The sequence below is a fragment of the Streptomyces sp. NPDC048288 genome, from assembly GCF_043201555.1.
Taxonomy (GTDB): domain Bacteria; phylum Actinomycetota; class Actinomycetes; order Streptomycetales; family Streptomycetaceae; genus Streptomyces.
Map to the genome: position 1 here is coordinate 392,817 of NZ_JBICZD010000008.1, position 57,671 is coordinate 450,487.

General features: G+C 71.2%; 50 protein-coding genes (1 of these 50 only partly in view). 42 read left to right on the top strand and 8 right to left on the bottom strand.

The window, feature by feature from the left end; all coding sequences use genetic code 11:
• The first annotated feature begins 213 nt into the window (after positions 1 to 213).
• The 7 genes from secD (at position 214) to ACGFZS_RS29465 (ending at position 9,343) form a co-directional block, all read left to right on the top strand.
• The gene (secD, locus tag ACGFZS_RS29435; protein ID WP_393797642.1) at positions 214 to 2,001 is read left to right on the top strand and encodes a protein translocase subunit SecD; all 1,788 of its coding nucleotides are present in this window, start codon (positions 214 to 216) and stop codon (positions 1,999 to 2,001) included.
• A 3-nt stretch (positions 2,002 to 2,004) separates the two neighbouring features.
• A complete protein-coding gene (secF, locus tag ACGFZS_RS29440; protein WP_393797643.1) occupies positions 2,005 to 3,111 on the top strand; it encodes a protein translocase subunit SecF in 1,107 nt (368 codons plus the stop codon).
• Positions 3,108 to 3,647 carry an adenine phosphoribosyltransferase gene (locus ACGFZS_RS29445; RefSeq protein ID WP_355729280.1) on the top strand — a complete coding sequence of 180 codons (540 nt, stop codon included), beginning with the start codon at positions 3,108 to 3,110 and terminating at the stop codon, positions 3,645 to 3,647. The genes secF and ACGFZS_RS29445 overlap by 4 nt, the downstream gene beginning before the upstream one ends.
• Before the next feature lie 227 nt (positions 3,648 to 3,874).
• Positions 3,875 to 6,400 (top strand): RelA/SpoT family protein, encoded by a 2,526-nt coding sequence (locus tag ACGFZS_RS29450; RefSeq protein ID WP_393797644.1) that lies wholly within the window; start codon positions 3,875 to 3,877, stop codon positions 6,398 to 6,400.
• A 90-nt stretch (positions 6,401 to 6,490) separates the two neighbouring features.
• Positions 6,491 to 7,813 carry a serine/threonine-protein kinase gene (locus ACGFZS_RS29455; protein WP_393797645.1) on the top strand — a complete coding sequence of 441 codons (1,323 nt, stop codon included), beginning with the start codon at positions 6,491 to 6,493 and terminating at the stop codon, positions 7,811 to 7,813.
• A 32-nt stretch (positions 7,814 to 7,845) separates the two neighbouring features.
• Positions 7,846 to 8,223 carry a hypothetical protein gene (locus ACGFZS_RS29460; RefSeq protein WP_393661780.1) on the top strand — a complete coding sequence of 126 codons (378 nt, stop codon included), beginning with the start codon at positions 7,846 to 7,848 and terminating at the stop codon, positions 8,221 to 8,223.
• Entirely contained in the window at positions 8,204 to 9,343 is a 1,140-nt protein-coding gene (locus tag ACGFZS_RS29465) for a caspase family protein (protein WP_393797646.1), read from the top strand. Before ACGFZS_RS29460 ends, ACGFZS_RS29465 begins: the two co-directional genes overlap by 20 nt.
• A 71-nt stretch (positions 9,344 to 9,414) precedes the next feature.
• Here the strand turns inward: ACGFZS_RS29465 and ACGFZS_RS29470 are convergent, their stop codons facing one another.
• The gene (locus ACGFZS_RS29470; protein ID WP_393797647.1) at positions 9,415 to 10,644 is read right to left on the bottom strand and encodes a DUF349 domain-containing protein; all 1,230 of its coding nucleotides are present in this window, start codon (positions 10,642 to 10,644) and stop codon (positions 9,415 to 9,417) included.
• Positions 10,645 to 10,779: 135 nt separating this feature from the next.
• Positions 10,780 to 11,601: a peptidylprolyl isomerase gene (locus ACGFZS_RS29475; RefSeq protein WP_393797648.1), complete on the bottom strand. Its 822-nt coding sequence runs from the start codon at positions 11,599 to 11,601 to the stop codon at positions 10,780 to 10,782.
• A 177-nt stretch (positions 11,602 to 11,778) separates the two neighbouring features.
• Here ACGFZS_RS29475 and ACGFZS_RS29480 point away from each other — a divergent pair, with 177 nt between their 5' ends.
• The gene (locus ACGFZS_RS29480; RefSeq protein WP_393797649.1) at positions 11,779 to 12,492 is read left to right on the top strand and encodes an MBL fold metallo-hydrolase; all 714 of its coding nucleotides are present in this window, start codon (positions 11,779 to 11,781) and stop codon (positions 12,490 to 12,492) included.
• Between the two features lie 13 nt (positions 12,493 to 12,505).
• A complete protein-coding gene (gene hisS / locus ACGFZS_RS29485) occupies positions 12,506 to 13,768 on the top strand; it encodes a histidine--tRNA ligase (RefSeq protein ID WP_365685167.1) in 1,263 nt (420 codons plus the stop codon).
• A 49-nt stretch (positions 13,769 to 13,817) separates the two neighbouring features.
• Here hisS and ACGFZS_RS29490 read toward each other — a convergent pair whose 3' ends face one another.
• The gene (locus tag ACGFZS_RS29490) at positions 13,818 to 14,666 is read right to left on the bottom strand and encodes an ABC transporter permease (protein WP_393797650.1); all 849 of its coding nucleotides are present in this window, start codon (positions 14,664 to 14,666) and stop codon (positions 13,818 to 13,820) included.
• Complete coding sequence (locus ACGFZS_RS29495) at positions 14,663 to 15,529, bottom strand: ABC transporter ATP-binding protein (protein WP_393797651.1); 867 nt, start codon at positions 15,527 to 15,529, stop codon at positions 14,663 to 14,665. The genes ACGFZS_RS29490 and ACGFZS_RS29495 overlap by 4 nt, the downstream gene beginning before the upstream one ends.
• A gap of 145 nt (positions 15,530 to 15,674) precedes the next feature.
• Here ACGFZS_RS29495 and ACGFZS_RS29500 point away from each other — a divergent pair, with 145 nt between their 5' ends.
• The 3 genes from ACGFZS_RS29500 (at position 15,675) to rpsD (ending at position 18,649) form a co-directional block, all read left to right on the top strand.
• On the top strand, positions 15,675 to 16,331 hold the full coding sequence (locus ACGFZS_RS29500) for a vitamin K epoxide reductase family protein (protein ID WP_365685162.1): 657 nt from the start codon (positions 15,675 to 15,677) through the stop codon (positions 16,329 to 16,331).
• A 43-nt stretch (positions 16,332 to 16,374) separates the two neighbouring features.
• On the top strand, positions 16,375 to 17,730 hold the full coding sequence (locus ACGFZS_RS29505; protein WP_393537913.1) for a replication-associated recombination protein A: 1,356 nt from the start codon (positions 16,375 to 16,377) through the stop codon (positions 17,728 to 17,730).
• A 304-nt stretch (positions 17,731 to 18,034) separates the two neighbouring features.
• Entirely contained in the window at positions 18,035 to 18,649 is a 615-nt protein-coding gene (gene rpsD / locus ACGFZS_RS29510; RefSeq protein WP_046726586.1) for a 30S ribosomal protein S4, read from the top strand.
• A gap of 27 nt (positions 18,650 to 18,676) precedes the next feature.
• Here the strand turns inward: rpsD and ACGFZS_RS29515 are convergent, their stop codons facing one another.
• A complete protein-coding gene (locus tag ACGFZS_RS29515) occupies positions 18,677 to 20,842 on the bottom strand; it encodes an ATP-binding protein (RefSeq protein WP_393661791.1) in 2,166 nt (721 codons plus the stop codon).
• A 151-nt stretch (positions 20,843 to 20,993) separates the two neighbouring features.
• Between ACGFZS_RS29515 and ACGFZS_RS29520 the strand changes: the two genes are divergently transcribed.
• The 13 genes from ACGFZS_RS29520 (at position 20,994) to nusB (ending at position 34,038) form a co-directional block, all read left to right on the top strand.
• On the top strand, positions 20,994 to 21,434 hold the full coding sequence (locus tag ACGFZS_RS29520; RefSeq protein WP_355725835.1) for a DUF948 domain-containing protein: 441 nt from the start codon (positions 20,994 to 20,996) through the stop codon (positions 21,432 to 21,434).
• Between the two features lie 12 nt (positions 21,435 to 21,446).
• Complete coding sequence (locus tag ACGFZS_RS29525) at positions 21,447 to 21,791, top strand: hypothetical protein (protein ID WP_355725837.1); 345 nt, start codon at positions 21,447 to 21,449, stop codon at positions 21,789 to 21,791.
• Complete coding sequence (alaS, locus tag ACGFZS_RS29530; protein WP_393797652.1) at positions 21,791 to 24,463, top strand: alanine--tRNA ligase; 2,673 nt, start codon at positions 21,791 to 21,793, stop codon at positions 24,461 to 24,463. The genes ACGFZS_RS29525 and alaS overlap by 1 nt, the downstream gene beginning before the upstream one ends.
• Positions 24,464 to 24,477: 14 nt before the next feature.
• Complete coding sequence (ruvX, locus tag ACGFZS_RS29535; protein ID WP_123978522.1) at positions 24,478 to 24,942, top strand: Holliday junction resolvase RuvX; 465 nt, start codon at positions 24,478 to 24,480, stop codon at positions 24,940 to 24,942.
• 122 nt (positions 24,943 to 25,064) lie between these two features.
• The gene (mltG, locus tag ACGFZS_RS29540) at positions 25,065 to 26,807 is read left to right on the top strand and encodes an endolytic transglycosylase MltG (RefSeq protein ID WP_393661794.1); all 1,743 of its coding nucleotides are present in this window, start codon (positions 25,065 to 25,067) and stop codon (positions 26,805 to 26,807) included.
• A 49-nt stretch (positions 26,808 to 26,856) separates the two neighbouring features.
• Positions 26,857 to 27,696 (top strand): shikimate dehydrogenase, encoded by an 840-nt coding sequence (locus ACGFZS_RS29545; RefSeq protein WP_393797653.1) that lies wholly within the window; start codon positions 26,857 to 26,859, stop codon positions 27,694 to 27,696.
• 169 nt (positions 27,697 to 27,865) lie between these two features.
• Complete coding sequence (gene aroC, locus ACGFZS_RS29550; protein ID WP_390972708.1) at positions 27,866 to 29,050, top strand: chorismate synthase; 1,185 nt, start codon at positions 27,866 to 27,868, stop codon at positions 29,048 to 29,050.
• Positions 29,051 to 29,064: 14 nt separating this feature from the next.
• Entirely contained in the window at positions 29,065 to 29,568 is a 504-nt protein-coding gene (locus ACGFZS_RS29555) for a shikimate kinase (RefSeq protein ID WP_355725896.1), read from the top strand.
• The gene (gene aroB, locus ACGFZS_RS29560; protein ID WP_359220392.1) at positions 29,565 to 30,656 is read left to right on the top strand and encodes a 3-dehydroquinate synthase; all 1,092 of its coding nucleotides are present in this window, start codon (positions 29,565 to 29,567) and stop codon (positions 30,654 to 30,656) included. Before ACGFZS_RS29555 ends, aroB begins: the two co-directional genes overlap by 4 nt.
• A 118-nt stretch (positions 30,657 to 30,774) precedes the next feature.
• Positions 30,775 to 31,599 carry a Pro-rich N-terminal domain-containing protein gene (locus ACGFZS_RS29565; RefSeq protein WP_393797654.1) on the top strand — a complete coding sequence of 275 codons (825 nt, stop codon included), beginning with the start codon at positions 30,775 to 30,777 and terminating at the stop codon, positions 31,597 to 31,599.
• A 279-nt stretch (positions 31,600 to 31,878) separates the two neighbouring features.
• Positions 31,879 to 32,985, top strand: a complete 1,107-nt coding sequence (locus tag ACGFZS_RS29570; RefSeq protein ID WP_393797655.1) for an aminopeptidase P family protein — start codon at positions 31,879 to 31,881, stop codon at positions 32,983 to 32,985.
• Positions 32,986 to 33,037: 52 nt separating this feature from the next.
• Positions 33,038 to 33,604 (top strand): elongation factor P, encoded by a 567-nt coding sequence (efp, locus tag ACGFZS_RS29575; RefSeq protein WP_365685142.1) that lies wholly within the window; start codon positions 33,038 to 33,040, stop codon positions 33,602 to 33,604.
• A gap of 2 nt (positions 33,605 to 33,606) precedes the next feature.
• On the top strand, positions 33,607 to 34,038 hold the full coding sequence (gene nusB, locus ACGFZS_RS29580) for a transcription antitermination factor NusB (RefSeq protein WP_355725862.1): 432 nt from the start codon (positions 33,607 to 33,609) through the stop codon (positions 34,036 to 34,038).
• Positions 34,039 to 34,297: 259 nt separating this feature from the next.
• On the opposite strand, the gene bldD is transcribed toward nusB, so the two are convergent.
• The gene (gene bldD, locus ACGFZS_RS29585) at positions 34,298 to 34,801 is read right to left on the bottom strand and encodes a transcriptional regulator BldD (protein ID WP_020938842.1); all 504 of its coding nucleotides are present in this window, start codon (positions 34,799 to 34,801) and stop codon (positions 34,298 to 34,300) included.
• A gap of 253 nt (positions 34,802 to 35,054) precedes the next feature.
• On the opposite strand from bldD, the gene pyrR reads away from it, so the two are divergent.
• The 13 genes from pyrR (at position 35,055) to metK (ending at position 49,434) form a co-directional block, all read left to right on the top strand.
• Positions 35,055 to 35,630, top strand: a complete 576-nt coding sequence (gene pyrR / locus ACGFZS_RS29590; RefSeq protein ID WP_355725865.1) for a bifunctional pyr operon transcriptional regulator/uracil phosphoribosyltransferase PyrR — start codon at positions 35,055 to 35,057, stop codon at positions 35,628 to 35,630.
• Between the two features lie 84 nt (positions 35,631 to 35,714).
• Positions 35,715 to 36,695 carry an aspartate carbamoyltransferase catalytic subunit gene (locus ACGFZS_RS29595; protein ID WP_365685139.1) on the top strand — a complete coding sequence of 327 codons (981 nt, stop codon included), beginning with the start codon at positions 35,715 to 35,717 and terminating at the stop codon, positions 36,693 to 36,695.
• Between the two features lie 5 nt (positions 36,696 to 36,700).
• Positions 36,701 to 37,987 (top strand): dihydroorotase, encoded by a 1,287-nt coding sequence (locus tag ACGFZS_RS29600; protein ID WP_393797656.1) that lies wholly within the window; start codon positions 36,701 to 36,703, stop codon positions 37,985 to 37,987.
• On the top strand, positions 37,984 to 38,553 hold the full coding sequence (locus ACGFZS_RS29605) for a hypothetical protein (RefSeq protein WP_393661807.1): 570 nt from the start codon (positions 37,984 to 37,986) through the stop codon (positions 38,551 to 38,553). Before ACGFZS_RS29600 ends, ACGFZS_RS29605 begins: the two co-directional genes overlap by 4 nt.
• On the top strand, positions 38,550 to 39,707 hold the full coding sequence (gene carA / locus ACGFZS_RS29610; protein WP_393797657.1) for a glutamine-hydrolyzing carbamoyl-phosphate synthase small subunit: 1,158 nt from the start codon (positions 38,550 to 38,552) through the stop codon (positions 39,705 to 39,707). Before ACGFZS_RS29605 ends, carA begins: the two co-directional genes overlap by 4 nt.
• Entirely contained in the window at positions 39,700 to 43,011 is a 3,312-nt protein-coding gene (gene carB, locus ACGFZS_RS29615; protein ID WP_393797658.1) for a carbamoyl-phosphate synthase large subunit, read from the top strand. The genes carA and carB overlap by 8 nt, the downstream gene beginning before the upstream one ends.
• Before the next feature lie 135 nt (positions 43,012 to 43,146).
• Complete coding sequence (locus tag ACGFZS_RS29620; RefSeq protein WP_393797659.1) at positions 43,147 to 44,253, top strand: quinone-dependent dihydroorotate dehydrogenase; 1,107 nt, start codon at positions 43,147 to 43,149, stop codon at positions 44,251 to 44,253.
• Positions 44,250 to 45,095 (top strand): orotidine-5'-phosphate decarboxylase, encoded by an 846-nt coding sequence (pyrF, locus tag ACGFZS_RS29625; RefSeq protein ID WP_393797660.1) that lies wholly within the window; start codon positions 44,250 to 44,252, stop codon positions 45,093 to 45,095. Before ACGFZS_RS29620 ends, pyrF begins: the two co-directional genes overlap by 4 nt.
• Positions 45,096 to 45,373: 278 nt before the next feature.
• Positions 45,374 to 45,697 carry an integration host factor gene (locus ACGFZS_RS29630; protein ID WP_003977346.1) on the top strand — a complete coding sequence of 108 codons (324 nt, stop codon included), beginning with the start codon at positions 45,374 to 45,376 and terminating at the stop codon, positions 45,695 to 45,697.
• Between the two features lie 60 nt (positions 45,698 to 45,757).
• Complete coding sequence (gene gmk, locus ACGFZS_RS29635) at positions 45,758 to 46,351, top strand: guanylate kinase (protein WP_355725887.1); 594 nt, start codon at positions 45,758 to 45,760, stop codon at positions 46,349 to 46,351.
• A 51-nt stretch (positions 46,352 to 46,402) separates the two neighbouring features.
• Positions 46,403 to 46,675 (top strand): DNA-directed RNA polymerase subunit omega, encoded by a 273-nt coding sequence (rpoZ, locus tag ACGFZS_RS29640; RefSeq protein ID WP_005319902.1) that lies wholly within the window; start codon positions 46,403 to 46,405, stop codon positions 46,673 to 46,675.
• Between the two features lie 105 nt (positions 46,676 to 46,780).
• Positions 46,781 to 47,986, top strand: coding sequence for a bifunctional phosphopantothenoylcysteine decarboxylase/phosphopantothenate--cysteine ligase CoaBC (coaBC, locus tag ACGFZS_RS29645; protein WP_393797661.1), 1,206 nt, complete (start codon positions 46,781 to 46,783; stop codon positions 47,984 to 47,986).
• 239 nt (positions 47,987 to 48,225) lie between these two features.
• Positions 48,226 to 49,434, top strand: coding sequence for a methionine adenosyltransferase (gene metK, locus ACGFZS_RS29650; protein WP_359220362.1), 1,209 nt, complete (start codon positions 48,226 to 48,228; stop codon positions 49,432 to 49,434).
• 83 nt (positions 49,435 to 49,517) lie between these two features.
• Here metK and ACGFZS_RS29655 read toward each other — a convergent pair whose 3' ends face one another.
• Positions 49,518 to 50,903: an MFS transporter gene (locus tag ACGFZS_RS29655; protein ID WP_393797662.1), complete on the bottom strand. Its 1,386-nt coding sequence runs from the start codon at positions 50,901 to 50,903 to the stop codon at positions 49,518 to 49,520.
• A 185-nt stretch (positions 50,904 to 51,088) separates the two neighbouring features.
• Here ACGFZS_RS29655 and ACGFZS_RS29660 point away from each other — a divergent pair, with 185 nt between their 5' ends.
• Complete coding sequence (locus ACGFZS_RS29660) at positions 51,089 to 53,266, top strand: primosomal protein N' (protein WP_393797663.1); 2,178 nt, start codon at positions 51,089 to 51,091, stop codon at positions 53,264 to 53,266.
• Positions 53,267 to 53,622: 356 nt separating this feature from the next.
• On the opposite strand, the gene ACGFZS_RS29665 is transcribed toward ACGFZS_RS29660, so the two are convergent.
• The gene (locus ACGFZS_RS29665; RefSeq protein WP_393797664.1) at positions 53,623 to 54,171 is read right to left on the bottom strand and encodes a hypothetical protein; all 549 of its coding nucleotides are present in this window, start codon (positions 54,169 to 54,171) and stop codon (positions 53,623 to 53,625) included.
• Positions 54,172 to 54,489: 318 nt separating this feature from the next.
• Between ACGFZS_RS29665 and fmt the strand changes: the two genes are divergently transcribed.
• The 3 genes from fmt to rpe all read left to right on the top strand — a co-directional run.
• Positions 54,490 to 55,422, top strand: coding sequence for a methionyl-tRNA formyltransferase (fmt, locus tag ACGFZS_RS29670; RefSeq protein WP_393537932.1), 933 nt, complete (start codon positions 54,490 to 54,492; stop codon positions 55,420 to 55,422).
• An 82-nt stretch (positions 55,423 to 55,504) separates the two neighbouring features.
• On the top strand, positions 55,505 to 56,923 hold the full coding sequence (locus tag ACGFZS_RS29675) for a transcription antitermination factor NusB (protein ID WP_365685115.1): 1,419 nt from the start codon (positions 55,505 to 55,507) through the stop codon (positions 56,921 to 56,923).
• An 80-nt stretch (positions 56,924 to 57,003) separates the two neighbouring features.
• Positions 57,004 to 57,671 carry the 5' portion of a ribulose-phosphate 3-epimerase gene (gene rpe, locus ACGFZS_RS29680; RefSeq protein ID WP_393797665.1) on the top strand. 19 nt of this gene lie beyond the right edge of the window, so 668 of the gene's 687 nt are visible here — the first part of the coding sequence; its start codon is at positions 57,004 to 57,006; the stop codon falls past the right edge of the window.

The following is a 57,671-nucleotide window of genomic DNA, read 5'->3' on the forward strand; positions in this document are numbered from 1 at the left end:
GGGGCCGGGCCGGCGGGGGGCCCCGCCGCCCCCCGCCCAACACCCCCCCCGCCGCCCCCCCCCCCCCCCCGCCCCGCGCGGGGGGGGGGGGGGGGCGCCCCCCCCCCCCACCCCGCACCCCGGGCGCGTCTGTTTCCCGCAAGGGATCCCGACACCAGTCATGGCCGACCGCGCCGACCAGGCGCGCGGCGGCCCGAGAGGGAGTACGAGAAGGTGGCAGCACCTAAGAGGGGCCGGAGCGCGAGCGCCCAGAGCAAGCCAGGGCGCTCGCTGGCCCTGATCCTGATCGCCATCGTGGCGCTCACCGGCGGAATGTTCGCCTCGGGGCACACCACTCCGCGCCTGGGCATCGACCTCGCCGGCGGCACGAGCATCACGCTGCAGGCGAAGGCCGACCAAGGGTCCGCGATCAACAAGGCCAACATGGACACCGCGGTCGACATCATGAACCGCCGTGTCAACGGTCTCGGTGTCTCCGAGGCGGAGGTGCAGACCCAGGGGACGAGCAACATCATCGTCAACATCCCCAAGGGCACCAACTCCGAGGAAGCCCGTCAGCAGGTCGGCACCACCGCGAAGCTGTACTTCCGCCCGGTCCTGGCCAGCGAGGCCAGCGCCGGCGCCGCGGCGAGCGCCTCCCCGAGCGCGTCCGCCAGCGGCAGCTCCACCGCCTCGCCCAGCGCGACCCCGTCGAGCAGTGCGTCGGCGTCCGAGAAGGCGACCGGAACGTCCTCCGCGTCCCCGTCGTCCTCCGCCACCTCGCAGGGCCGGGCCGTCACCGACGCCCTGAAGGCCGACTCCACGCCGTCCTCCTCGGCCAGCGCCTCCTCCTCGGCGAGCCCCTCCGTCGACGCCTCGGCCTCCGCGAGCGCCTCGGCCGCCGCCTCGAAGCTGGAGGCCGAGTACACCGCGCTGGACTGCTCCAAGCCCGCGCAGCGCGCCACGGCCGGCAAGAAGGCCAAGCCGACCGACACGACCGTCGCCTGCGGCAAGATCTCCGGCGTCTGGTACAAGTACGTGCTCGGCCCGGCCGCCGTCGACGGCACCGAGGTCAAGAAGGCCCAGGCCGTCTACGACACCCAGGGCGCCTCCGGCTGGCAGGTCCAGATGACCTTCACCGGCAACGGGTCCAAGAAGTTCGCCGACATCACCGGCCAGCTCGCCAAGAACTCCCAGCCGCAGAACGAGTTCGGCATCGTCCTGGACGGCGAGGTCGTCTCCAGCCCGTACGTGAGCCAGTCCATCGTCGGCGGCCAGGCGGAGATCTCCGGCAGCTTCACCCAGGAAGAGGCCCAGAGCCTCGCCAACGTGCTGTCGTACGGCGCGCTCCCGCTCTCCTTCCGCGAGGAGAGCGTCACCACTGTGACCGCGGCGCTCGGCGGTGAGCAGCTGCACGCCGGTCTGCTGGCCGGTGCCATCGGCCTCGCGCTCGTCATCATCTACCTGGTGGTCTACTACCGGGGCCTGTCGCTTGTCGCGATCGCCTCGCTGCTGGTCTCCGCGGTCCTGACCTATGTGCTCATGGCCCTGCTGGGCCCGGCCATCGGCTTCGCGCTGAACCTGCCGGCCGTCTGTGGTGCCATCGTCGCGATCGGTATCACAGCGGACTCGTTCATCGTGTTCTTCGAACGCATCCGGGACGAGATCCGCGAGGGCCGCACGCTGCGCCCCGCCGTCGAGCGGGCCTGGCCGCGCGCCCGGCGCACCATCCTGGTCTCCGACTTCGTGTCGTTCCTGGCCGCCGCCGTGCTGTTCATCGTGACCGTCGGCAAGGTCCAGGGCTTCGCGTTCACCCTCGGTCTGACCACCGTGCTCGACGTCGTCGTCGTCTTCTTCTTCACCAAGCCGCTGATGACGATCCTCGCCCGGCGTAAGTTCTTCGCGGGTGGCCACAAGTGGTCCGGACTCGACCCGAAGGGCCTGGGCGCCAAGCCGCCGCTGCGCCGCACCCGCCGTCCCGCCGGTCCCGTCGCCGGCCCTGTCGACCCGAAGGAAGCGTGAGCGATGTCGAAACTCGGCAACCTCGGCGCCCGACTCCACCGCGGCGAGATCAGCTACGACTTCGTCGGCAAGCGCAAGATCTGGTACGGCATCTCCATCCTGATCACCATCACGGCCATCGTCGGCCTGGCGGTGCGCGGCCTGAACATGGGCATCGACTTCCAGGGCGGTGCCGTCTTCACCACCCCGAAGACCAGCGTCTCGGTGTCCCAGGCGGAGACCTACGCGAAGGAGGCCGCGGGCCACGAAGCGGTCGTGCAGAAGCTCGGCTCGGGCGGTCTGCGCATCCAGATCGCGGGCATGGACACCGCCAAGTCCGACGCCACCAAGGCGAAGCTCGCCAAGGACATGAACATGTCCACCGAGTCGATCGCCGCCGACCTGGTCGGCCCCAGCTGGGGTGACCAGATCGCCAACAAGGCCTGGGAGGGCCTGGCGATCTTCATGGTCCTCGTGGTGATCTACCTGGCGATCGCCTTCGAGTGGCGGATGGCGGTCGCGGCCCTGGTCGCGCTGATCCACGACATCACCATCACGACCGGTATCTACGCCCTGGTCGGCTTCGAGGTCACGCCCGGTACGGTCATCGGTCTGCTGACGATCCTCGGTTACTCGCTCTACGACACGGTCGTCGTCTTCGACAGCCTCAAGGAGCAGACGAAGGACATCACCAAGCAGACCCGGTTCACCTACAGCGACATCGCCAACCGGTCGATCAACGGCACCCTGGTCCGTTCGATCAACACCACGGTCGTCGCGCTGCTGCCGGTCGCCGGTCTGCTGTTCATCGGCGGCGGCTTCCTCGGCGCGGGCACGCTCAACGACATCTCGCTGTCGCTGTTCGTCGGTCTCGCCGCCGGTGCCTACTCCTCGATCTTCATCGCCACGCCGCTCGTCGCCGACCTCAAGGAGGCCGAGCCGCAGATGAAGGCCCTGAAGAAGCGCGTCCTCGCCAAGCGGGCCCAGGCCGCCGCCGAGGACGAGCTGGCCGAGACCCGCGCCGGTGCCGACGAGCCCGACGACGCCGCCGCGGCCGTCGTCGGCCCGCGCAACCAGCCCGCGTCCCGCACCCGGGGCGGCCGTGGCCGGCCCTCGGGGAAGCGCCGATGACCGACGTCAGGGAACTGCTGCTCAGCCGCATCCGGGACGTCGAGGACTACCCGGAGCAGGGCGTGATGTTCAAGGACATCACGCCGCTGCTCGCGGACCCGGCCGCGTTCACCGCGCTCACCGACGAACTGGCCCGGATCGCCGCCGCCACCGGCGCCACCAAGGTCGTCGGCCTGGAGGCCCGGGGCTTCATCCTGGGCGCCCCGGTCGCCGTCCGCGCCGGCCTCGGCTTCATCCCGGTCCGCAAGGCGGGCAAGCTCCCCGGAGCCACCCTGCGCCAGTCCTACGAGCTGGAGTACGGCTCGGCCGAGATCGAGGTGCACGCCGAGGACCTCGGCCGGGACGACCGGATCCTGATCGTCGACGACGTGCTCGCCACCGGCGGCACCGCCGAGGCCGCGATCCAGCTGATCCACCGGGCCGGCGCCGAGGTCGCGGGCGTCGCGGTCCTGATGGAGCTGGGCTTCCTCGGCGGCCGGGGCCGCCTGGAGCCGGCCCTGGACGGAGCGCCGCTGGAGGCCCTCCTCCAGGTCTGAGCGCCGTACGACCGGCAGAACGCCCGCCTCTCGGAGGCGGGCGTTCGCGTGTTCCGAGGGCCCCCGGCCACCCGGCGGACGCCCCGGTGGAATCCCGCTGCAGCCTCGTGTGTTTCTCCCGTATACGGTTCCCGGTCCGGCCTGCAGGAGATGACCTGGCCCAGGATCGCTACCATGGGGTCTCCGGAACCTGACCGGGGGACCCGGATCGCGCACGAGGAGCCCTCTTGCCAGACGAGGCCCAGCCACTGACAGCCGCCAAGCCCGAGCCCGCCTCGGCGCCCGCGGCCAAGCCCGCGCCGAACGTGTCGCAGACGAAGAACGACACCCGTGGGCCGGTCGAGCATGCCCAGTCCGCGCCCGCCGAGAAGTCGGCCGAGACCTCGCGCCCCAAGCCGGCCCCTCCCGAGCGCCCCGCCGCCCGCCCCAACACCGGCCAGCCCGCGCGCTCCGGCTCCTCCAACCGCGTCCGCGCCCGCCTGGCCCGCCTCGGCGTGCAGCGCGCCAACCCGTACAACCCGGTCCTGGAACCGCTGCTGCGCATAGTCCGCAGCAACGACCCCAAGATCGAGAACGCCACCCTGCGCCAGATCGAGCGCGCCTACCAGGTCGCCGAGCGCTGGCACCGCGGCCAGAAGCGCAAGAGCGGCGACCCGTACATCACGCACCCGCTCGCGGTCACCACGATCCTCGCCGAACTCGGCATGGACCCGGCGACCCTGATGGCCGGGCTGCTGCACGACACCGTCGAGGACACCGAGTACGGCCTGGAGGACCTGCGCCGCGACTTCGGCGACGTGGTCGCGCTGCTGGTCGACGGCGTCACCAAGCTGGACAAGGTCAAGTTCGGCGAGGCCGCGCAGGCCGAGACCGTGCGCAAGATGGTCGTCGCCATGGCCAAGGACCCGCGCGTCCTGGTCATCAAGCTCGCCGACCGCCTGCACAACATGCGCACCATGCGCTACCTCAAGCGCGAGAAGCAGGAGAAGAAGGCGCGCGAGACCCTGGAGATCTACGCGCCGCTCGCCCACCGCCTGGGCATGAACACCATCAAGTGGGAGCTGGAGGACCTCGCCTTCGCGATCCTCTACCCCAAGATGTACGACGAGATCGTCCGGCTGGTGGCGGAAAGGGCGCCGAAGCGCGACGAGTACCTCGCCATAGTGACCGACGAGGTCCAGTCCGACCTGCGCGCGGCCCGGATCAAGGCGACCGTCACCGGCCGCCCGAAGCACTACTACAGCGTCTACCAGAAAATGATCGTCCGCGGCCGGGACTTCGCGGAGATCTACGACCTGGTGGGCATCCGCGTCCTGGTGGACACCGTCCGCGACTGCTACGCGGCCCTGGGCACCGTCCACGCGCGCTGGAACCCGGTTCCGGGGCGCTTCAAGGACTACATCGCGATGCCCAAGTTCAACATGTACCAGTCGCTGCACACGACGGTCATCGGCCCCAACGGCAAGCCCGTCGAACTCCAGATCCGCACGTTCGACATGCACCGCCGCGCCGAGTACGGCATCGCCGCGCACTGGAAGTACAAGCAGGAGGCCGTCGCCGGCGCCTCCAAGGTGCGCACCGACGTGCCGAAGGCCGGCAAGGGCAAGGACGACCACCTCAACGACATGGCGTGGCTGCGCCAGCTCCTCGACTGGCAGAAGGAGACCGAGGACCCCAGCGAGTTCCTGGAGTCCCTGCGCTTCGACCTGTCCCGCAACGAGGTCTTCGTCTTCACGCCCAAGGGCGACGTCATAGCGCTCCCGGCCGGCTCCACCTCGGTGGACTTCGCGTACGCGGTGCACACGGAGGTCGGCCACCGGACGATAGGGGCGAGGGTCAACGGCCGTCTCGTCCCGCTGGAGTCGACGCTCGACAACGGCGACCTTGTGGAGGTCTTCACCTCCAAGGCGCCCGGCGCCGGACCCTCCCGGGACTGGCTGGGCTTCGTCAAGTCGCCGCGCGCCCGGAACAAGATCCGCGCCTGGTTCTCCAAGGAGCGCCGGGACGAGGCGATCGAGCAGGGCAAGGACGCCATCGTCCGCGCGATGCGCAAGCAGAACCTGCCGATCCAGCGCATCCTCACCGGCGACTCCCTGGTCACCCTCGCGCACGAGATGCGCTACCCGGACATCTCCTCGCTGTACGCGGCGATCGGCGAGGGCCATGTGGCCGCGCAGAACGTCGTGCAGAAGCTGGTGCAGGCGCTCGGCGGCGAGGAGGCGGCCACCGAGGAGATCGACGAGGCGGTCCCGCCGTCCCGCACCCGCGGCCGCAAGCGGCGCAGCAACCAGGACCCCGGCGTGGTCGTGAAGGGCGTCGACGACGTCTGGGTCAAGCTGGCCCGGTGCTGCACGCCGGTTCCCGGCGACCCGATCATCGGCTTCGTGACACGCGGCAGCGGGGTGTCGGTGCACCGCAGCGACTGCGTCAACGTCGAGTCGCTGTCCCGTGAGCCCGAGCGCATCCTCGAGGTCGAGTGGGCGCCCACCCAGTCCTCGGTCTTCCTGGTCGCCATCCAGGTCGAGGCCCTGGACCGCTCCCGGCTCCTGTCGGACGTCACCCGGGTGCTGTCCGATCAGCACGTCAACATCCTCTCCGCGGCCGTCCAGACCTCCCGCGACCGGGTGGCCACCTCCCGCTTCACCTTCGAGATGGGCGACCCGAAGCACCTGGGCCACGTCCTGAAGGCGGTACGGGGCGTGGAGGGCGTCTACGACGTCTACCGGGTGACCTCGGCGCGGCAGCAGCGTTAGTCCTGCGGGGCACATCTCCGTTACCGCACGGAGATTGCCCCCGGGGCGGCGGACGCCGGACCATCGGAGGAGACGTAACCGGGGGGTGGCGTGGCCGAGTTAGGGGTCATCGGGGACCGTTACGAGATCGGTCGGCAGCTGGGCGCGGGCGGCATGGGCCGGGTCTACGAGGCGCTGGACATGCGGCTGGGGCGCCGGGTCGCGGTCAAGGTGCTCAGCACCGGCCTGGCCGACGCGGACCTGCGGGAGCGCTTCATGCGCGAGGCCCGTGCGCTCGCGCGGATCAGCCACCCCAACACCGTCGTCCTGCACGACTTCGCCCTCCACGAGGACACGCCCTACCTCGTCATGGAGCTCCTGGAGGGCGTCGACCTGGCCCGGCTGCTGGGCATCCGGCGCACCCTGCCGCACGCCCTGGTCCGGGCCATCGGCGCCGGCATGACCTCCGGCCTGTCCGCCGTGCACAACGCCGGGATGCTGCACCGGGACGTGAAACCGAGCAACGTCCACCTGACCCGCGAGGGCCGGGTGGTCCTCCAGGACTTCGGCATCTCCCACCTCCTGGACGCGGCCCACTCCCGGCTGACCGCCACGGGCGCCTTCATCGGCACCCCGCTCTACATGGCGCCCGAGATCATCAGCGGTGACCGGGCCGGACCGTACTCCGACCTCTACGGCCTCGGCACCTGTCTGTACGAGATGCTCAAGGGCGAGCGCCCCTTCGACGGCGGCTCCCCGATGACCACCCTGTACCGCGTGGTCCAGGAGGAGGCGCCCTCGCTGGCCGGCGTTCCGGGCGTCCCCGACGACCTCGCCGCCCTGGTCGCCCACCTGATGGCCAAGGACCCCGCACAACGCCCGGGCGACGCCGAGGTGCGCGACCTGCTGCGCGCCCCGCCCAACGCCGCCGAACTGATCGCCGAGGCGGCCACCGGGGAACTGCGGGAACGCGCGGTGCGCGGCTTCACGGCCCCCGCCGACGAGGACCGGACGCCCACGCTCCTCCGCGCGCGGCGGCCCCTGGAAGCCCTCCCGGACGACTGGCCGCCGGCGGACGGGACGTCGCCGCCGCACACTGCCGCGGGCCGTCACCGGCGCGGCGGGAGCGAGCTGGGCCTGAGCAGCGCCACCCTCCACCAGATCCGGCGCGGTATCTCCCCGGAGATGGCCGAGGCCCGCCAGCGCGAGGCCGTCGACCTGGTGCTGCGCGGCTCCCTGGCCGAGGCGGTCGAGCTGCTCGGCACGGTCGCCGAGGTCTGCCGTACGTCCTTCGGCAGCCGCCACCCCGTGACCCTCACCTGCCACTACTGGCAGGGCGTCTGCCTGGCCCGGCTCGGGGCCGGCGGCGAGGCGGTCACCATGTTCGCCGATGTCACGTCCGCGGTGACCGAAGCGCTCCAGGAGCAGGTGTGACAGCCGGTGGCGGACCGGCGGAAGGGGGAACCGTGACCGCGATCGAGGTCCGGGTGCACGACGTGGCGGACCCGGAGACGGAATTACGCTCGCTGCTGCGCTGGCTGACGGCCGACGAGGAGGTCGGCCGCGCCGTGCACGGCAGGCTGGCCGGCTCCGCACCCGCCCGACCGGACCACCAGGGCACCCTGATCGACCTGATCTCCCTGGCGGTGAGCGGCGGACTGTCCGCGGCCCAGCTCTCCTTCGCCGTCGACCAGTGGCGCACCCAGCGCCGGGGCTCGCCCCGGGTCACCCTGCGCCGGGGCGGCCTGGAGGTCGAGGTGGACGGAAGCGACGAGGAAACCCTGCGCAAGGTCGTCGCACTGCTGGAGAGCGAGGAGCGGACCGGTGACGGCGGGACTGCCTGACCCCTCGGCCTCCGCCGCCGTCCTGATCGGGACCTCCCGCTACGCCCACCTGGCCCAGCTGCCGGCCGTGGAGAGCAACCTCGCGGAACTCGGGACCGTCCTGCAGGACCCGACGGTGTGGGGGCTGCCCGAGGCGCACACCCTGACCGTGCGCGAACCGGAGAACGCCACCGCGCTGCTCGACCCCGTGTACAGCGCGGGGGAACGGGCCGTCGACACCCTGATCGTCTACTACTGCGGGCACGGCCTGAGGGACTCGGAGTCCGCCGACCTGTATCTCGCCCTGACCGGATCACGGGAGGGCGCCGGATACACCGCGGTCGAGTACCGGCATCTGCGCAGCGCCATCCTGTCGTCCCCGGCCCGCCGCAAGATCGTCGTCCTGGACTGCTGCTTCAGCGGGCGCGCCGCGCGCACGCTCGCCGCGCCCAGCGCGCTGGCCGCCCAGGCCGGCATCCAGGGCGCCTATGTGCTCACCGCGTCCCCGAAGGACCATGTGGCGCTCGCCCCCGAGGGGGAGCGGCACACCGCGTTCACCGGCGAGCTGCTGCACGTCCTGCGGCAGGGCGTGCCCGACGCTCCCGAGACCCTGGACCTGGAGACCGTCTACCGGGCCGTGGACCATCGGCTCGGCGCCCGCAACAGGCCCCGGCCGCAGCGCAGCCAGGAGAACGACGTGGGCCGCCTGCCGCTGGTGCGCAACCGGGCCCGCGCTTCGCGACGCGCCCCGGCCGGGCCGGTGATCGACGCCGAGGTCGAGGCGGCGATGATCTCCTCGGGGCTCCAGCTGGCCCGGCTGCTCAGATCGGTGGGCCGCACCCGCGACGCCCTTCCGGTGCTGCGGATGATCCTGCAGAGCGGCACCCCGGACGCCGACGGCGACAGCGTCATCGTCCATCTGGAACTGGCCGAACTGCTCACCGAGTCGGGCCAGGACCGGCAGGCCATCGAGGTGCTGGAGAGCGCCTTCCAGCTGACGCACAAGCGGTTCGGCCCCGAGGCGGTCACGGTGTGCCGGCGCCTCGCCGAACTGCTCCAGTCCGCCGGCAACCACAGCCAGGCCTGCGAAGTGCTCCGGCACGCCCTGGACACCCTGGAACGGGGCATGCGGTCCCGCTGACGGCAGCACGCGACCCCGCCACCCGGAGAGGGCGACGGGGTCGCGTGGGGACCACGACGGGGCGCGGGACGTCAGCCGCCGAACTCCTGCAGGCCCTTGAGAGCCTGGTCCAGGAGCGCCTGGCGGCCCTCCAGCTCGCGCTCCAGCTTCTCCGCCTTGGACGCGTTGCCCTGGGCGCGGGCCTGCTCGATCTGCGCCCGCAGCTTGTCCACGGCGGCCTGCAGCTGGCCGGTCAGACCCGCGGCACGCGCGCGTGCCTCCGGGTTGGTCCGGCGCCACTCGGCCTCCTCGGCCTCCTGGATGGCCCGGTCGACCGTGTGCATCCGGCCCTCGACCTTGGGACGCGCGTCACGCGGCACATGGCCGATGGCCTCCCAGCGCTCGTTGATCGAGCGGAAGGCGGACCGCGCGGACTTCAGGTCGGTGATCGGCAGGAGCTTCTCGGCCTCGCCGGCCAGCTCCTCCTTCAGCTTCAGGTTCTCCGTCTGCTCCGCGTCCCGCTCGGCGAACGCGGAACCGCGCGCAGCGAAGAACACGTCCTGGGCGCCGCGGAAGCGGTTCCACAGGTCGTCCTCGTGCTCGCGCTGGGCGCGGCCGGCGGCCTTCCACTCCGTCATCAGCTCGCGGTAGCGCGCGGCCGTCGGCCCCCAGTCCGCCGAGTCGGACAGCGCCTCGGCCTCGGCGACCAGCTTCTCCTTGGCCTTGCGGGCGTCCTCGCGCTGCGCGTCGAGCTGCGCGAAGTGCGCCTTGCGGCGCTTGGAGAACGCCGACCGGGCGTGCGAGAAGCGGTGCCACAGCTCGTCGTCCGACTTGCGGTCCAGCCGCGGCAGACCCTTCCAGGTGTCCACCAGGGAGCGCAGCCGCTCACCGGCGGCCCGCCACTGGTCGGACTGGGCCAGCTGCTCCGCCTCGACGACCAGGTCCTCCTTGGCCTTGCGGGCCTCGTCGGACTGCTTGGCACGCTGGACCTTGCGCTCCTCGCGGCGCGAGTCCACGGTCTTCACCAGCTCGCCGAGCCTGGTGCGCAGCGCCTCCAGATCACCGACCGCGTGGTGCGCCTCCACCTGCTCGCGCAGGTGGTCGATGGCGACCTGGGCGTCCTTCGCGGACAGGTCGGTGGTCTGTACTCGCTTCTCGAGGAGGCCGATCTCGACAACCAGGCCCTCGTACTTGCGCTCGAAGTAGGCCAACGCCTCCTCAGGGGAGCCCGCCTGCCAGGAACCGACGACCTGCTCGCCGTCGGCCGTACGCACGTACACGGTCCCCGTCTCGTCGACGCGGCCCCACGGGTCGCTGCTCACAGCGCCTCCTCCACATGATGCCTGCGAGGGGCCTCTGTGCCCCCGGGCATCGTCCACAGTTTCGTCACGGCCAACATAGGCGACCAGCGGGTTGCCTGTCCGCATCCCGCGCGACCGAAATTTCGCAGTTGGTGGTCAGGATTTGGTGACCGTGGCCTTGTTGATCACGACCGTCGCGTTGGGTGCTCCGTCACCCGCTCCGGTGTTCTCACCCGCGGCGGCGATTTTCTTCAGGACCTTCAGTCCGGCCGCGTCGACCGTGCCGAACGGGGTGTAGCTGGCCGGCAACTGGCTGTCCTGGTAGACCAGGAAGAACTGGCTGCCGCCGGTGTGCTTCTGACCCGTGTTGGCCATCGCGACCGTACCCGCCGGGTAGACACCGCCCTTCAGGCTTTTGTCCTTGAGGTTCTCGTCGGGGATCGTGTACCCCGGACCGCCGCTGCCGGTGCCCGTCGGGTCACCGCACTGCAGCACGTAGATGCCGTTGGTGGTGAGCCGGTGGCACTTCGTGTGGTCGAAGTAGCCCTTCGAGGCAAGGAAGTCGAACGAGTTGACCGTGTGCGGGGCCGCCGCCGTCTTCAGCGCGATGCCGATGTCACCGCAGGTCGTCGCCAGCGTCATCGTGTAGTCGGCCGACGTGTCGATCGACATCGCCGGCTCCTTCTTCCAGCTCAGCTTCTGCACCTTGCCGGCCGCGGCCTTCTCGCACGGGTCCGGCGCCTTGCTGGCACTGGGCGAGGCGCTGGGCGTCGTCTCCGAGCTGGCGTTCGCCTTGTCGTCGTTCTTGAACACATTGGTCGTGTACAGCGCGACACTGCCGATCACGATCACGCCGAGCACGGACGCGATCACGGAGTTGCGCATGCGTGACTTGCGCCGTGCGCTGGTGCGCCGCTGCTGCTGCCGCAAGAACTTCTCCCGGGCGAGCTGACGCCGCCGCTGCTCCTGGCTGACCACCGGGTTCTCTCCTCATGCGTGTCGTGTGTCGACCGGTACGCGTGCGTCCTGAGCGCTGTGTGAGCCGACCGCTGCGTGTGCCCCGTACCGTATATGGGTTCGCTGAGGAAACGGCAGCGCCGGTAGGCTCTGGACCACAGCTTGTAGCCACCCGAACCGACACAACGAAGGACGATCGTGCTCATTGCCGGGTTCCCCGCCGGGGCCTGGGGGACGAACTGTTATCTCGTCGCCCCCGCCGCCGGTGAGGAGTGCGTGATCATCGACCCCGGCCACGAGGCCGCCGAAGGCGTCGAGGAAGCGCTGAAGAAGCATCGGCTCAAGCCCGTCGCCGTCGTCCTCACCCATGGCCATCTCGACCACGTGGCCTCGGTCGTCCCCGTCTGCGGAGCGCACGACGTACCGGCCTGGATCCACCCCGAGGACCGGTACATGATGAGCGACCCCGAGAAGGCGCTCGGCCGGTCCATCGGCACGCAGCTGATGGGCGAGCTGACGGTGGGGGAGCCGGCCGACGTGAAGGCACTGACCGACGGCGCGCGGCTCGCGCTGGCCGGTCTTGAGTTCTCCGTCGCGCACGCGCCGGGCCATACCAGGGGGTCGGTGACGTTCCGGATGCCGGAGACTCCCGAGATCCCCTCGGTGTTCTTCTCCGGTGATCTGCTCTTCGCCGGCTCCATCGGACGCACGGACCTGCCGGGCGGCTCCATGGACGACATGCTCGCCTCGCTGGCCCGCGTGTGCCTGCCGCTCGACGACTCCACCGTGGTGCTGTCCGGCCACGGCCCCCAGACGACCATCGGCCAGGAGCGCGCCGCCAATCCGTACCTACGGGAGCTGGCCGCCGGCCCGGGAGCGAACGCCGATGCCGCTCCCCGACGAGGAATGTGACGAGAGACCTTCCGTGAGCACCTTTCAGGCCCCCAAGGGCACGTACGACCTGATCCCGCCGGACAGCGCCACGTACCTGGCCGTCCGTGAGGCGATCGCCGCTCCGCTGCGCAACTCCGGCTACGGCTACATCGAGACCCCGGGCTTCGAGAACGTCGAGCTCTTCGCGCGCGGTGTCGGCGAGTCCACCGACATCGTCACCAAGGAGATGTACGCCTTCGAGACCAAGGGCGGCGACAAGCTGGCCCTGCGTCCCGAAGGCACGGCCTCCGTGCTGCGCGCCGCCCTGGAGGCGAACCTCCACAAGACCGGGAACCTCCCCGTCAAGCTCTGGTACTCCGGCTCGTACTACCGCTACGAGCGTCCGCAGAAGGGCCGTTACCGCCACTTCTCGCAGGTCGGTGCCGAGGCGATCGGCGCCGAGGACCCGGCGCTGGACGCCGAGCTGATCATCCTCGCCGACCAGGCGTACCGCTCGCTGGGCCTCAGCAACTTCCGCATCCTGCTGAACAGCCTGGGCGACAAGGAGTGCCGCCCGGTCTACCGCGCGGCCCTGCAGGACTTCCTGCGCGGCCTGGACCTGGACGAGGACACCCTGCGCCGGGCCGAGATCAACCCGCTGCGCGTCCTGGACGACAAGCGTGAATCGGTCCAGAAGCAGCTGGGTGACGCGCCCCTGCTGCGGGACTACCTCTGCGACGCCTGCAAGGCGTACCACGAGGAGGTCCGCGAACTGATCACGGCGGCGGGCGTCTCCTTCGAGGACGACCCGAAGCTGGTCCGCGGCCTGGACTACTACACGCGTACGACCTTCGAGTTCGTCCACGACGGTCTGGGCTCCCAGTCCGCGGTGGGCGGCGGCGGCCGCTACGACGGACTGTCCGAGATGATCGGCGGCCCCGCGCTGCCGTCCGTCGGCTGGGCCCTCGGCGTCGACCGCACGGTCCTCGCCCTGGAGGCCGAGGGCATCGAACTCGCCCTCCCCTCCGCCACCAGCGTCTTCGCGGTACCGCTGGGCGAGGAGGCCCGCCGGGTCCTCTTCGCCAAGGTCACCGAACTGCGCCGGGTCGGCGTCGCGGCGGACTTCTCCTACGGCGCCAAGGGCCTCAAGGGCGCCATGAAGAACGCCAACCGCAGCGGGGCCCGCTACACCATCGTGGCCGGCGAGCGCGACCTCGCCGAGGGCGTCGTCCAGCTGAAGGACATGGAGTCCGGCGAGCAGACGGCGGTGGGCGTGAACGAGATCGTGGCGGAACTGGAGTCCAGGCTGGGCTGACGGCCCGCCGGGGCGGCGGGGGTGCTCTCGGGCACCCCGCCACCCCCGGTCAGCCGTCGCGCCGGCTCTTCCACCGGAAGGTCAGCAGACACAGCACCAGTCCGCCGACGCACCAGGCGGCCAGCACCAGCGCGATCCGCCCGAACTCCCAGTCGCCCGCCTGCTCCAGAGCCTTCGCCGAGTCGGGCAGGAACACCCCGCGCAGGCCCTGGCACAGCCACTTCAGCGGGAACAGCGCGCCGATGTCGAGCATCCAGCCGGGAATGGTGTCGACCGAGATGTAGACCCCGGAGATGAACTGCAGGACCAGGAACGGCAGTACGACCACCGAGCTGGCGCTCCTGGCCGACTTCGGCACCGAGCTGATCGCGATGCCGAGCAGCGCGCATCCGGTCAGCCCCAGCACGAAGATCCAGGCGAAGTCCAGCCAGCGCCCCGCGTCCGACGGGAGCGAGACGTCGTAGAACGTGGTGCCGACGGCGAGCAGGATCGCCGTCTCCAGGACGCCCGTGAAGAGCACCAGCCAGATCTTGCCCAGGAAGTAGGCGGACGGCGGCATCGGCGTCCCGCGCAGCCGGCGCAGGACCCTCTCGTCCCGTTCCACCGCGATGGAGATGCCCAGCGACTGGAAGCTCGTCGACATGATCCCGGAGGCCATCATGGCCGGCACGTACAGCTGGGACGCCGTGACCCCGCTGCCCTCGACGTCGTCGTGGAAGATCGACGCGAAGAGGAAGAGGAAGACGACCGGGAAGGCGAAGGTGAAGACGACCTGGTCGCGCTGGCGGAAGAACTGCCGGATCTCCAGGGCGCCCCGGCGCAGCCCGAGCGGCCAGGCGCCCGGCAGGCGGGCGTCGCCGTCGCGGGTCCGGGCGGGCGCGGTGGTCGTCGCGGTCATCGCGCGGCCTCCTGTCCGGTCAGCCTGAGGTAGACGTCCTCCAGGGTGGGGCGGCTCACCCGCAGCCCCGGGATCTCGCCGTCGAAGCGCCGCATGAGCTCACCGACCGTCCTGGTCGGGGTCTGTGTGTGCTCCGCGCGCGTGGTGCCGTCGGGGTCGGTCCACTCGACGGTGGCGCCGGTGCCGAAGCGGTCCCGGAGTTCCTGCGGCTCGCCCTCGGCGACCACCCGGCCCCGGGCGACGATCGCCAGCCGGTCGGCGAGGGCCTCCGCCTCCTCCAGGTAGTGGGTGGTGAGCAGGATCGTCGTGCCCTCGTCCGCGAGGAGGCGGATCAGCTCCCAGAACCGGCGCCTGGCCGCCGGGTCGAAACCGGTGGTCGGCTCGTCCAGGAGCAGCAGCTCGGGTCCGCCGATCACCCCCAGCGCCACGTCCAGGCGGCGGCGCTGGCCGCCCGAGAGGGCCTTGATCCGGCTGTCCGCCCTGGCCTCCAGACCGACCAGCCCGATCACCTCCTCCGGGTCGCGCGGCCTGGGGTAGTAGTGCGCGAAATGCCGTACCGTCTCGCGGACCGTCAACTCGGCGGGCGCCGATTCGTCCTGCCAGACGATGCCCACACGGGACCTCCACGCGCGCGTGCCCGCCGCCGGGTCCGCGCCCAGGACCGTGACCTCGCCCGCGTCCCGGGTCCGGTTGCCCTGGAGGATCTCCACCGTCGTGCTCTTGCCCGCTCCGTTGGGCCCGAGCAGGCCGAACACCTCGCCGCGCCGGATGCCCAGATCGATGCCGTCCACCGCGGTCACGTCGCCGTACCGCTTGCGCAGCCCCCGGACGTCCACCGCGAATTCGTTCGCGTGTGCTGTCATGCCACGAGGGTCGGCCAGAACCGAGCGTTCCGGGACCTCCTTGCGTACTTCCTTATGCGCACCGAACGGTGGACAGGGCGCCTCGTGCGGCACAATGGCCCCTGCCCGAAGAAGTTCCAACTCTCAAACAGACGGAATCGGCGTGATGAGCAAGACGACAGTCAAGGACGTCTCCACCGAGCCCGAGCCCGAGCACGCCTCCGCGGCACCGCGCACGGAGGGCGGCAGTCTCGCCTTCGCGCTGCTGCTGATCATCACGGGCGCCGCCGGCCTGCTGGCCGCCTGGGTCATCACGATCGACAAGTTCAAGCTGCTGGAAGCCAAGGTCGAGGGCAAGACGTTCACCCCCGGGTGCAGCCTCAACCCGGTCGTCTCCTGCGGCAGCGTCATGGAGTCCAAGCAGGCCGCCGCCTTCGGCTTCCCGAACCCGATGCTCGGCCTGGTCTGCTACGGCATCGTCATCTGCGTCGGCATGAGCCTGCTGGCCCGCGCCCGCTTCCCGCGCTGGTACTGGCTGACCTTCAACTTCGGCACGCTCTTCGGCGTGGGCTTCTGCACCTGGCTGCAGTTCCAGTCCCTGTACCGGATCAACGCGCTGTGCCTGTGGTGCTCGCTGGCCTGGGTCGCCACGATCACCATGTTCTGGTACGTGACCTCCTTCAACATCCGCAAGAGCTTCCTGCCTGCCCCGAACTGGCTGAAGTCCTTCTTCGGCGAGTTCACCTGGGTGCTGCCGGTCCTGCACATCGGCATCATCGGCATGCTGATCCTGACCCGCTGGTGGGACTTCTGGACCAGCTGACAGCGCGCGCCGCGTTGTCAGTGCGGTGATTTAGGGTTTCAGCGTGGAACCCGACCTGTTCACCGCAGCCGCCGAAGAACGCCAGGAGAAGGACCCGACCGGCAGTCCCCTGGCGGTGCGGATGCGTCCGCGCACCCTCGACGAGGTGGTGGGCCAGCAGCACCTGCTGAAGCCGGGATCCCCGCTGCGCAGACTGGTCGGCGAGGGCAGCGGCGGTCCCGCCGGACCCTCGTCCGTCATCCTCTGGGGACCGCCCGGCACCGGCAAGACGACCCTGGCGTACGTCGTCTCCAAGGCCACCAACAAGCGGTTCGTGGAACTCTCCGCGATCACCGCCGGGGTCAAGGAGGTCCGCGCGGTCATCGACGGCGCCCGCCGCGCCACCGGGGGATACGGCAAGGAGACCGTCCTCTTCCTCGACGAGATCCACCGCTTCAGCAAGGCCCAGCAGGACTCCCTGCTCCCGGCCGTCGAGAACCGCTGGGTCACCCTGATCGCCGCCACCACCGAGAACCCGTACTTCTCGGTGATCTCCCCGCTGCTCTCCCGCTCGCTGCTCCTCACCCTCGAACCCCTCACCGACGACGACGTGCGCGGCCTGCTGCGCCGGGCCCTCACCGACGAACGCGGTCTCAAGGACGCCGTCACCCTCCCCGAGGACACCGAGGAACACCTGCTGCGGATCGCCGGCGGCGACGCCCGCCGCGCCCTGACCGCCCTGGAGGCCGCCGCCGGGGCCGCCCTCGACAAGGGCGAGCAGGAGATCGGCCTGCAGACCCTGGAGGAGGTCGTCGACCGCGCCGCGGTGAAGTACGACCGCGACGGCGACCAGCACTACGACGTCGCCAGCGCCCTCATCAAGTCCATCAGGGGCTCCGACGTGGACGCGGCCCTGCACTACCTGGCCCGGATGATCGAGGCCGGCGAGGACCCCCGCTTCATCGCCCGCCGCCTGATGATCTCGGCGAGCGAGGACATCGGCCTCGCCGACCCGAACGCCCTGCCCATGGCCGTGGCCGCCGCCCAGGCCGTCGCGATGATCGGCTTCCCCGAGGCCGCCCTCACCCTCAGCCACGTCACCATCGCCCTCGCGCTGGCCCCCAAGTCCAACTCCGCGACCATGGCGATCGGCGCCGCCCTGGAGGACGTCCGCAAGGGCCTGGCCGGCCAGGTGCCCCCGCACCTGCGTGACGGCCACTACAAGGGCGCCGCCAAGCTCGGCCACGCACAGGGCTACGTCTACCCGCACGACCTGCCCGAGGGCATCGCCGAGCAGCAGTACGCCCCGGACCCGATCAAGGACCGCGAGTACTACACCCCGACCCGGCACGGCGCCGAGGCCCGCTACGCCGACGCCGTCGAGTGGACCCGGAACCACCTCGGTCGCAGGCGGTCCTGAGCAGCCTGTAGAATCCCTCGAAGCGCTGAGTCCCGCGCTGTCAGAGCGGGACAACCAGCCGGAACCTCCGCAAGGGGGATCCAGGAGCGTCGCGCACCGTCGAACGGTGTCGCGGGCCGCCCACCACCATCCGTCGCACGACGGGACCGGTCGGTGGGCCACTCGCGTGCTGCACGTATGTGCCCAGACCAGGGGAGCGGCTGCCCACCAGGCCCGGCAACGGGTCCCGGCGGGTTTCCCCGGCTGCGGATTGCGACCTCCCTCAACCCTGACAAGCCGAATAGTCAGAAGGAAGAAAGAGACAGTGGCGAACCAGTCCCGCCCCAAGGTCAAGAAGTCGCGTGCCCTCGGCATCGCGCTGACCCCGAAGGCCGTCAAGTACTTCGAGGCCCGTCCCTACCCGCCGGGTGAGCACGGCCGCGGCCGCAAGCAGAACTCGGACTACAAGGTCCGTCTGCTGGAGAAGCAGCGTCTGCGCGCGCAGTACGACATCTCCGAGCGTCAGCTGGTCCGCGCCTACGAGCGTGCCTCCAAGGTGCAGGGCAAGACCGGTGAGGCTCTGATCGTCGAGCTCGAGCGCCGCCTCGACGCGCTGGTCCTGCGTTCGGGCATCGCCCGCACGATCTACCAGGCCCGCCAGATGGTCGTCCACGGCCACATCCAGGTCAACGGCCAGAAGACCGACAAGCCGTCCTTCCGGGTCCGCCCGGACGACGTCGTGCAGGTCCGCGACCGTTCCAAGGACAAGACGCTCTTCCAGGTCGCCCGTGAGGGTGGCTTCGCCCCCGACGGCGAGACCCCCCGCTACCTGCAGGTGAACCTCAAGGCCCTGGCGTTCCGCCTGGACCGCGAGCCGAACCGCAAGGAAGTTCCGGTCATCTGCGACGAGCAGCTCGTCGTCGAGTACTACGCCCGCTGATCACCGGCCGGGTGTAGCACCGCAGCGTCAGCCCGCCGTCTCCCCGCCCTTCCGGGTGGGCGAGGCGGCGGGCTTCCGCATGTCGGCGGCGTCCCGCCGCTGCCGCACCGGCCCGCGCGGTGTCGGCAGCGCCTCCAGCGGCCGGACCCCGAAGTACCCCAGCGCCCGGGCCACCGCCGCCTCCCGGTCCAGCCCGGTGCCCTGCCGTACGCACTCCGCGTACCGCTCGTCGCCCAGCGCCCGCCGGGCCGTCGCCTCGCACAGCTCGTGCGGGGCGTTGTAGTACGCCGAGCCGAACAGCGGCAGCCCCACCGACGGCCACATCCGCCCGGCCGCGCCCTGCAGCACCGCCGCCTCCGCCGGATCGCCCTGCGCCACCGTCACCAGGGCGAGCAGCTCGATCGACAGCACCGAACCCAGCAGGTCACGGAAGCCGTGCGCATGGCGCAGACAGTCCGTCAGCAGTTCGCGGGCGGCCGGGTGGTCGCCGTCCTGCCAGGCCGCGTACGCCAGGACGTACAGCGCGTACGAGCGGGCCCAGTGCTCGCCGTGGTCCTCGCACACCCGGCGCACGTCCTCGCACAGCCGCACCGCGGCCGGCAGATCACCGAGGAACGCCCGGGTCATCGCGAGTTCGACCTGGCCCATCAGCACATTGCTGTTCAGCTCGCCGATCTCCTGGTAGCGGTCGAGAGCCGAACGCAGCAGGGTCTCCGCGCGGGGCATGTCATCGGTGACCAGGGCCAGGCAGCCGGTGCGGTGCTCCGCGTACGCCACCGCCGTCGGGTCGGCGACCAGCTCGGCCTCCTCACGGCACTCCTGGAGCGCGGCCAGCGCGGGCACCGCGTCCCCCTGGAGGATCGCCACATAGCCGAGCACCCACAGCGCCTTCAGCCGGGACTGCGGATACTCCGAGTCCAGCTCCAGGCTCCGCTCCAGCCAGCGCCGGCCCTCCGAGAGCCGGCCGCAGCCCGCCCAGTAGAACCACAGCGAGCCCGCCAGGTACTGGCCCAGGTGCGCCTCGTCCGGCTCGGTCAGGCAGTGGTCCAGGGCGGCCCGCAGATTCGGCAGCTCGGCCTCGACCCGCGCGGCCACCTCGCCCTGCCGGGGCGAGAACCAGTCCAGCTCGCACCAGGTCGCCAGGCCCATGAACCAGTCCCGGTGGCGGCGCCGCAGCCGGCCCGCGTCCCCCGTCGCCGCCAGCCAGTCCGCGCCGTACGCCCGCACGGTGTCGAGCATCCGGTAGCGCACGCCCGTCGGGGTCTCCTCCCGCGCCACCACCGACTGCGCGAGCAGCTCCGCCAGCACGTCCAGGACGTCCTCGGACGCCAGCCCCTCCCCGCCGCACACGTACTCGGCGGCCTCCAGCTCGAAGGTCTGCGCGAACACCGACAGCCGCGACCACAGCAACCGCTCGGCCGGGGAGCACAGTTCATGGCTCCAGCCGATCGCCGTGCGCAGCGTCCGGTGCCGGGCGAGCCCGTCCCGCCCGCCGCCCGTCAGCAGCCGGAACCGGTCGTCGAGCCGCTCCAGCAGCTGCCCGGGCGACAGCGCCCGCAGCCGCCCGGCCGCCAGCTCGATCGCCAGCGGGATCCCGTCCAGGCGCCGGCACACCTCCCGTACGTCCGCGCGGTCCCGCACGTCAAGACCCTGCCGCCCGGCACGCTCGGCGAACAGCTCCACCGCCTCGTCCTCGCCGAGCGGCGCCAGCGGGAACAGCCGCTCGCCCGCCACCCCGAGCGGCCGCCGCCCCACCGCCAGCACGGTCAGCTCGGGCAGCCGGCGCAGCAGCTCGGCCACCAGCTCCGCGCACGCGTCGGCCAGATGCTCGCACCCGTCCAGCAGCAGCAGGATCCGGCGGGCGGCCAGGTGCTCCAGCAGCGCCTCGCGCGGCAGCCGGGTGGTGTGGTCGGTCAGGCCCAGCGCCTCCACGACCGCGTACTCCACGAACTCCGGGTCGCGCACCGGCGCCAGCTCCACCCGCCACACCCCGTCCCGGGGCGCCGCGCCGGCCGCCGCCCGGGCCGCGAGCCGCGACTTGCCGACCCCGCCGACCCCGGTCACCGTCACCAGCCGGGCGGACTCCAGGGCCCGGGCCAGCTCGCCGAGTTCGGCCGACCGGCCCACGAAGGCGGTGAGTTCCAGGGGCAGATTGCCGTCCGCCGAAGAGCCGGGGCGCTGAGGACCTCGCATGGGACACGGAGCGTACTTAACCGTGTTCGGTCCGTACAATCGCTTCCCGGAAGTCCGCCTGCCACGCGCGGTAATCCGGTACGGAGCCCCACCCCCGGCGCGATAGGCTCGGTGCAGACTTTTCGATGTTGAGGCACGTTTCAGGGAGCGGGTGCGCGCAGTGTCCGGTGGAGAGGTGGCCGGGATCCTGGTGGCCGTCTTCTGGGCGATCCTGGTCTCCTTCCTCGCCGTCGCACTGGCGAGGCTGGCCCAGACGCTCAAGGCGACCACCAAGCTCGTGGCGGACGTGACCGACCAGGCCGTCCCGCTGCTCGCCGACGCCTCCGCGGCCGTACGCTCCGCGCAGACCCAGATCGACCGGGTCGACGCGATCGCCTCGGACGTCCAGGAGGTCACCTCCAACGCCTCCGCGCTGTCCTCCACCGTCGCCACCACCTTCGGCGGCCCGCTGGTCAAGGTCGCGGCCTTCGGCTACGGCGTGCGCCGGGCGCTGTCCGGCCGCAAGGCGGACGTGCCCGTGAAGGAGCCCAGGCGTACCGTGATCGTGGGCCGGACGGTCCCGGCCGCACGGCGGAAGAACCGGGGAAAGTAGGAGCCAGGCCATATGTTCCGCCGTACGTTCTGGTTCACCACCGGTGTCGCCGCCGGGGTCTGGGCCACCACCAAGGTCAACCGCAAGCTGAAGCAGCTGACCCCGGAGAGCCTCGCCGCCACCGCCGCCAACAAGGCGCTGGAGACCGGCCACCGGATCAAGGACCGGGCGGTCGGCTTCGCGCTCGACGTCCGCGACAACATGGCCCAGCGGGAGGAGGAGCTGGGGGACGCGCTGGGCATCAACGCGGACCCGGAGCTCCCCGCGCCCCGGCGGTTCGCCGCCATCGAGAACCGCAGCAACCCGAAGTACCCCGACACCACGAGGTACTCGCACAACCGGAATGAGGACCACTGATGGAGTCGGCAGAGATTCGCCGCCGCTGGCTGAGCTTCTTCGAGGAGCGCGGGCACACCGTCGTCCCTTCGGCGTCGCTCATCGCGGACGACCCGACTCTGCTGCTCGTCCCGGCCGGCATGGTGCCCTTCAAGCCCTACTTCCTGGGTGAGGTCAAGCCGCCCTTCGACCGCGCCACCAGTGTGCAGAAGTGCGTGCGCACCCCGGACATCGAAGAGGTCGGCAAGACCACCCGGCACGGCACCTTCTTCCAGATGTGCGGCAACTTCTCCTTCGGCGACTACTTCAAGGAAGGCGCCATCAAGTACGCCTGGGAGCTGCTCACCAGCTCCCAGGACAAGGGTGGTTACGGCCTGGAGCCGGAGAAGCTCTGGATCACCGTCTACAAGGACGACGACGAGGCCGAGCGCATCTGGCACGACGTCGTCGGCGTGCCCAAGGAGCGCATCCAGCGCCTCGGCATGAAGGACAACTACTGGTCCATGGGCGTCCCCGGCCCCTGCGGCCCGTGTTCCGAGATCAACTACGACCGCGGCCCCGAGTTCGGCGTCGAGGGCGGCCCCGCCGTCAACGACGAGCGGTACGTGGAGATCTGGAACCTCGTCTTCATGCAGTACGAGCGCGGCGAGGGCATCGGCAAGGACAACTTCGAGATCCTCGGCGAACTGCCCAGCAAGAACATCGACACGGGCCTCGGCATGGAGCGTCTCGCCATGATTCTGCAGGGCGTGCAGAACATGTACGAGATCGACACCTCAATGGCCGTCATCAAGAAGGCCACCGAGCTGACCGGCGTCCACTACGGCGAGGCCCACGCCTCGGACGTCTCGCTGCGGGTCGTCACCGACCACATGCGCACCTCGGTGATGCTCATCGGCGACGGCGTTACCCCCGGCAACGAGGGCCGCGGCTACGTCCTGCGCCGCATCATGCGCCGCGCCATCCGCAACATGCGCCTGCTCGGCGCCACCGGTCCGGTCGTCCTCGACCTGATCGACACCGTGATCGCCATGATGGGCCAGCAGTACCCGGAGCTGGTCACCGACCGCGAGCGCATCGAGAAGGTCGCCGTCGCCGAGGAGAACGCCTTCCTCAAGACGCTGAAGGCCGGCACCAACATCCTCGACACCGCAGTCACCGAGACCAAGGAGTCCGGCGGCACGGTCCTCGCCGGCGACAAGGCGTTCCTGCTCCACGACACCTGGGGCTTCCCGATCGACCTCACCCTCGAAATGGCCTCCGAGCAGGGCCTCTCCGTGGACGAGGAGGGCTTCCGCCGCCTGATGAAGGAGCAGCGGGAGCGCGCCAAGGCCGACGCCCAGGCCAAGAAGACCGGGCACGCCGGTGCCGGCGCCTACCGCGAGATCGCCGACAGGACCGGCGAGACCGACTTCATCGGGTACTCCGACACCGAGGGCGAGACCACGATCGTCGGCATCCTCGTCGACGGCGTCTCCTCCCCGGCCGCCACCGAGGGCGACGAGGTCGAGATCGTCCTGGACCGCACCCCGTTCTACGCCGAGGGCGGCGGCCAGATCGGCGACACCGGCCGGATCAGGGTCGACACCGGTGCCGTCATCGAGATCCGCGACACCCAGAAGCCGGTCCCGGGCGTGTACGTCCACAAGGGCGTCGTCCAGGTCGGCGAGGTGACGGTCGGTGCCAAGGCCCACGCCTCGATCGACCAGCGCCGCCGGACCGCCATCGCCCGCGCCCACTCGGCCACCCACCTCACCCACCAGGCGCTGCGCGACGCCCTCGGCCCGACGGCCGCCCAGGCCGGTTCCGAGAACCAGCCCGGCCGCTTCCGCTTCGACTTCGGCTCGCCGTCCGCCGTTCCGACGGCCGTGATGACCGACGTCGAGCAGAAGATCAACGAGGTGCTCGCCCGCGACCTCGACGTGCGCGCCGAGATCATGGGCATCGACGAGGCCAAGAAGCAGGGCGCCATCGCCGAGTTCGGCGAGAAGTACGGCGAGCGGGTCCGCGTGGTGACCATCGGCGACTTCTCCAAGGAGCTGTGCGGCGGTACGCATGTGCACAACACCTCCCAGCTGGGCCTGGTGAAGCTGCTCGGCGAGTCCTCGATCGGCTCGGGTGTCCGTCGTATCGAGGCCCTCGTCGGGGTCGACGCCTACAACTTCCTGGCCCGTGAGCACACGGTCGTCGCCCAGCTGCAGGAGCTGATCAAGGGCCGTCCGGAGGAGCTGCCGGAGAAGGTCTCCGCCATGCTCGGCAAGCTGAAGGACGCCGAGAAGGAGATCGAGAAGTTCCGCGCGGAGAAGGTGCTGCAGGCCGCCGCCGGTCTCGTCGAGTCCGCCAAGGACGTCCGCGGCATCGCCGTCGTCACCGGCCAGGTCCCGGACGGCACCACCCCGGACGACCTGCGCAAGCTCGTCCTCGACGTGCGCGGCCGCATCCAGGGCGGACGCGCCGCCGTGGTCGCCCTGTTCACGGTCAACAACGGCAAGCCGCTCACGGTCATCGCCACCAACGACGCCGCCCGCGACCGCGGTCTCAAGGCCGGTGACCTGGTCCGCACCGCCGCCAAGACGCTCGGCGGCGGCGGTGGCGGCAAGCCGGACGTCGCCCAGGGCGGCGGCCAGAACCCGGCCGCGATCGGTGAGGCCATCGACGCCGTCGAGCGTCTGGTGACCGAGACCGCGAAGTAAGGAAACGGTCGGAAATGCGCAGAGGACGTCGGCTCTCGATCGACGTCGGGGATGCCCGGATCGGGGTCGCCTCGTGCGACCCCGACGGGATCCTCGCCACCCCGGTCGAGACCGTCCCCGGCCGGGACATCCCCGCCGCCCATCGCAGGCTGCGGCAACTGGTCGAGGAGTACGAACCGATCGAGGTCGTCGTCGGACTCCCTCGCTCCCTCAAGGGGGGCGAGGGGCCGGCCGCCGTCAAGGTCCGCGCCTTCGCCCAGGAACTCGCCAAGGGCATCAAGCCGGTACCGGTCCGGCTGGTCGACGAGCGGATGACGACAGTAACGGCGAGCCAGGGACTGCGCGCTTCTGGAGTGAAGGCCAAGAAGGGCCGCTCGGTCATCGACCAGGCCGCGGCGGTCATCATCCTTCAGCAGGCACTGGAATCCGAACGGGTGTCAGGTAAACCACCCGGCGAGGGCGTCGAAGTAGTCATCTGATCGCGATACGGTAACGTTCCGCGCGATGCGATGGTTTTCGAACAGCCACCGCACAGCAAGAGGCGGAACGGGAACCGGCCCACCAGCCGCGCACCGTACCGCCTCGCGGCTCTAGGGGATCGATGACTGAGTATGGCCGGGGCCAAGGCTCCGAACCGTGGCATCCGGAGGACCCGTTGTACGGGGACGACGGATGGGGCGGACAGCAGGCCCACGTGGGCCAGCAGTCCCCCTACGGCGGCCAGCCACAGCACTACCCACAGCAGTCGCAGCAGTCGCAGCAGCAGTACGGCGACTGGGACCAGCACCCGCAGGGCGGCTACGACCAGCAGCAGTACGCCACGTACTACGACGAACAGGGCAACCTCCGGTACGCCGACGGACAGGGCCAGCAGCACTACGACCAGCAGCAGTACGACCAGCAGTACGCCGGGCATGCCCCCCAATACCACCAGGGCGGCTGGGACGCGACCGGCACCCACGGCCAGGTCCCCTACGCCGCCGACCCGGGCGACCCCTACGGCCAGCAGCCCGTGGCCTACGGCGGGGAGCAGCCCGACTTCTACGGCACCGAGGACGCCTACCCGCCGCCGGAGCCGCCCGGCCGCCGGCGCCCCGAGCCGGAACCGCAGCCGGAGCCCGCGGTCGAGGAGGAGGAAGAGGAGCAGCACCCCTTCTTCACGGGCGCCGATGACGACGGTGACGACGGCGAGGACGGCGACGACCCGAAAGGGCGCCGCGACAAGGGCCGGGGCAAGGACGCCAAAGGCGGCAAGGGCGCCAAGAAACGCCGCAGCGGCTGCGCCTGCCTGGTGGTCTGCCTGGTCTTCGGCGGCGGCGCGAGCGTCGTCGGCTACTACGGCTGGCACTTCTACCAAAATCGTTTCGGCGCGTCCCCGGACTACGCGGGCAGTGGCAACGGCGAGACCACGACCGTCTCGATCCCCAAGGGCGCGGGCGGCTACGACATCGGCCGCATCCTGAAGGCCGCCGGCGTGGTCGAGAGCGTCGACGCCTTCGTCTCCGCACAGACGGCGAACCCCGACGGCAAGACGATCCAGGACGGCGTCTACACGCTGCAGAAGGAGATGTCCGCGGCCAGCGCGGTGGAGCTGATGCTCAACCCGAAGAGCCACAGCAACCTGGTCATCGCCGAGGGCCTGCGCAACTCCGCGATCTACGAAATGATCGACAAGCGGCTCGCCGTGAAGAAGGGCACCACCGCGGCCGTGGCGAAGAAGGACTACAAGTCCCTCGGCCTGCCCAAGTGGGCGCTGAACCACGCCAACCTGAAGGACCCGCTGGAAGGATTCCTCTACCCCTCCAGCTACGCCGTCTCGAAGGGGCAGGAGCCCAAGGCAGTCCTCACCGAGATGGTGGCCCGCGCCAACGACCAGTTCCAGACGCTCGGCCTGGAGAAGAAGGCCGCCGGCCTCGGCCTCGACGGGCCCTGGCAGCTGCTCACCGTGGCCAGCCTCGTGCAGGCCGAGGGCACCAGCCACGACGACTTCCGCAAGATGGCCGAGGTGGTCTACAACCGCCTCAAGCCCGGAAACTCCGAGACCTACGGCGCGCTGGAGTTCGACTCCACGTACAACTACGTGAAGAACCAGAGCAAGATCGACCTGTCGATCGCCGAACTGCGCCGCTACAACAACCCCTACAACACGTACTACGTCAAGGGACTGCCGCCCGGGCCCATCGACAACCCCGGCGAGGAGGCGCTGCAGGGCGCCCTCAACCCGACCGACGACGGCTGGTACTACTTCATCTCGATGGACGGCAAGACCAGCGAGTTCACCAAGACGCTCGCCGAGCACGAGAAGCTCGTGAACGAGTGGAACGCCTCACGGAAGAAGAGCTGAGCCGCGCGCGCCAGCGGCGCGGCCCCGCTCCTGTACAAGGACAGATTCGATGCCACCTCGGGCAACCGATGCCCGCCGGGCCGCCGTGCTCGGTAAGCCCATCGCCCACTCCCTCTCCCCGGTGCTGCACCGGGCCGCGTACGCCGAACTCGGGCTCACCGACTGGTCGTACGAGCGCTTCGAGGTCGACGAGGCCCAGCTGCCCGGCTTCCTCGGGGAGCTGGGACCGGAGTGGGCGGGGCTGTCGCTGACCATGCCGCTGAAGCGGGCGGTCATCCCGCTCGTCGACGAGATCAGCGAGACGGCGGCCTCCGTCGACGCGGTCAACACCGTGGTCTTCACGGAGGACGGACGGCGCGTCGGGGACAACACCGACATCCCGGGCATGGTCGCCGCGTTGCGCGAGCACGGCATCGAACAGGTCGACTCCGCCGCCGTCCTCGGCGCCGGCGCCACCGCCTCCTCCGCGCTGGCCGCGCTCGCCCGGATCTGCACCGGCGAGGTCGTCGCCTACGTCCGCAGCGAGGCCCGCGCCGCCGAGATGCGGGAGTGGGGCGAGCGGCTCGACGTCGAGGTGCGCACCGCCGACTGGGCCGACGCCGAACAGGCCCTGCACGCCCCCCTGGTGATCGCCACCACCCCCGCGGGCAGCACCGACGCCCTCGCCGGCGCCGTACCCGAGCGCCCCACCACCCTCTTCGACGTGCTCTACCACCCCTGGCCCACCGCCCTCGCCGCCCGCTGGTCCATGTTCGGCGGGGCCGTGGTGAGCGGCCTCGACCTCCTGGTGCACCAGGCCGTGCTCCAGGTCGAGCAGATGACCGGCCGCGCTCCGGCGCCGGTGGACGTCATGCGCCGGGCCGGGGAGAAGGCGCTCGCGGAGCGCTGACCTGATCTGTTCGCGTCCGACTGCTGGACCGGCGGCCGGGTTCGGTGGCCGGACGTGGGAGGATCGGAGGCGGCGGACCGGGGCCGCGCACCCGGTCGGGCCGTCGCCGTACGCGAGGACACGCGTACGCAGGGCAGTAGTACCAGGGCGCGAGCACTGAGGAGCATCGTTGAGCAGGCTGCGTTGGCTGACCGCGGGGGAGTCCCACGGTCCCGCACTTGTCGCGACGCTGGAGGGCCTTCCCGCCGGCGTGCCGATCACCACGGAGATGGTCGCGGACCATCTCGCGCGGCGGCGGCTCGGCTATGGCCGTGGTGCGCGCATGAAGTTCGAGCGTGACGAGGTCACCTTCCTGGGCGGCGTCCGGCACGGGCTGACGCTGGGCTCCCCGGTGGCGATCATGGTGGGCAACAGCGAGTGGCCCAAGTGGGAGCAGGTGATGGCGGCCGACCCGGTGGATCCGGAGATCCTCGCCGGGCTGGCCCGCAACGCCCCGCTGACCCGCCCGCGTCCCGGCCACGCGGACCTCGCCGGTATGCAGAAGTACGGCTTCGACGAGGCCCGCCCGGTCCTGGAGCGCGCCTCCGCCCGCGAGACCGCGGCACGGGTCGCGCTCGGCGCCGTCGCCCGCTCCTACCTGAAGGAGACGGCGGGCATCGAGATCGTCTCGCACGTCGTCGAGCTGTGCTCCGTGAAGGCCCCGCAGGGCGTGTACCCCACCCCCGCCGACGTCGAGAAGCTGGACGCCGACCCGCTGCGCTGCCTGGACGCCGACGCCTCGAAGGCGATGGTCGCGGAGGTCGACCAGGCCCACAAGGACGGCGACACCCTCGGCGGTGTGGTCGAGGTGCTGGCCTACGGCGTCCCGGTCGGCCTCGGCTCGCACGTGCACTGGGACCGCAAGCTGGACGCCCGTCTCGCCGGGGCCCTGATGGGCATCCAGGCGATCAAGGGCGTCGAGATCGGCGACGGCTTCGAGCTGGCCCGGGTGCCCGGCTCGAAGGCGCACGACGAGATCGTGGGCACGCCCGAGGGCATCCGGCGGGTCTCCGGCCGGGCCGGCGGCACCGAGGGCGGACTCTCCACGGGCGAGCTGCTGCGCGTCCGCGCCGCGATGAAGCCGATCGCGACCGTGCCCCGCGCCCTGCGGACCGTGGACGTCACCACGGGCGAGGCCACCCAGGCCCACCACCAGCGCTCCGACGTCTCCGCCGTGCCGGCCGCCGGCATCGTCGCCGAGGCCATGGTCGCGCTCGTCCTCGCGGACGCGGTCGCCGAGAAGTTCGGCGGCGACTCGGTCCCCGAGACCCGCCGCAACGTGCGGTCGTACCTCGAGAACCTGGCCATCCGGTGAGCGGCGGCGTGCCGATGGTGGTGCTGGTCGGACCGATGGGCGTGGGCAAGTCCACGGTCGGGCAGCTGCTCGCCGAGCGGCTCGGCGTCGGCTACCGGGACACCGACGAGGACATCGTGGCCGCCGAGGGCCGCACCATCGCCGACATCTTCGTGGCCGAGGGCGAGCCCGCCTTCCGGGCCATCGAGAAGCGGGCGGTGCACACCGCGCTGGCCGAGCACGAGGGTGTCCTCGCCCTCGGCGGCGGCGCGATCCTCGACGCGGACACCCGCGCGCTGCTCGCCGGGCAGCGGGTGGTCTACCTCTCGATGGACGTCGAGGAGGCCGTCAAGCGCACCGGCCTGAACGCGGCCCGGCCGCTGCTCGCCCTCAACCCGCGCAAGCAGTGGCGCGAGCTGATGGAGGCACGGCGGCACCTGTACGAGGAGGTCGCCGCGGCCGTCGTGACGACGGACGACCGTACGCCCGAAGAGGTCACCCAAGCAGCCCTGGACGCACTGGAGTTGAAGGAAGCATGAGCGAGGCAGTCACCCGGATCCAGGTCGGCGGCACGGCGGGCACCGAGCCGTACGAGGTCCTGGTGGGCCGTCAACTCCTCGGCGAACTGGGCGCACTGGTCGGCGAGAAGGCCCAGCGGGTCGCGATCGTGCACCCCGAGGCGCTCGCCGAGACCGGTGACGCGCTGCGGGCCGATCTGGCCGAGCAGGGTTACGAGGCCGTCGCCATCCAGGTGCCCAACGCGGAGGAGGCCAAGACCGCCGAGGTCGCCGCCTACTGCTGGAAGGCGCTCGGCCAGTCCGGCTTCACCCGCTCCGACGTGATCGTCGGCGTGGGCGGCGGCGCCACCACCGACCTGGCCGGTTTCGTGGCCGCCAGCTGGCTGCGCGGGGTCCGCTGGATCGCCGTCCCGACCACCGTGCTCGCCATGGTGGACGCGGCGGTCGGCGGCAAGACCGGCATCAACACGGCCGAGGGCAAGAACCTGGTCGGCGCCTTCCACCCGCCGGCGGGCGTGCTCTGCGACCTCGCCGCGCTGGACTCGCTCCCGGTCAACGACTACGTCTCCGGGCTCGCCGAGATCATCAAGGCCGGCTTCATCGCCGACCCGGTGATCCTGGACCTCATCGAGTCCGACCCCGAGGCCGCGCGCACCCCGGCGGGCCCGCACACGGCCGAGCTGATCGAGCGCTCCATCCGGGTGAAGGCGGAGGTCGTCTCCTCCGACCTCAAGGAGTCCGGCCTGCGCGAGATCCTCAACTACGGCCACACGCTCGGCCACGCCATCGAGAAGAACGAGCGCTACAAGTGGCGGCACGGTGCCGCGGTCGCCGTCGGCATGCACTTCGCCGCCGAGCTGGGCCGGCTGGCCGGGCGCCTGGACGACGCGACGGCGGACCGCCACCGCACGGTCCTGGAGTCGGTCGGCCTCCCGCTGCACTACCGCTACGACCAGTGGCCCAAGCTCGTCGAGACGATGAAGGTCGACAAGAAGTCCCGCGGGAACCTGCTGCGCTTCATCGTCCTGGACGGTCTCGCCAAGCCGACGGTCCTGGAGGGCCCTGACCCGGCCGTGCTGCTTGCCGCGTACGGCGAGGTCGGCCAGTAGGTCCGCCTCGCGGCACGGGCACTTCGGACCGCCCCCGGCCGTTTCACCAAACGACGACCGGGGGCGGTACCGTTCGGTAACGAGCGCAGCCGAACATGACGAGACGGAGTGGCACCGGATGCAGCACGCAGTGGGATCTCCGCTGCCGCCGCCCCATCAGCCGGGGCAGGGACCGACCGGCTGGCAGCCGGCCGCACAGCACCCGGGAGCGCCCCAGGGCTCCGCGCCCGTGCCGCCACCACCGGCCGCGCCGCCGCACCCGACGGTTCCGCCACCGCCCTCGGCCCCGCCGCCGCCCGACACCACGGGCCACGTCCCGCTGCCGCCGGGCGCCCCGGTGGGGATGCCGAGCGCGCCGCCCGCCGCCACGGTCCCCGACCCGACGACCACCACCCTGGCCGTCCTCCTGATCGGCCCGGCGGGCGCGGGCAAGACCAGCGTGGCCAAGTACTGGGCCGACCACCGCCGGGTCCCCACCGCCCACATCAGCCTCGACGACGTCCGCGAATGGGTCCGCTCCGGCTTCGCCGACCCCCAGTCCGGGTGGAACGACCACTCGGAGGCCCAGTACCGCCTCGCCCGCCGCACCTGCGGCTTCGCCGCGCGCAACTTCCTGGCCAACGGCATCTCGTGCATCCTCGACGACGCGGTCTTCCCGGACCGCCCGGTCGTCGGCCTCGGCGGCTGGAAGCGCCATGTCGGCCCCGGCCTCCTCCCGGTCGTCCTCCTCCCCGGCCTCGACATCGTCCTCGAGCGCAACGCCGAACGCCGCGGCAACCGCCGCCTCACCGACGAAGAGGTCGCCCGCATCCACGGCCGCATGGCCGGCTGGTACGGCTCCGGCCTCCCCATCATCGACAACTCCCAACTGGACGTCCCCACCACAGCCAGAGTCCTCGACGAGGTCCTCTCCAGGTCCATAGCCAGCCCCCCAACCTGGTAACCAGCCCCCAACAAAGCAACCCAGGGGCGCGGGGAACCGCGCAAATGCCCCCACCGACCGGCAGCCGAAGACCGGCCTGTCTCCCCCCCCCCCCAGGGGCGCGGGGAACTGCGCGAAAGCCCCCCACCGGCCGGCAGCCGAAAAACCGGCCTGTCTCCCCAGGGGCGCGGGGAACTGCGCGAAACCCACCCACGGACCCGCACTCGACAACGGCGCCCCGTCACCCCACTCGGCCCCCCTCAACCGGCACAAAACGCCTATTCCTCCTACGCTCGACTCATGTCAGACGTGTACGCGGCCCGCAGAACCAGGCTGAGGGAACGCTGCAACGCGGCCGGCAGCCAGTCCGCCGTCATCTCGCACCCCGCCAACGTGAGATACCTCGCCGGCGCCGCCCCCCACGGCTCCGTCCTGCTGCTCGGCAAGCGCGAGGACCTCCTCGTCTGCCCCGGCCCGCCGGACGACCGCCCCACCGAGGCCCGCGCCGACGAGTCCCTCCGGCAGCACCTCCTGGAAGGCCCCGGCGGTGACCCCGCCGTGGCCGCCGCCGACCTCGCCGCCGCCCAGGACGCCGACGTCCTCGCCGTCGAGGAGCACCACCTCACCGTCGCCCGGCACCGCGCCCTCGGCTCGGTCGCCCCCCAGCTGCGCCTGACCGACATCGGCGCCGCCGTCGAACAGCTCAGGGTCGTGAAGGACGAGGAGGAGATCTCCTGCCTCCGCATCGGCGCCGAGATCGCCGACCAGGCCCTCGGCGAGCTGCTGGAGTCGATCCTCGTCGGCCGCACCGAACGCCACCTCGCCCTGGAGCTGGAGCGCCGCCTGGTCGACCACGGCGCCGACGGCCGGGCCTTCCCCACCTCCGTGGCGACCGGACCCAACTCCGGCCGCCGAGGCCACCGCCCCACCGACCGCCGCGTCGAGGAGGGCGACTTCCTCTCCGTCTGCCTCGGCGCCACCTACCGCGGCTACCGCTGCGAGATCGGCCGCACCTTCGTCATCGGCACCTCGCCCGCCGACTGGCAGATCGAGCTGTACGACCTGGTCTTCGCCGCCCAGCGGGCCGGCCGGGAGTGCCTCGTACCCGGCGCCGCCTACCGTGACGTGGACCGTGCCGCCCGGCAGGTGCTGGGCTCCGCGGGCCACTCCGAGGGCCTGCAACCGCTCACCGGGCACGGCGTCGGACTCGAAATCGACGAGGAGCCGCAGCTGGCCCCCTCGGCCATGGGTAAACTGGACGCTTGCGTGCCGGTCACCGTCGAACCGGGGGTCCACCTCCCGGGCCGGGGCGGTGTCCGGATCGATGACACGCTCGTCGTGCGCCCCGAGGCGGACGGCGGACCCGAGCTACTCACCATCACGACCAAGGAGCTGCTCGCACTATAAGGAAGGTGCGTGCCCCGGGGTCGTCCACGTCAGTCCAGGAGATTCCGCAACCGTGGCTTCCACGAACGACCTCAAGAACGGCCTGGTGCTCAAGCTCGAAGGCGGCCAGCTCTGGTCCGTCGTCGAGTTCCAGCACGTCAAGCCCGGCAAGGGCCCCGCCTTCGTGCGCACCAAGCTCAAGAACGTGCTGTCCGGCAAGGTGGTCGACAAGACCTTCAACGCCGGCGTCAAGGTCGAGACGGCCACTGTCGACAAGCGCGACATGCAGTTCTCGTACATGGACGGCGACTACTTCGTCTTCATGGACATGGACACGTACGACCAGCTGCACATCGACCGGAAGACCGTCGGCGACGCCGCGAACTTCCTGATCGAGGGCTTCACGGCCGTCGTCGCCCAGCACGAGGGCGAGGTGCTCTTCGTCGAGCTCCCGGCCGCCGTCGAGCTGGTCATCCAGGAGACCGAGCCGGGTGTCCAGGGCGACCGCTCCACGGGCGGCACCAAGCCGGCCACGCTGGAGACCGGTCACCAGATCCAGGTCCCGCTCTTCATCACCACCGGTGAGAAGATCAAGGTCGACACCCGCACGAGCGACTACCTCGGCCGGGTGAACAGCTAACCGTGGCTGCCCGCAACACGGCCCGCAAGCGCGCCTTCCAGATCCTCTTCGAGGGCGACCAGCGCGGGGCCGACGTCCTGACCGTGCTCGCGGACTGGATCCGGCTCTCCCGGGACGACACCCGGCAGCCGCCGGTGAGCGAGTACACGATGCAGCTGGTCGAGGGCTACGCCGAGCACACGCGGCGGATCGACGAGCTGATCGCCCAGTACGCGGTCGGCTGGACGCTCGACCGGATGCCGGTCGTCGACCGCAACATCCTGCGCCTCGGCGCCTACGAGCTGATCTGGGTCGACGAGACGCCGGACGCCGTCGTCCTCGACGAGATGGTGCAGCTGGCGAAGGAGTTCTCGACGGACGAGTCGCCCTCGTTCGTGAACGGGCTCCTGGGGCGGCTCAAGGAGCTGAAGCCGTCGCTGCGCCGGGAGGCGTAGCCGACGAACGCCGGAAGGCCCGCAGCAGCTTGCTGCGGGCCTTCCGGCGTTCGTGTGCCCAATGGGGTGGGTGGGGCGGTCTTCGGGCGGCTGACGGCCGTCTGGGGCTGGTCGCGCAGTTCCCCGCGCCCCTGGGTCTCTTGCGGCTGCCCTGCGCCGAGAACCAGAGCCTGTCATCGCAAAAAGAACCGCCGGGGCAGCCGGAACCATCCAGTTCCAGCCACCCCGGCGGCACGTTTCTGCTCAGGTGTGGTGCGGGTCAGGCGTCTTCGTGGGTGGCGACGGCGCGGCGGGCGTCCGCGTCCAGTACGCCCCAGCTGATCAGCTGCTCGGTGAGGACCGAGGGGGACTGGTCGTAGATGACGGCCAGTGTGCGCAGGTCGTCCTGGCGGATCGACAGCACCTTGCCGTTGTAGTCACCGCGCTGGGACTGGATCGTCGCCGCGTAGCGCTGCAGCGGGCCCGCCTTCTCGGCCGGCACGGTGGCCAGTCGCTCCAGGTCCAGGACCAGCTTCGGCGGGGGCTCGGCGGCACCGCCGGGGGTGGTGCCCGGCAGCAGCTCCTGCACCGGCACACCGTAGAAATCCGCCAACTCGGCAAGGCGCTGCACGGTCACGGCACGGTCGCCGCGCTCGTACGAACCGACCACCACGGCCTTCCAGCGCCCCTGGGACTTCTCCTCGACACCGTGGAGGGAAAGGCCCTGCTGGGTGCGGATGGCCCGGAGCTTGGCCCCGAGCTGTTTGGCGTATTCGCTGGACATATAGCTCCCCGGACACTGTGTCGACGCGGCCGGCCTTGGTTCCCGCCGCGCGGCTGGTAACTCACTGTGAGGTTACGCAGCGTTACTCTCCTGCGTCAAGCCGAATGGTCCGCACCGACTCTTCCGTGGTAGCGATGGCCGATTACGCCAAGGGGGTGATCGGGGGCCTCTCCGCCACCTGCTACGGTGGATGGCGCAAATCCGACGTCCTTTAAGGTCCGTCCCGTGAGGCGGAGAAGGGGGTCCGTTTCGTATGGACAAGCAGGGAAAGCCTGACCTTCAGGCAGGCGACGCACGGCCCGTTCTCGAAGGGCCCGACATCGCGCGGGTACTGACCCGCATCGCCCACGAGATCGTCGAGCGCGCCAAGGGCGCCGACGACGTGGTGCTCCTCGGCATCCCGACCCGCGGCGTCTTCCTCGCCCAGCGGCTCGCCGCCAAGCTCGAGCAGGTCACCGACCGGAAGATTCCCGTCGGTTCGCTCGACATCACCATGTACCGCGACGACCTGCGCATGCACCCGCCGCGTGCGCTGGCCCGCACCGAGATCCCCGGTGACGGCATCGACGGCAGACTGGTCGTCCTCGTCGACGACGTGCTCTTCTCCGGTCGCACCATCCGCGCCGCCCTCGACGCCCTCAACGACATCGGGCGCCCGCGCGCGGTCCAGCTGGCGGTCCTCGTCGACCGCGGCCACCGTGAACTGCCCATCCGCGCCGACTACGTCGGCAAGAACCTCCCCACGTCGTTGCGGGAGACGGTCAAGGTCCTGCTCGCCGAGGAGGACGGTCGCGACACCGTGCTGCTCGGCGCCAAGCCGACCCAATAGCGAGCCGAGAGGACGCGCCGGTCCGGCGCGCCCACGCCTGCCCGCAATCTCCCGATATGTGAACTGCCTTACGGAGCCTGACAGATGCAGCGTCATCTCATCTCGGCCGCCGACCTCACCCGCGACGACGCCGTCCTGATCCTCGACACCGCCGAGGAGATGGCCCGGGTCGCCGACCGGCCGATCAAGAAGCTGCCGACCCTGCGCGGCCGCACCGTCGTCAACCTGTTCTTCGAGGACTCGACCCGGACCCGGATCTCCTTCGAGGCCGCCGAGAAGCGCCTCTCCGCCGACGTCATCAACTTCACCGCCAAGGGGTCCAGCGTCTCCAAGGGCGAGTCCCTGAAGGACACCGCCCAGACCCTGGAGGCGATGGGCGTGGACGCCGTCGTCATCCGGCACGGCGCCTCCGGAGCGCCCTACCGCCTCGCCACCTCCGGCTGGATCGACGCCGCCGTCATCAACGCCGGCGACGGCACCCACCAGCACCCCACCCAGGCCCTCCTCGACGCCTTCACCATGCGCCGCCGACTGGTCGGCCGGGACGCCGGGATAGGGCAGGACCTGGCCGGCAAGCGCATCACGATCGTCGGCGACGTCCTGCACAGCCGGGTCGCCCGCTCCAACGTCGACCTGCTGCACACCCTCGGCGCGGACGTCACCCTGGTCGCCCCGCCCACCCTGGTCCCGGTCGGCGTCGAGCGCTGGCCCTGCGAGGTGTCGTACGACCTCGACGCCGTCCTCCCCAAGTCCGACGCCGTGATGATGCTCCGCGTGCAGCGGGAGCGCATGAACGCCGCGTTCTTCCCGACCGAGCGCGAGTACTCGCGGCGCTACGGCCTCGACGGCGAGCGCATGGCGAAGATGCCCGAGCACGCCATCGTGATGCACCCCGGCCCGATGGTCCGCGGCATGGAGATCACCGCCGAGGTCGCCGACTCCGAGCGCTGCACCGTAGTCGAGCAGGTCGCAAACGGAGTCTCCATCCGGATGGCCGTTCTGTACCTCCTGCTCGGCGGCAACGAACCCGCCGTCAGCCACGCCCGCACCACCGAGGAGAAGTAAGACCCATGAGCAAGATCCTGATCCGTGGTGCGAAGGTGCTCGGCGGTGAGCCGCAGGACGTACTGATCGACGGCGAGACGATCGTGGAGGTGGGCTCCGGGCTGTCCGCCGACGGGGCCGAGGTCGTCGAGGCCGCCGGGAAGGTGCTGCTGCCGGGGCTCGTCGACCTGCACACCCACCTGCGCGAGCCCGGCCGCGAGGACTCCGAGACGGTCCTCACCGGCACCCGCGCGGCGGCGAGCGGCGGCTACACGGCCGTCTTCGCCATGGCCAACACCTTCCCGGTCGCCGACACCGCCGGTGTGGTCGAGCAGGTCTACCGGCTGGGCCAGGAGCACGGCTACTGCGACGTCCAGCCCATCGGCGCCGTCACCGTCGGCCTGGAGGGCAGGAAGCTCGCCGAGCTGGGCGCCATGCACGAGTCGGCCGCCGGGGTCACCGTCTTCTCCGACGACGGCAAGTGCGTCGACGACGCCGTGATCATGCGCCGCGCCCTGGAGTACGTGAAGGCCTTCGGCGGGGTCGTCGCCCAGCACGCGCAGGAGCCGCGGCTGACCGAGGGCGCCCAGATGAACGAGGGCGTCGTCTCCGCCGAGCTGGGGCTGGGCGGCTGGCCGGCGGTCGCCGAGGAGTCGGTCATCGCGCGCGACGTGCTCCTCGCCGAGCACGTGGGGTCGCGGGTGCACATCTGCCACCTGTCGACCGCCGGGTCCGTCGAGATCGTGCGCTGGGCCAAGTCCCGGGGCATCGACGTCACCGCCGAGGTCACCCCGCACCACCTGCTCCTCACCGACGAGCTGGTCCGGTCGTACAACCCGGTCTACAAGGTCAACCCGCCGCTGCGCACCGAGCGCGACGTCTTCGCCCTGCGCGAGGCCCTCGCCGACGGCACGATCGACATCGTCGCCACCGACCACGCCCCGCACCCGCACGAGGACAAGGACTGCGAGTGGGCCGCCGCCGCCATGGGGATGGTCGGCCTGGAGACCGCGCTGTCGGTGGTGCAGGAGACCATGGTGGACACGGGCCTGCTGACCTGGGCCGGTGTCGCCGACCGGATGTCCTTCAAGCCCGCGCGGATCGGACAGGCCGCCGGCCACGGCCGTCCCGTCTCGGCTGGTGAGCCCGCCAACCTCACCCTCGTCGACACGGAATACCGTGGCCTGGTGGACCCCGCGGGCTTCGCCTCGCGCAGCCGCAACACCCCGTACGAGGGGCGCGAGCTGCCGGGCCGTGTCACCCACACATGGCTGCGGGGCAAGGCGACGCTCGTGGACGGGAAGCTGACGTGACACCTCTGATCCTGCTGGCCGACGAGAAGAAGTCGGCCGCGGTCACCGACTGGGCCGCGCGCATCGGCTGGCTCGTCGGTCTGGCCCTCTTCGTCGCGCTCGTCTACTGGCTGATGCGCGAGGGCTGGAAGTGGCGCGGCACCCTCCAGGGCGACCTGCCCGAGCTGCCCACCGCGCCGGACGAGCCCGGCGAGGCGAAACTGACCATGAGCGGCCGCTACCACGGCTCCACCACCGCCGGGCAGTGGCTGGACCGCATCGTGGCCCGCGGCCTCGGCTCCCGCAGCCGGGTCGAGCTCACCCTGACCGACGCGGGCCTGGACGTCGTACGCCCCGGGGCGACCGACTTCTTCATCCCCGCCGCCGCGCTCCGCGAGGCCCTGCTCGGCAAGGGCATCGCGGGCAAGGTCCTCACCGAGGGCGGACTCCTCGTGGTGACCTGGCAGCACGGCGACCGGCTGATCGACTCCGGATTCCGCTCGGACCACGCGGCCGAGCACGGCGAGTGGGTCGACGCCATCAACTCCATGACCAAGACACCCAGCACGGAAGGCGCCGAACGATGACGACCTCCACCAGGGGAGCCGGCAAGGTTCCCGCAGTACTCGTCCTGGAGGACGGCCGGATCTTCCGCGGCCGCGCCTACGGGGCCGTGGGGGAGACCTTCGGCGAAGCCGTGTTCTCCACCGGGATGACCGGCTACCAGGAGACCCTCACCGACCCCTCGTACGACCGCCAGATCGTGGTCGCCACCGCCCCCCAGATCGGCAACACGGGGTGGAACGACGAGGACGACGAGTCCAGCCGCATCTGGGTCTCCGGCTACGTCGTGCGCGACCCCGCGCGCGTGCCCTCCAACTGGCGCGCCAAGCGTTCGCTGGACGCGGAACTGGTGGCGCAGGGCGTGGTCGGCATCTCCGGGATCGACACCCGCGCCCTCACCCGCCACCTCCGCGAGCGCGGCTCGATGCGCGCCGGCGTCTTCTCCGGCGAGGCGATCGCCACCGACGCCGAACTCCTCGCGCGCGTGCAGGCCCAGCCGCACATGAAGGGCGCCTCGCTGTACGAGGAGGTCGCCACCAAGGAGGCGTACGTCGTCCCCGCGGTCGGTGAGAAGCGATTCACCGTCGCCGCCATCGACCTCGGCATCAAGGGCATGACCCCGCAGCGGATGGCCGAGCGCGGCATCGAGGTGCACGTGCTGCCCGCGACCGCCACCGAGGACGACGTGTACGCCGTCTCCCCGGACGGCGTGTTCTTCTCCAACGGCCCCGGCGACCCGGCCACGGCCGACGGCCCGGTGGCCCTGATGACCGCCGTCCTGGCGCGGAGGACCCCGCTCTTCGGCATCTGCTTCGGCAACCAGATCCTCGGCCGCGCGCTCGGCTTCGGCACCTACAAGCTGAAGTACGGCCACCGGGGCATCAACCAGCCGGTCCAGGACCGTACGACCGGCAAGGTCGAGGTCACCGCGCACAACCACGGCTTCGCCGTGGACGCGCCGCTCGACCGGATCAGCGACACCCCGTTCGGCCGCGCCGAGGTCTCGCACGTCTGCCTCAACGACAACGTGGTGGAGGGGCTGCAGCTGCTCGACCAGCCGGCCTTCTCCGTCCAGTACCACCCCGAAGCGGCAGCGGGCCCGCACGACGCCGCCTACCTGTTCGACCGCTTCACCTCTTTGATGAGCACAGTCCTGATGGAGGGCCAGCGTGCCTAAGCGCACCGATATCCAGTCCGTCCTGGTCATCGGCTCCGGCCCGATCGTCATCGGCCAGGCCGCCGAGTTCGACTACTCCGGCACCCAGGCCTGCCGCGTGCTGCGCGCCGAGGGCCTGCGGGTCATCCTCGTCAACTCCAACCCGGCGACGATCATGACCGACCCGGAGATCGCCGACGCCACCTACGTCGAGCCGATCACCCCGGAGTTCGTCGAGAAGATCATCGCCAAGGAGCGCCCCGACGCCCTGCTGCCCACCCTGGGCGGCCAGACGGCCCTGAACACCGCGATCTCGCTCGACGAGAACGGTGTCCTCGCCAAGTACGGCGTCGAGCTGATCGGCGCCAACGTCGAGGCCATCAACAAGGGCGAGGACCGCGACCTCTTCAAGGAGGTCGTGGAGGAGGTCCGCCGCAAGATCGGGTACGGCGAGTCCGCCCGCTCGGTCATCTGCCACACCATGGACGAGGTCATCGCGGGCGTCGAGGAACTCGGCGGCGGCTACCCGGTCGTCGTCCGCCCCTCCTTCACCATGGGCGGCGCCGGCTCCGGCTTCGCGCACGACGAGGAGGAGCTGCGCCGCATCGCGGGCCAGGGCCTCACGCTCTCCCCGACCACCGAGGTGCTCCTGGAGGAGTCCATCCTCGGCTGGAAGGAGTACGAGCTGGAGCTGATGCGCGACAAGCACGACAACGTCGTGGTCGTCTGCTCCATCGAGAACTTCGACCCCATGGGCGTGCACACCGGCGACTCCATCACCGTGGCGCCCTCGATGACGCTGACCGACCGCGAGTACCAGATCCTCCGGGACATCGGCATCGCCGTCATCCGCGAGGTCGGCGTCGACACCGGCGGCTGCAACATCCAGTTCGCGGTCAACCCCGAGGACGGTCGCGTGATCGTCATCGAGATGAACCCGCGCGTGTCCCGGTCCTCCGCGCTCGCCTCCAAGGCCACCGGCTTCCCGATCGCGAAGATCGCGGCGAAGCTGGCCGTCGGCTACACCCTGGACGAGATCCCCAACGACATCACGCAGGAGACCCCGGCCTCCTTCGAGCCCACGCTCGACTACGTGGTCGTCAAGGCGCCGCGCTTCGCGTTCGAGAAGTTCCCGCAGGCCGACTCCACGCTGACCACCACCATGAAGTCGGTCGGCGAGGCCATGGCCATCGGCCGCAACTTCCCCGAGGCCTTCCAGAAGGCGCTGCGCTCGCTGGAGAAGAAGGGCAGCCAGTTCACGTTCGTCGGCGAGCCCGGCGACAAGGACGAGCTGCTGCGCGAGGCGGTCCGGCCCACCGACGGCCGGATCAACACCGTCATGCAGGCCATCCGCGCGGGCGCCACGCCCGAGGAGATCTTCGAGTTCACGAAGATCGACCCGTGGTTCCTGGACCAGCTCTTCCTCATCAAGGAGATCGCGGACGAGCTGGCCGAGGCCGCCGAGCTGACCCCCGAGCTGCTCGCCGAGGCCAAGCGGCACGGCTTCTCCGACCAGCAGATCGCCGAGATCCGCGGGCTGCGCGAGGACGTCGTCCGCGAGGTCCGGCACGCGCTGGGCGTGCGCCCCATCTACAAGACGGTCGACACCTGCGCCGCCGAGTTCGCGGCCAGGACGCCGTACTTCTACTCCTCCTACGACGAGGAGACGGAGGTGGCGACCCGCGAGAAGCCGGCCGTCATCATCCTGGGCTCCGGCCCCAACCGCATCGGCCAGGGCATCGAGTTCGACTACTCGTGCGTGCACGCGTCCTTCGCGCTGAGCGACGCGGGCTACGAGACGGTGATGGTCAACTGCAACCCGGAGACCGTCTCCACCGACTACGACACCTCCGACCGGCTGTACTTCGAGCCGCTCACGCTGGAGGACGTGCTGGAGATCGTCCACGCCGAGCAGCAGGCCGGTCCGGTCGCCGGTGTGGTGGTCCAGCTGGGCGGCCAGACGCCGCTGGGCCTGTCGCAGGCGCTCAAGGACAACGGCGTGCCGATCGTCGGCACGTCCCCGGAGGCGATCCACGCGGCCGAGGACCGGGGCGCCTTCGGCCGGGTGCTCGCCGAGGCGGGCCTGCCGGCCCCCAAGCACGGCACCGCCACCACCTTCGCCGAGGCCAAGGCCATCGCCGACGAGATCGGCTACCCGGTCCTCGTCCGCCCGTCGTACGTCCTCGGCGGCCGTGGCATGGAGATCGTCTACGACGAGACCCGCCTCGCCTCCTACATCGCCGAGTCGACCGAGATCAGCCCCTCCCGGCCGGTACTCGTCGACCGCTTCCTCGACGACGCGATCGAGATCGACGTCGACGCGCTGTACGACGGCGAGGAGCTGTACCTCGGTGGCGTCATGGAGCACATCGAGGAGGCCGGCATCCACTCCGGCGACTCGGCCTGCGCCCTGCCGCCGATCACCCTGGGCGGCTTCGACATCAAGCGGCTGCGCGCCTCGACCGAGGCCATCGCGCGCGGGGTCGGGGTACGCGGTCTGATCAACATCCAGTTCGCGATGGCCGGGGACATCCTCTACGTCCTGGAGGCCAACCCCCGCGCGTCCCGCACGGTCCCCTTCACCTCGAAGGCGACGGCGGTACCGCTGGCCAAGGCCGCGGCCCGGATCTCGCTGGGCGCGACCGTCGCCGAGCTCCGCGCGGAGGGGCTGCTGCCCGCGCGGGGCGACGGCGGCGAGCTGCCCTTCGACGCGCCGATCTCCGTGAAGGAGGCGGTCATGCCGTGGTCGCGGTTCCGCGACATCCACGGCCGGGGCGTCGACACCGTGCTCGGCCCGGAGATGCGCTCCACGGGCGAGGTCATGGGCATCGACTCCGTCTTCGGCACGGCGTACGCCAAGTCGCAGGCGGGGGCGTACGGGCCGCTGCCGACCAAGGGCCGCGCGTTCATCTCCGTCGCCAACCGCGACAAGCGCTCGATGATCTTCCCGGCGCGCGAGCTGGTCGCCCACGGCTTCGAACTCCTCGCCACGTCCGGCACGGCCGAGGTGCTCAAGCGCAACGGCATCAACGCGACGATCGTGCGCAAGCAGTCGGAGGGCGTCGGTCCGCAGGGCGAGAAGACGATCGTGCAGCTCATCCACGACGGCGAGGTCGACCTCATCGTCAACACCCCGTACGGCACGGGGGGTCGCCTGGACGGGTACGAGATCCGGACGGCGGCGGTGGCACGGTCGGTGCCGTGTCTGACGACCGTGCAGGCGCTGGCGGCGGCTGTGCAGGGGATTGACGCCCTGAACCACGGGGACGTCGGGGTGCGGTCGCTGCAGGAGCATGCGGAGCGATTGACTGCCGCGAGGGACTGAGCGGCGGTAGTTCGGCTGCGGGCCGGTTGTGGCTGGTCGCGCAGTTCCCCGCGCCCCCCAAAAAAAGGGGCGCGTTGCCCAGCTGTCTGTTTGGGGGGCACCGGAAATCGGTGTCCCCCTCCGCATGAGGACTCCATGTACAAGATCTTCTTCAATCTCGTGTTCAAGCGGATGGATCCGGAACAGGCCCACTACCTGGCCTTCCGGTGGATCCGGCTCGCCGCCCGCATCCCCGTGCTGCGTACCTTCGTCGCCGCCGTGCTCGCGCCGCGCCACAAGGAACTGCGTACCGAGGCCTTCGGGCTGCGGATGCACGGGCCGTTCGGGCTGGCCGCCGGGTTCGACAAGAACGCGGTCGCGATCGACGGGATGTCGATGCTCGGGTTCGACCATGTCGAGATCGGCACGGTGACCGGGGAGGCGCAGCCGGGCAATCCGAAGCAGCGGCTGTTCCGGCTCGTCGCCGACCGGGCGCTGGTCAACCGGATGGGGTTCAACAACGACGGATCGCTGGCCGTCGCCGCGCGGCTGGCGACCCGTGAGCCCGTGTTCAGGACCGTCGTGGGCGTCAACATCGGCAAGACCAAGGTCGTACCGGAGGCCGAGGCGGTCGGTGACTACGTGAAGTCCGCCGAGCGGCTCGCGGCGTACGCGGACTACCTGGTCGTGAACGTGTCGTCGCCCAACACGCCGGGGCTGCGCAACCTCCAGGCCACCGAGGCGCTCGGGCCGCTGCTGAGCGCCGTGCGCGAGGCCGCGGACCGGGTGGTGGCGCACCGCAGGGTGCCGCTGCTGGTGAAGATCGCGCCGGACCTCGCCGACGAGGACGTCGACGCCGTCGCCGACCTGGCCGTGGAGCTGGGTCTGGACGGGATCATCGCGACCAACACCACCATCGCGCGGGAGGGGCTGGGGCTGCGGTCCGACCCCGGCCTGGTGCGGGAGACCGGGGGGCTCTCCGGGGCCCCGCTGAAGGCGCGCTCCCTGGAGGTGCTGCGGCGGCTGTACGCGCGCGTGGGCGACCGGATCACCCTGGTGGGCGTGGGCGGCATCGAGAACGCCGAGGACGCCTGGCAGCGCATTCTGGCCGGTGCCACGCTGGTCCAGGGCTACAGCGCCTTCATCTACGAGGGACCCTTCTGGGGCCGCGCCATCCACAAGGGCCTCGCGGCGCGCCTGCGCACCAGCCCGTACGCCACCCTCGCCGACGCGGTCGGCGCCGATGTGAGGAAGACCGTATGAGCCCCCTGGAGCCCTTCGGCGCCCGGCTGCGCCGCGCGATGGACGAGCGCGGCCCGCTGTGCGTCGGTATCGACCCGCACGCCTCGCTGCTCTCCGAGTGGGGTCTGAACGACGACGTGGCGGGCCTGGAGCGGTTCAGCCGCACCGTCGTGGAGGCGGTGGCGGACCGGGTCGCGGTCATGAAGCCGCAGAGCGCGTTCTTCGAGCGGTTCGGCTCGCGCGGGGTCGCCGTCCTGGAGCGGGTGGTGCGGGAGGCGCGGGCGGCCGGGACGCTGGTCGTCATGGACGCCAAGCGCGGCGACATCGGCTCCACCATGGCCGGATACGCGGAAGCCTATCTGATCAAGGACGCCCCGCTCTTCTCGGACGCCCTGACCGTTTCCCCGTACCTCGGCTACGGCTCGCTCAGCCCGGCCGTGGCGCTGGCCAGGGAGAGCGGGGCCGGCCTGTTCGTGCTGGCGCTGACCTCGAACCCGGAGGGCCCCGAGGTGCAGCACGCGGTGCGCGCCGACGGCCGGACGGTCGGCGCGACCATGCTCGCCCACCTCGCCGCCGAGAACACCGGGGAGGAGCCGCTGGGCTCCTTCGGCGCCGTCGTCGGTGCCACGGTCGGCGACCTGTCGTCGTACGACCTCGACATCAACGGTCCGCTCCTCGCGCCCGGGGTCGGCGCACAGGGGGCGACGGCGGCCGACCTTCCCGCGGTCTTCGGTCCGGCGGTGCGCAACGTGGTTCCAAACGTGAGCCGAGGTGTTTTGCGTCACGGTCCCGACATCGGGGCGCTGCGGGCGGCCGCGGACCGGTTCGCGGGTGAGATCCGGGACGTCCTCGCAGGTGGATGACGACTCCGGCGAGTGCTCGGGCAGCGCTCCGGCGGGTCTTTCGGTGACGGTTCAAGCGTGAATACATCCTCAAATCCGGGGCAGTATGTCTGAAATGTCTGGCCTGGCGCAGGCTGACCAGGACTTTTCCGCTGTTCTCGCTGACTCTGGCGGACTTGCCCGCTAGTCTCCGAGCAGAGTCAACGGGCAAGCGTGTTGCTCGTAGCTCCCCTGGTGTGGGGCGACTAGGTTCCTCACCGGTCCGTATCCGACAGTTCGACATCCGAGGTGACGTAGGCGTGGCTCTTCCGCCCCTTACCCCTGAACAGCGCGCAGCCGCGCTCGAAAAGGCCGCCGCGGCTCGCCGGGAGCGGGCCGAGGTCAAGAATCGACTCAAGCACTCCGGCGCCTCTCTCCACGAGGTCATCAAGCAGGGTCAGGAAAACGACGTCATCGGCAAGATGAAGGTCTCCGCCCTGCTCGAGTCCCTGCCGGGCGTGGGCAAGGTCCGCGCCAAGCAGATCATGGAGCGACTCGGGATCTCCGAGAGCCGCCGCGTGCGTGGCCTCGGGTCCAACCAGATCGCTTCCCTGGAGCGCGAGTTCGGCAGCACCGGCTCCTGATCGCCGGATCGCCCGGGAGGGCCGTCCCGGGCAGTCCGCGATTGCTGGAATAATCGCTGCATGGCTGCAACATTCCGGGGGACGACCCCCGAGCCCCCGGACGTACGTCCGCGGCTGACCGTGCTCTCCGGCCCCTCCGGGGTCGGCAAGAGCACGGTCGTCGCTCATATGCGCAAAGAACACCCCGAGGTCTGGCTCTCGGTGTCGGCGACCACCCGCAAGCCGCGCCCGGGCGAGAAGCACGGAGTCCACTACTTCTTCGTCACGGACGAGGAGATGGACAAGCTGATCGCCAACGGCGAACTCCTGGAGTGGGCCGAATTCGCCGGCAACCGCTACGGCACCCCGCGACAGGCGGTGCTGGAGCACCTGGAGTCCGGTGTCCCCGTCCTCCTGGAGATCGACCTCCAGGGTGCCCGGCAGGTCCGCGAGTCCATGCCGGAGGGCCGGCTGGTGTTCCTGGCCCCTCCCTCCTGGGAGGAGCTGGTCCGCAGGCTCACCGGGCGCGGCACCGAGGCGCCCGAGGTGATCGAGCGGCGGCTGGACGCGGCCAAGGTCGAGCTCGCGGCCGAGCCGGAGTTCGACGAAACCCTGGTCAACACCTCTGTCAAGGACGTGGCGCGTGAGCTGCTAGCCTTGATGGACGTTGTGTGATCGTTGCTGATCATTCAGACTGAATCTTTCCCATCCATCGGAAGGCAGAGCGTGTCCTCTTCCATCACCGCGCCCGAGGGCATCATCAACCCTCCGATCGACGAGCTCCTCGAGGCCACCGACTCGAAGTACAGCCTCGTGATCTACGCGGCCAAGCGCGCCCGCCAGATCAACGCGTACTACTCGCAGCTCGGCGAGGGCCTCCTCGAGTACGTCGGTCCGCTCGTCGACACCCACGTCCACGAGAAGCCGCTCTCCATCGCCCTGCGCGAGATCAACGCGGGTCTGCTGACCTCCGAGGCCATCGAAGGCCCGGCGCAGTAGTACTTTCGTATCGCAATTGCTTTATCCACAGGCCCGGCGCACGACTGCCGGGCCTGTGGTGTGTCATGGAGTCGTGAGTTCGTGGATTCGACGAGGGGAGGCCCGGTGAGCAAGCCGAAGGTCGTGCTGGGGGTCAGTGGCGGGATCGCCGCCTACAAGGCCTGTGAGCTGCTGCGAAGGTTCACCGAGTCGGGGCACGACGTCCGGGTGGTGCCCACCGCCTCCGCGCTGCACTTCGTCGGCGCCGCCACCTGGTCCGCGCTCTCCGGCAACCCCGTCTCCACCGAGGTCTGGGACCACGTCGAGGAGGTCCCGCACGTCCGCATCGGCCAGCACGCCGACCTGGTCGTCGTCGCCCCCGCCACCGCCGACACGCTCGCCAGGGCGGCCCACGGCCTCGCCGACGACCTGCTCACCAACACCCTCCTCACCGCCCGCTGTCCGGTCGTCTTCGCCCCCGCGATGCACACCGAGATGTGGGAGCACCCGGCCACCCAGGAGAACGTGGCCACGCTGCGCCGCCGTGGCGCCGTCGTGATCGAGCCGGCGGTCGGCCGCCTCACCGGCGTCGACACCGGCAAGGGCCGGCTGCCCGACCCGGCGGAGATCTTCGAGGTCTGCCGCCGTGTCCTCGCGCGGGGCGTGCGGGAGCCCGACCTGGCGGGCCGCCATGTCGTCGTCTCCGCCGGCGGCACCCGCGAGCCCCTCGACCCCGTCCGCTTCCTGGGCAACCGCTCCTCCGGCAAGCAGGGCTACGCCCTCGCGCGCACGGCCGCCGCGCGGGGCGCCCGGGTGACGCTGGTCGCGGCGAACACCACAGGGCTGCCCGACCCGGCCGGGGTGGACGTCGTCCCGGTCGGCACCGCCGTCCAGCTGCGCGAGGCGGTGCTGAAGGCGGCCGCCGACGCCGACGCCGTGGTGATGGCCGCCGCTGTCGCCGACTTCCGCCCCGCGGTCTACGCGGCCGGGAAGATCAAGAAGAAGGACGGGCAGGAACCCGAGCCGATCGTCCTGGTGCGGAATCCGGACATCCTCGCGGAGATCTCGGCCGACCGGGCGCGGACCGGACAGGTGATCGTCGGCTTCGCCGCCGAGACCGACGACGTGCTCGCCAACGGCCGGACCAAGCTGGCACGCAAGGGCTGCGACCTGCTCGTGGTGAACGAGGTGGGGGAGCGGAAGACCTTCGGCTCCGAGGAGAACGAGGCCCTGGTGCTCGGTGCCGACGGCAGCGAGACGCCGGTGCCGCACGGGCCCAAGGAGGCTCTCGCCGACATCGTGTGGGATCTGGTCGCGGCCCGTTTGGGTTAACTTATTTCAGCCATATGTCAACTTTCCCGGACGGCACATTCCGGTGTGGTGGCTCTGGTCAAGGCCGCCGGCCATTGGGCAGAATGCGCGTGCCGCAGGTCACAGCACTTCCGAGTGTCGAGACAGGTGGGCCGTCGGCAGAGTGCGACCGATAAACTGTTCTCGGACGGTGCCCGGGTGCAGCCCCCGTGTCGTCCGCCAATGATCAGCCAGCAGCCGCTGCAACCCCAGGGAGCGTTGTGTCCCGTCGCCTGTTCACCTCGGAGTCCGTGACCGAGGGTCACCCCGACAAGATCGCTGACCAGATCAGCGACACCATTCTCGACGCGCTTCTGCGCGAGGACCCGACCTCCCGGGTCGCCGTCGAGACGCTGATCACCACCGGCCTGGTGCACGTGGCCGGCGAGGTCACGACCAAGACGTACGCGGACATCGCGACGCTGGTCCGCAACAAGATCCTCGAGATCGGCTACGACTCGTCGAAGAAGGGCTTCGACGGCGCCTCCTGCGGCGTCTCGGTGTCGATCGGCGCGCAGTCCCCCGACATCGCGCAGGGCGTGGACACGGCCTACGAGAACCGCGTCGAGGGCGACGAGGACGAGCTCGACAAGCAGGGCGCCGGCGACCAGGGCCTGATGTTCGGCTACGCCACCGACGAGACGCCCACCCTGATGCCGCTCCCGATCTTCCTGGCGCACCGCCTCTCCAAGCGCCTCTCCGAGGTCCGCAAGAACGGCACCATCCCCTACCTGCGCCCCGACGGCAAGACGCAGGTCACCATCGAGTACGACGGCGACAAGGCCGTCCGCCTCGACACGGTCGTCGTCTCCAGCCAGCACGCCTCCGACATCGACCTGGAGTCGCTGCTCGCCCCCGACATCCGCGAGTTCGTCGTGGAGCCGGAGCTGAAGGCCCTGCTGGACGAGGGCATCAAGCTCGACACCGAGGGCTACCGCCTGCTGGTCAACCCGACCGGCCGCTTCGAGATCGGCGGCCCGATGGGCGACGCCGGCCTGACCGGCCGCAAGATCATCATCGACACCTACGGCGGTATGGCCCGCCACGGTGGCGGTGCCTTCTCCGGCAAGGACCCGTCCAAGGTCGACCGTTCCGCCGCCTACGCCATGCGCTGGGTCGCCAAGAACGTGGTCGCCGCCGGTCTGGCGTCCCGCTGCGAGGTCCAGGTCGCGTACGCGATCGGCAAGGCCGAGCCCGTGGGCCTCTTCGTCGAGACCTTCGGCACCGCCAAGGTCGACGCCGAGAAGATCGAGAAGGCCATCGACGAGGTCTTCGACCTGCGTCCGGCCGCGATCATCCGCGACCTCGACCTGCTCCGCCCGATCTACGCCCAGACCGCCGCGTACGGCCACTTCGGCCGTGAGCTTCCCGAGTTCACCTGGGAGCGCACGGACCGCGTCGAGGCCCTGCGCAACGCCGTCGGCCTCTGAGCCACCGGCACCCGGCACATCTGACATCGGCTCCCGTCCCCACCGCTCGGTGGGGACGGGAGCCGACGTCGTTCCCGCGACTTCTAGGACACGCGCGGCTGCTCGCTCGCGGTGTCCGTGGCGTCGGTGGTGTCCGTGGTGTCCGCGGCGGGTGTCGCGGACACCGGGGCGTCGGCGGTGCGGGTCCCCCGGAGGTGGCGGGCCGCGAGGATCGCCAGCAGGGAGGCGGCGGAAAGGGTGTAGAGGCCGCCGTTGGTGCTGCCGGTCGTGTCCTTGAGGTACCCGAACAGGAACGGGGAGACGAAGCCGCCGAGGTTGCCGATGGAGTTGACGAGCGCCAGCCCGGGTGCGGCGATCCGCAGATCCAGGCCGGTCTGGGCCATCGGCCAGAACAGCGTCGCCGCGCACTTGGAGCCGACCCCGGCGAGGGTGATCGCGGCGAGTCCGAACCAGGGCGAGCCCAGCGTGGCCAGGTAGGTGCCGACGGCCGACAGCAGCAGGGTCACCGCCAGGTACGGGCGCCGGTCGGGCGCGCGGTCGGTGAAGTGGCTCATCGAGTACATCGCGATCATGGAGGCGATCGCCGGTATGGCCGAGAGCAGGCCGACCTCGAAGGGCGACAGTCCCTTGATCTCCTCGATGAGGCTGGGCAGCCAGAAGGTGATCGCGTACCCGGTGAGGGTCATCGCGAAGAACGCCCCGGTCAGCAGCGCGACCTGCGGATGGAACATCAGCCGCAGCCGCGAGACGCGCGGCGCCCGCTCCCGCCGCGCCTCGTCCCTGGCCACGGACGCCCGCAGGGCCCCCTTCTCCTCGGCGGACAGCCAGCGCGCGTCCTCGATCCGGGAGACCAGGAAGAACCCGGCGATGACGCCGACGACGACCGAGAGGGTGCCCTCGATGCCGAACATCCACCGCCAGCCGGCGACACCGCCCGCGCCGTGCAGTTCGAGCAGGGCGCCGGTGACCGGTCCGGTGACGATGCCGGCGGCGGCCGAACCACCCAGGAAGAGCGCGGTGGCCCGGCCCCGGCTGGAGTCGGGCAGCCACTGCGTGATGTAGAGCATCGCGCCGGGGAAGAAGCCCGCCTCGGCGACACCGAGCAGGAAGCGCAGCACGTAGAACGTGGTGACGTTGTGGATGAAGCACATCGCCACGATCACCAGACCCCAGGTGATCATGATCCGGGTCAGCCAGACCCGGGCGCCGAAGCGCTCCAGGAGCATGTTGCTGGGCACCTCGAACAGCGCGTACCCGATGAAGAACAGCCCGGCCCCGAGCCCGTAGGCCGTCGCACTGACGCCGACGTCCGCGCGCAGCTCGTCCTGGATGAAGCCGACGTTCGTCCGGTCCAGGTTGTTGACCAGCAACATCAGCACGAGGATCGGCATCATCCGGCGGAGGAACTTCCCGGTCGCCCGTTGCTCGGCCGTCACCTGGGGCCCGGCCGCCACAGCCGCGTCTGACATCGTTGTCTCCCGCTCTTTGTGCATGTACATGAATTGCAGTCACGTAGATGGGCAGATTAGGGAAGCCGATCTTCCGGGTCAATGGGTTGAACCTGTGGACATGAATGTGAACGCAGGGGCTGGCGGGGGCGGAACGGCGCCTCGCGGTACGGCCGTTGTCAGTGGCGTTTGGTAAGAATGCAAGCGTGAGCAGCGAGAACGGGCAGGAGAGCGGAGGCGCCGCAGGGGTGCCGCCGGAGCAGCTCGCGCTCATCCGGGAGAGCGTGCGGGAGGCCAAGGTGCCGCGGGCCAAGCCGCGGACCTGGCGGGGGGCCGCGCTGGCCGAGCGGCTGCCGGTCGCGCGGGTGCTCGTCGACAAGGGCGTGCTCCATCTCGACCGGTACTTCGACTACGCCGTCCCCGCCGAGCTGGACGCCGAGGCGCAGCCGGGGGTGCGGGTGCGGGTGCGGTTCGGGGCCGGGCGGCACCGGGTGCGGGACGGGCGCCGGGAGGGCGGGGGGCTCATCGACGGGTTCCTGGTGGAACGGCTCGCCGAGTCCGACTACTCGGGACCGCTGGCCGCGCTGGCCCAGGTCGTCTCGCCCGAGCCGGTGCTGAGCGAGGAACTGCTGCGGCTCGCGCGGGCCGTCGCCGACCGGTACGCGGGAAGCCTCGCCGACGTGCTGCAGCTGGCGGTGCCGCCGCGCAGCGCGCGGGCCGAGAAGCGCCCGTCCCCCGAACCGCTGCCACCCCCGCCGGCGCCCGACGCCGGTACCTGGACGCGGTACGAGCACGGGCCGGCCTTCGTCGAGTCCCTCGCCTCCGGGGGCGCGCCGCGCGCGGTGTGGACCGCCCTGCCCGGACCGGAGTGGAGCGCCGAGCTCGCCCGGACCGTCGCCGCCACGCTCGCCTCGGGGCGCGGCGCGCTCGTCGTCGTACCGGACGGACGGGCCGCCGCGCGGGTCGACGCCGCGCTGACCGAGGTCCTCGGCGGGGGACGGCACGCGGTGCTCACCGCCGACGCCGGGCCCGAGAAGCGGTACGCGCAGTGGCTCGCCGTCAGCCGGGGCGCGGTACGGGCGGTGGTGGGGACCCGGGCGGCCATGTTCGCGCCGGTGCGGGACCTCGGCCTGGTCGCCCTCTGGGACGACGGGGACGACAGCCACAGCGAGCCGCACGCACCGCAGCCGCACGCGCGGGACGTGCTGCTGCTGCGGGCGGCCCTGGACAAGTGCGCCTTTCTGCTGGGGGGCTGGAGCTGCACGGTGGAGGCCGCGCAGCTCGTCGCGAACGGCTGGGCCCGTCCCCTGGCGGCCGGGCGGGACCAGGTGCGCCGTGCCGCGCCGCTGGTGCGGACCGTGGGGGACGGCGACCTCGCGCGGGACGAGGCCGCGCGGGCCGCGCGGTTGCCCACGCTCGCCTGGCAGGCCGTGCGGGACGGGCTGCGGCACGGTCCCGTGCTGGTGCAGGTGCCCCGGCGCGGCTATGTGCCCCGCATGGCCTGCGCGCAGTGCCGGGAGCCCGCGCGCTGCCGGCACTGCGCCGGACCGCTGGAGGCGCGGGACGCGGGAGCGCTGTGCTGCGGGTGGTGCGGGCGCGAGGAGAGCGACTGGCACTGTCCGGCGTGCGGTGGCTTCCGGCTGCGGGCCCAGGTGGTCGGGGCCCGGCGGACCGCCGAGGAGCTGGGGCGGGCCTTTCCCGCCGTTCCCGTACGGACCTCCGGGCGGGAGCATGTGCTGGACACTGTGCCGGGGACGCCCGCGCTGGTGGTGAGCACACCGGGCGCCGAGCCGGTCGCCGAGGGCGGCTACGCGGCCGCCCTGCTGCTGGACGGCTGGGCCATGCTGGGACGGCCGGATCTGCGGGCCGGCGAGGACGCGCTGCGGCGGTGGATCGCGGCGGGGGCGCTGGTGCGGCCGCAGGGGGACGGGGGGACCGTGGTCGTCGTGGCGGAGCCGACGCTGCGGCCCGTGCAGGCGCTGGTGCGGTGGGACCCGGTCGGGCATGCGGTGCGGGAGCTGGCCGAGCGGGCCGAGCTGGGGTTTCCGCCGGTGTCGCGGATGGCGGCGGTGTCGGGGACGGCGGCGGCGGTCGCGGAGTTCCTCGGTGCGGCGCAACTGCCGTCGGACGCCGAGGTGCTGGGGCCGGTGCCGCTGCCCGTGGTGCGGGCCGGTGCGCCCCGGCGGGTGGGGGCGCCGCCGCCCGGGGAGCACTGGGAGCGGGCGCTGGTACGGGTGCCGCCGGGGAGCGGTGCCGCGTTGGCGGGGGCGCTGAAGGCGGCGCAGGCCGCGCGGATGGCCCGGGGGAGCGGGAGCGGGAACGCGAGTGGGGGAGGGGCGGGGGACGCGGTGCGGGTGCGGATCGATCCGCCCGACATCGGGTGAGGGTCGGCTGAGCGGACGGTGGTCGGGACGTACGGCTGCCCTCCCGGGTGCTTGCCGGGAGGGCAGGGGCGGGCGGGTCAGCCCTCGAGGTCAGCCGTGGCGTGGTCGAGCCGTCGCGTGGGGCGGGCCGTGGTGATGGCGGGCCGTCGCGTGTGTCGGTGGTCGCGCATGCCTGTGGTCGGTCGCGTACATGGGCCGCTGCGGACGTCAGCGGCGGGTGTACGTCGGCCGTGGGGTACCTCGGTGGTTGCGTACGACAGCTGCCGCGGACGTCGGCTGTTGGCCGCGGACGTCAGCTGTTGTGTGCGTCGGCCGTTGGGTACGTCAGCTGTTGCGTACGTCAGCCGTTGCGTACGTCAGCCGTTGCGCGGGCCGGGGAAGGCGGTCGGCCGTGCCTCGTCGCGGAGGGTGGGGCTGCCCGCGGTGGGCTGGGTCGGCATGGAGCGGGCGGCCGGGACCGTCGGCACGGTGGGCAGACCGCCGCCCATGTTGAGGGTGCGGGTGCCCGACGGCTCCGTCGGCCGTTCGGCCTCGGCGGTCGCGGTCGTCTGGGCCGTGGTGCGACGGGCGCCGTAACGGCGGTGCACCGCCTGCTTGGTGACCCCGAGCGCGGAGCCCACCGCGTCCCATGAGAAGCCGAGTGAGCGGTCGAAGTCCACGGCGGCCGTGACCAGGGTTTCGACACTGTCCCGGAGTTCCTGGGCGAGACGGACCGTCGGGGCGGGGGCGCGTCCGTAGACGACGAAGCCCGTGGACGGGCCGGAGCGGCGCGGGCGGTAGACGTTGCCCAACTGGGCGGTGAGCGTGCGCAGTGCGTCCACCTGGCGGCGGACCCGCTCGATGTCCCGCACCAACAAGTGCAGGCTGGCCCGGGCCTGGGCGTCGTGGGTTGCGTGGTCGGCCATGAACAAGCCTCTCGAACCGGCGGTGAAAGGAATGGGCCGCGCGTATGCGGCCCGTTGTGGTCAACTCTGTCTTGACCAACGCGTGGACGCTCCGCTGGTCACGGTGTGGGGGCGTATGGGCATATGCGTACGCCGTGCGGCTCGCTGTGCACCACCGTTTCCTCTCCCACCCGCGCACCGCCCGTCCGCGGTCGGGGGCGGGGGTGCCGTCGGCGCCTTGCGGGTGGTGGGTTGTGGGCTGTGGGGTTGCTCCGGTGGGGCGGCATAGACTTGTGCGTTGCCCGTAAGTGACCCCGTCCGAGAGGCTCTCAGCCGCCCATGAAGCTTGTCTTCGCCGGTACTCCCGAAGTCGCCGTTCCCGCTCTGGACGCTCTCATCGCCTCCGGGCGGCACGAGGTGGCCGCCGTGGTCACGCGGCCCGACGCGCCGGCCGGGCGGGGGCGCAGGCTGATCGCTTCTCCCGTGGCCGAGCGGGCGGCGGAGGCCGGGATCGAGGTGCTGAGGCCGCTCAAGCCGCGTGATCCGGAGTTCCTGGCGCGGCTGGCGGAGATCGGGCCGGACTGCTGCCCGGTGGTCGCCTACGGCGCGCTGCTGCCGCGGGTCGCGCTCGACGTGCCGGCCCACGGGTGGGTCAATCTGCACTTCTCGCTGCTTCCCGCCTGGCGCGGGGCGGCGCCCGTCCAGCACTCCGTCATGGCCGGGGACGAGATCACCGGCGCCTCCACCTTCCTCATCGAGGAGGGGCTGGACTCCGGGCCCGTCTACGGGACCGTCACCGAGCAGGTCCGGCCCACCGACACCAGCGGCGACCTGCTGACCCGGCTCGCCTTCGCCGGGGCCGGGCTGCTCGCCGCGACCATGGACGGGATCGAGGACGGCACGCTCAAGGCCGTACCGCAGCCGGCGGAGGGCATCACCCTCGCGCCGAAGATCAACGTCGAGGACGCGAAGGTGGAGTGGTCGGCGCCCGCGCTGCGCGTGGACCGGGTCGTGCGCGGCTGCACCCCCGCCCCCGGCGCCTGGACCGTCTTCCGCGGTGAGCGGCTCAAGCTGATCCAGGTCACCCCGGTGCCCGAGCGGACCGAGCTCGCGCCGGCCGAGATCGCCGTCGGCAAGAACAGCGTGCACGTGGGGACAGGGTCGTACGCCGTGGAACTGCTCTGGGTGCAGGCCCAGGGCAAGAAGCCGATGCGGGCCGCCGACTGGGCGCGCGGCGCGCGCATCGGCACCGGCGAGACCCTCGGCGCCTGAGCCCCCTTCTCAGCAGCGGCTTTCCGGTGTGCGCGGCGTACGCTGGGAGTCGCCTCATTCCCGTACCCGGAGCACCTTTTTCGTGAGCGAGCAGTCCCGGCGGCCGCGCAGGCCCGCCAAGCCCTACCGTCGTCCCCAGAAGGACCCCGTCCGCATCCTCGCCTTCGAGGCGCTGCGCGCCGTGGACGAGCGGGACGCGTACGCCAACCTCGTGCTGCCGCCCCTGTTGCGCAAGGCGCGGGAGAAGGGCGACTTCGACGGGCGGGACGCCGCGCTCGCGACCGAGCTGGTGTACGGGACGCTGCGCCGGCAGGGCACCTACGACGCGATCATCGCCGCCTGTGTCGACCGGCCGTTGCGCGAGGTCGACCCGCCGGTCCTCGACGTGCTCAGCCTGGGCGCCCACCAGCTGCTCGGGACCCGGATCCCGAGCCACGCCGCCGTGTCCGCCTCCGTCGAACTGGCCCGCGTGGTGCTGGGGGACGGGCGGGCCAAGTTCGTCAACGCCGTGCTGCGCAAGGTCGCACAGGACGACCTCGACGGCTGGCTCGCCAAGGTCGCGCCGTCCTACGACCAGGACCCCGAGGACCATCTCGCCGTCGTGCACTCGCATCCGCGCTGGGTCGTCTCCGCGCTCTGGGATTCGCTGGGCGGCGGACGCGCGGGGATCGAGGAACTGCTGGCCGCCGACAACGAGCGGCCCGAGGTGACCCTGGTCGCCCGGCCGGGGCGGGCCACCGCCGAGGAACTGCTCGGCGAGGAGGCGGCCGTCGCGGGGCGCTGGTCGCCGTACGCGGTGCGGCTCACCGAGGGCGGCGAGCCCGGTGCCATCACCGCCGTGCAGGAGGGCCGGGCCGGTGTGCAGGACGAGGGCAGCCAGCTGGTCGCCCTCGCGCTCGCCAACGCGCCGGTCGAGGGGCCGGACGCGAAGTGGCTCGACGGGTGCGCCGGACCCGGCGGCAAGGCGGCGCTGCTCGCCGCGCTCGCCGCGGAGCGCGGGGCCGCGCTGCTCGCCTCCGAGAAGCAGCCGCACCGGGCCGGGCTCGTCGAGAAGGCACTGCACGGCAACCCCGGGCCCTACCAGGTCATCGCCGCCGACGGCACCCGGCCGCCGTGGCTGCCCGGCACCTTCGACCGGGTCCTGATGGACGTCCCCTGCACGGGGCTGGGCGCGCTCCGCCGCCGCCCGGAGGCACGCTGGCGCCGCCGCCCCGAGGACCTCGACAACTTCGGCCCGCTCCAGCGTGCCCTGCTGCGCACCGCGATCGACTCGGTGCGGGTCGGCGGAGTGGTCGGGTACGCGACCTGCTCCCCGCACCTGGCGGAGACGCGGGCGGTGGTGCAGGACGTGCTGAAGCAGCGTCCGGACACGGAGCTCCTGGACGCCCGTCCGCTGCTCCCCGGGGTACCGGACCTGGGCGAGGGCCCGGACGTCCAGCTGTGGCCGCACCTGCACGGCACGGATGCGATGTACCTGGCCTTGATCCGGAGGACTGGCTGAGGGCGGGGGCGCAGCCGAGTGAGCCCCCCACCCCCGAACCCCACTCGGCCCACCCCGCCAGGGCATGGCACGCTTGGGGCATGGCCGCGCAGATCAACCCCAGCATCCTGTCCGCCGACTTCGCCCGCCTCGCGGACGAGGCGAAGGCGGTCGAAGGCGCCGACTGGCTCCACGTCGACGTCATGGACAACCACTTCGTCCCGAACCTCACGCTCGGCGTGCCGGTCGTAGAATCCCTGGCCCGTGCTACGGACATCCCGCTGGACTGCCACCTGATGATCGAGGCCCCCGACCGGTGGGCACCCGAGTACGTCGAAGCGGGGGCTTCCTCCGTCACCTTCCATGTGGAGGCGGCGGCCGCCCCGGTGCGGCTCGCCCGCGAGATCCGGGCGAAGGGCGCCCGCGCCTCCATGGCGCTGAAGCCCGCGACGCCCATCGAGCCGTACGAGGACCTGCTCCCCGAGCTGGACATGCTGCTCATCATGACCGTGGAGCCCGGTTTCGGCGGTCAGGCGTTCCTCGACATCATGCTGCCGAAGATCCGCCGCACCCGGGAACTGATCAGCAAGCACGGACTGGAGCTGTGGCTGCAGGTCGACGGCGGGGTCTCGGCGTCGACGATCGAGCGGTGCGCGGAGGCCGGGGCCGATGTTTTCGTGGCTGGATCGGCGGTGTACGGGGCAAACGACCCGGCAGAGGCGGTACGTGCACTACGCACCCAGGCGGAGTCGGCCACCGCCCAGGCGTC

Coding starts and splice junctions, on each gene's coding strand:
- ACGFZS_RS29620 (WP_393797659.1), top strand. CDS start 43,147: ATGTACAAGATCTTCTTCAATCTCGTGTTCAAGCGGATGGATCCGGAA.
- ruvX (WP_123978522.1), top strand. CDS start 24,478: ATGCGCAGAGGACGTCGGCTCTCGATCGACGTCGGGGATGCCCGGATC.
- ACGFZS_RS29555 (WP_355725896.1), top strand. CDS start 29,065: ATGGTGGTGCTGGTCGGACCGATGGGCGTGGGCAAGTCCACGGTCGGG.
- ACGFZS_RS29600 (WP_393797656.1), top strand. CDS start 36,701: ATGAGCAAGATCCTGATCCGTGGTGCGAAGGTGCTCGGCGGTGAGCCG.
- ACGFZS_RS29565 (WP_393797654.1), top strand. CDS start 30,775: ATGCAGCACGCAGTGGGATCTCCGCTGCCGCCGCCCCATCAGCCGGGG.
- gmk (WP_355725887.1), top strand. CDS start 45,758: ATGGCTGCAACATTCCGGGGGACGACCCCCGAGCCCCCGGACGTACGT.
- carA (WP_393797657.1), top strand. CDS start 38,550: ATGACGACCTCCACCAGGGGAGCCGGCAAGGTTCCCGCAGTACTCGTC.
- pyrF (WP_393797660.1), top strand. CDS start 44,250: ATGAGCCCCCTGGAGCCCTTCGGCGCCCGGCTGCGCCGCGCGATGGAC.
- ACGFZS_RS29515 (WP_393661791.1), bottom strand. CDS start 20,842: ATGCGAGGTCCTCAGCGCCCCGGCTCTTCGGCGGACGGCAATCTGCCC.
- ACGFZS_RS29500 (WP_365685162.1), top strand. CDS start 15,675: ATGAGCAAGACGACAGTCAAGGACGTCTCCACCGAGCCCGAGCCCGAG.
- secF (WP_393797643.1), top strand. CDS start 2,005: ATGTCGAAACTCGGCAACCTCGGCGCCCGACTCCACCGCGGCGAGATC.
- mltG (WP_393661794.1), top strand. CDS start 25,065: ATGACTGAGTATGGCCGGGGCCAAGGCTCCGAACCGTGGCATCCGGAG.
- ACGFZS_RS29655 (WP_393797662.1), bottom strand. CDS start 50,903: ATGTCAGACGCGGCTGTGGCGGCCGGGCCCCAGGTGACGGCCGAGCAA.
- ACGFZS_RS29525 (WP_355725837.1), top strand. CDS start 21,447: ATGTTCCGCCGTACGTTCTGGTTCACCACCGGTGTCGCCGCCGGGGTC.
- ACGFZS_RS29490 (WP_393797650.1), bottom strand. CDS start 14,666: ATGACCGCGACGACCACCGCGCCCGCCCGGACCCGCGACGGCGACGCC.
- ACGFZS_RS29545 (WP_393797653.1), top strand. CDS start 26,857: ATGCCACCTCGGGCAACCGATGCCCGCCGGGCCGCCGTGCTCGGTAAG.
- ACGFZS_RS29595 (WP_365685139.1), top strand. CDS start 35,715: ATGCAGCGTCATCTCATCTCGGCCGCCGACCTCACCCGCGACGACGCC.
- fmt (WP_393537932.1), top strand. CDS start 54,490: ATGAAGCTTGTCTTCGCCGGTACTCCCGAAGTCGCCGTTCCCGCTCTG.
- ACGFZS_RS29570 (WP_393797655.1), top strand. CDS start 31,879: ATGTCAGACGTGTACGCGGCCCGCAGAACCAGGCTGAGGGAACGCTGC.
- aroB (WP_359220392.1), top strand. CDS start 29,565: ATGAGCGAGGCAGTCACCCGGATCCAGGTCGGCGGCACGGCGGGCACC.
- ACGFZS_RS29445 (WP_355729280.1), top strand. CDS start 3,108: ATGACCGACGTCAGGGAACTGCTGCTCAGCCGCATCCGGGACGTCGAG.
- pyrR (WP_355725865.1), top strand. CDS start 35,055: ATGGACAAGCAGGGAAAGCCTGACCTTCAGGCAGGCGACGCACGGCCC.
- alaS (WP_393797652.1), top strand. CDS start 21,791: ATGGAGTCGGCAGAGATTCGCCGCCGCTGGCTGAGCTTCTTCGAGGAG.
- ACGFZS_RS29495 (WP_393797651.1), bottom strand. CDS start 15,529: ATGACAGCACACGCGAACGAATTCGCGGTGGACGTCCGGGGGCTGCGC.
- bldD (WP_020938842.1), bottom strand. CDS start 34,801: ATGTCCAGCGAATACGCCAAACAGCTCGGGGCCAAGCTCCGGGCCATC.
- ACGFZS_RS29665 (WP_393797664.1), bottom strand. CDS start 54,171: ATGGCCGACCACGCAACCCACGACGCCCAGGCCCGGGCCAGCCTGCAC.